This window comes from Actinomycetospora lemnae, assembly GCF_028737315.1.
GTDB classification, from domain to species: Bacteria; Actinomycetota; Actinomycetes; order Mycobacteriales; family Pseudonocardiaceae; genus Actinomycetospora; species Actinomycetospora lemnae.
Genome location: NZ_JAQZAO010000002.1, coordinates 169,794 through 227,464, shown reverse-complemented (window position 1 = coordinate 227,464; position 57,671 = coordinate 169,794). Strand labels below are relative to the sequence as shown.

General features: G+C 74.9%; 54 protein-coding genes and 1 pseudogene (2 of these 55 cut by a window edge). 41 read left to right on the top strand and 14 right to left on the bottom strand.

Annotation, left to right across the window (positions count from 1 at the left end; all coding sequences use genetic code 11):
* From PGB27_RS04765 to PGB27_RS04750, 4 genes are all read left to right on the top strand, one after another.
* A protein-coding gene (locus tag PGB27_RS04765) for an aldehyde dehydrogenase family protein (protein WP_274199204.1) crosses the window boundary here: on the top strand, positions 1-115 show its end. Its footprint begins 1,388 nt before the window's first position; 115 of the gene's 1,503 nt are visible here — the last part of the coding sequence; its start codon lies off the left edge, out of view; its stop codon occupies positions 113-115.
* Positions 112-1,686 carry an APC family permease gene (locus tag PGB27_RS04760; protein ID WP_274199203.1) on the top strand — a complete coding sequence of 525 codons (1,575 nt, stop codon included), beginning with the start codon at positions 112-114 and terminating at the stop codon, positions 1,684-1,686. The genes PGB27_RS04765 and PGB27_RS04760 overlap by 4 nt, the downstream gene beginning before the upstream one ends.
* Positions 1,683-3,272: a GMC family oxidoreductase gene (locus PGB27_RS04755; RefSeq protein ID WP_274199202.1), complete on the top strand. Its 1,590-nt coding sequence runs from the start codon at positions 1,683-1,685 to the stop codon at positions 3,270-3,272. The genes PGB27_RS04760 and PGB27_RS04755 overlap by 4 nt, the downstream gene beginning before the upstream one ends.
* Before the next feature lie 148 nt (positions 3,273-3,420).
* Entirely contained in the window at positions 3,421-4,098 is a 678-nt protein-coding gene (locus PGB27_RS04750) for an HAD family hydrolase (RefSeq protein WP_274199201.1), read from the top strand.
* A 67-nt stretch (positions 4,099-4,165) separates the two neighbouring features.
* Here PGB27_RS04750 and PGB27_RS04745 read toward each other — a convergent pair whose 3' ends face one another.
* Positions 4,166-5,191 carry a class I fructose-bisphosphate aldolase gene (locus PGB27_RS04745; protein ID WP_274199200.1) on the bottom strand — a complete coding sequence of 342 codons (1,026 nt, stop codon included), beginning with the start codon at positions 5,189-5,191 and terminating at the stop codon, positions 4,166-4,168.
* Positions 5,192-5,360: 169 nt separating this feature from the next.
* Here PGB27_RS04745 and PGB27_RS04740 point away from each other — a divergent pair, with 169 nt between their 5' ends.
* Entirely contained in the window at positions 5,361-6,131 is a 771-nt protein-coding gene (locus tag PGB27_RS04740; protein WP_274199199.1) for a siderophore-interacting protein, read from the top strand.
* A gap of 84 nt (positions 6,132-6,215) precedes the next feature.
* Here the strand turns inward: PGB27_RS04740 and PGB27_RS04735 are convergent, their stop codons facing one another.
* Positions 6,216-9,071: an aconitate hydratase gene (locus PGB27_RS04735; RefSeq protein WP_274199198.1), complete on the bottom strand. Its 2,856-nt coding sequence runs from the start codon at positions 9,069-9,071 to the stop codon at positions 6,216-6,218.
* A 394-nt stretch (positions 9,072-9,465) separates the two neighbouring features.
* Here PGB27_RS04735 and PGB27_RS04730 point away from each other — a divergent pair, with 394 nt between their 5' ends.
* The 4 genes from PGB27_RS04730 (at position 9,466) to PGB27_RS04715 (ending at position 14,078) form a co-directional block, all read left to right on the top strand.
* The gene (locus PGB27_RS04730) at positions 9,466-10,785 is read left to right on the top strand and encodes an NlpC/P60 family protein (protein ID WP_274199197.1); all 1,320 of its coding nucleotides are present in this window, start codon (positions 9,466-9,468) and stop codon (positions 10,783-10,785) included.
* Between the two features lie 118 nt (positions 10,786-10,903).
* Positions 10,904-11,971: an AAA family ATPase gene (locus PGB27_RS04725; protein ID WP_274199196.1), complete on the top strand. Its 1,068-nt coding sequence runs from the start codon at positions 10,904-10,906 to the stop codon at positions 11,969-11,971.
* 50 nt (positions 11,972-12,021) lie between these two features.
* The gene (locus PGB27_RS04720) at positions 12,022-13,107 is read left to right on the top strand and encodes a DUF58 domain-containing protein (protein ID WP_408630019.1); all 1,086 of its coding nucleotides are present in this window, start codon (positions 12,022-12,024) and stop codon (positions 13,105-13,107) included.
* Complete coding sequence (locus PGB27_RS04715) at positions 13,107-14,078, top strand: VWA domain-containing protein (RefSeq protein WP_274199195.1); 972 nt, start codon at positions 13,107-13,109, stop codon at positions 14,076-14,078. Before PGB27_RS04720 ends, PGB27_RS04715 begins: the two co-directional genes overlap by 1 nt.
* Here the strand turns inward: PGB27_RS04715 and PGB27_RS04710 are convergent, their stop codons facing one another.
* On the bottom strand, positions 14,079-15,194 hold the full coding sequence (locus tag PGB27_RS04710; protein ID WP_274199194.1) for an alpha/beta hydrolase fold domain-containing protein: 1,116 nt from the start codon (positions 15,192-15,194) through the stop codon (positions 14,079-14,081).
* A gap of 205 nt (positions 15,195-15,399) precedes the next feature.
* Here PGB27_RS04710 and PGB27_RS04705 point away from each other — a divergent pair, with 205 nt between their 5' ends.
* The gene (locus tag PGB27_RS04705; protein ID WP_274199193.1) at positions 15,400-16,104 is read left to right on the top strand and encodes a beta-ketoacyl-ACP reductase; all 705 of its coding nucleotides are present in this window, start codon (positions 15,400-15,402) and stop codon (positions 16,102-16,104) included.
* 43 nt (positions 16,105-16,147) lie between these two features.
* Positions 16,148-16,915 (top strand): enoyl-ACP reductase FabI, encoded by a 768-nt coding sequence (gene fabI / locus PGB27_RS04700; RefSeq protein ID WP_274199192.1) that lies wholly within the window; start codon positions 16,148-16,150, stop codon positions 16,913-16,915.
* Between the two features lie 4 nt (positions 16,916-16,919).
* Here the strand turns inward: fabI and PGB27_RS04695 are convergent, their stop codons facing one another.
* Positions 16,920-18,464 carry a BCCT family transporter gene (locus tag PGB27_RS04695; protein ID WP_274199191.1) on the bottom strand — a complete coding sequence of 515 codons (1,545 nt, stop codon included), beginning with the start codon at positions 18,462-18,464 and terminating at the stop codon, positions 16,920-16,922.
* Between the two features lie 43 nt (positions 18,465-18,507).
* On the opposite strand from PGB27_RS04695, the gene PGB27_RS04690 reads away from it, so the two are divergent.
* On the top strand, positions 18,508-19,581 hold the full coding sequence (locus PGB27_RS04690; RefSeq protein WP_274199190.1) for a ferrochelatase: 1,074 nt from the start codon (positions 18,508-18,510) through the stop codon (positions 19,579-19,581).
* Here the strand turns inward: PGB27_RS04690 and PGB27_RS04685 are convergent.
* Entirely contained in the window at positions 19,578-20,450 is an 873-nt protein-coding gene (locus tag PGB27_RS04685; protein ID WP_274199189.1) for a hypothetical protein, read from the bottom strand. The genes PGB27_RS04690 and PGB27_RS04685 overlap by 4 nt on opposite strands.
* Positions 20,451-20,771: 321 nt before the next feature.
* Here PGB27_RS04685 and PGB27_RS04680 point away from each other — a divergent pair, with 321 nt between their 5' ends.
* The 3 genes from PGB27_RS04680 to PGB27_RS04670 are packed head-to-tail and all read left to right on the top strand — an operon-like array spanning position 20,772 to position 23,383.
* Positions 20,772-21,596, top strand: a complete 825-nt coding sequence (locus PGB27_RS04680; RefSeq protein WP_274199188.1) for an N-acyl homoserine lactonase family protein — start codon at positions 20,772-20,774, stop codon at positions 21,594-21,596.
* Positions 21,597-21,624: 28 nt separating this feature from the next.
* Entirely contained in the window at positions 21,625-22,917 is a 1,293-nt protein-coding gene (locus PGB27_RS04675) for a hydroxyacid-oxoacid transhydrogenase (protein ID WP_274199187.1), read from the top strand.
* Between the two features lie 4 nt (positions 22,918-22,921).
* Entirely contained in the window at positions 22,922-23,383 is a 462-nt protein-coding gene (locus PGB27_RS04670; RefSeq protein ID WP_274199186.1) for an FmdB family zinc ribbon protein, read from the top strand.
* A gap of 63 nt (positions 23,384-23,446) precedes the next feature.
* Here the strand turns inward: PGB27_RS04670 and PGB27_RS04665 are convergent, their stop codons facing one another.
* Positions 23,447-24,238: a hypothetical protein gene (locus tag PGB27_RS04665; protein WP_274199185.1), complete on the bottom strand. Its 792-nt coding sequence runs from the start codon at positions 24,236-24,238 to the stop codon at positions 23,447-23,449.
* 161 nt (positions 24,239-24,399) lie between these two features.
* On the opposite strand from PGB27_RS04665, the gene PGB27_RS04660 reads away from it, so the two are divergent.
* The 8 genes from PGB27_RS04660 to ctaD all read left to right on the top strand — a co-directional run bounded on the left by PGB27_RS04660 (position 24,400) and on the right by ctaD (position 33,201).
* Positions 24,400-25,347: a DUF3097 family protein gene (locus PGB27_RS04660; RefSeq protein ID WP_274199184.1), complete on the top strand. Its 948-nt coding sequence runs from the start codon at positions 24,400-24,402 to the stop codon at positions 25,345-25,347.
* Positions 25,348-25,388: 41 nt separating this feature from the next.
* Complete coding sequence (locus PGB27_RS04655) at positions 25,389-25,901, top strand: NfeD family protein (protein ID WP_274199183.1); 513 nt, start codon at positions 25,389-25,391, stop codon at positions 25,899-25,901.
* Positions 25,901-27,076, top strand: a complete 1,176-nt coding sequence (locus PGB27_RS04650) for an SPFH domain-containing protein (protein WP_274199182.1) — start codon at positions 25,901-25,903, stop codon at positions 27,074-27,076. The genes PGB27_RS04655 and PGB27_RS04650 overlap by 1 nt, the downstream gene beginning before the upstream one ends.
* A gap of 28 nt (positions 27,077-27,104) precedes the next feature.
* On the top strand, positions 27,105-28,784 hold the full coding sequence (locus PGB27_RS04645; RefSeq protein WP_274199181.1) for a glutamate--tRNA ligase: 1,680 nt from the start codon (positions 27,105-27,107) through the stop codon (positions 28,782-28,784).
* A 1-nt stretch (position 28,785) separates the two neighbouring features.
* Complete coding sequence (locus PGB27_RS04640; protein WP_274199180.1) at positions 28,786-29,568, top strand: alpha/beta fold hydrolase; 783 nt, start codon at positions 28,786-28,788, stop codon at positions 29,566-29,568.
* A gap of 223 nt (positions 29,569-29,791) precedes the next feature.
* Entirely contained in the window at positions 29,792-30,229 is a 438-nt protein-coding gene (locus PGB27_RS04635) for a hypothetical protein (RefSeq protein ID WP_274199179.1), read from the top strand.
* A gap of 21 nt (positions 30,230-30,250) precedes the next feature.
* A complete protein-coding gene (locus tag PGB27_RS04630; RefSeq protein WP_274199178.1) occupies positions 30,251-31,303 on the top strand; it encodes a DUF3616 domain-containing protein in 1,053 nt (350 codons plus the stop codon).
* A 131-nt stretch (positions 31,304-31,434) separates the two neighbouring features.
* Positions 31,435-33,201 carry an aa3-type cytochrome oxidase subunit I gene (gene ctaD / locus PGB27_RS04625; protein ID WP_274199177.1) on the top strand — a complete coding sequence of 589 codons (1,767 nt, stop codon included), beginning with the start codon at positions 31,435-31,437 and terminating at the stop codon, positions 33,199-33,201.
* 9 nt (positions 33,202-33,210) lie between these two features.
* On the opposite strand, the gene PGB27_RS04620 is transcribed toward ctaD, so the two are convergent.
* Positions 33,211-34,674 (bottom strand): NAD-dependent succinate-semialdehyde dehydrogenase, encoded by a 1,464-nt coding sequence (locus PGB27_RS04620; RefSeq protein WP_274199176.1) that lies wholly within the window; start codon positions 34,672-34,674, stop codon positions 33,211-33,213.
* A 120-nt stretch (positions 34,675-34,794) separates the two neighbouring features.
* On the opposite strand from PGB27_RS04620, the gene PGB27_RS04615 reads away from it, so the two are divergent.
* Positions 34,795-36,315 (top strand): FAD-dependent oxidoreductase, encoded by a 1,521-nt coding sequence (locus PGB27_RS04615; protein WP_274199606.1) that lies wholly within the window; start codon positions 34,795-34,797, stop codon positions 36,313-36,315.
* Between the two features lie 130 nt (positions 36,316-36,445).
* The gene (locus PGB27_RS04610) at positions 36,446-36,766 is read left to right on the top strand and encodes a hypothetical protein (protein WP_274199175.1); all 321 of its coding nucleotides are present in this window, start codon (positions 36,446-36,448) and stop codon (positions 36,764-36,766) included.
* A gap of 1 nt (position 36,767) precedes the next feature.
* Here PGB27_RS04610 and PGB27_RS04605 read toward each other — a convergent pair whose 3' ends face one another.
* Positions 36,768-37,436 carry a TVP38/TMEM64 family protein gene (locus PGB27_RS04605; RefSeq protein ID WP_274199174.1) on the bottom strand — a complete coding sequence of 223 codons (669 nt, stop codon included), beginning with the start codon at positions 37,434-37,436 and terminating at the stop codon, positions 36,768-36,770.
* A 39-nt stretch (positions 37,437-37,475) separates the two neighbouring features.
* Positions 37,476-38,066 carry a putative glycolipid-binding domain-containing protein gene (locus PGB27_RS04600; protein ID WP_274199173.1) on the bottom strand — a complete coding sequence of 197 codons (591 nt, stop codon included), beginning with the start codon at positions 38,064-38,066 and terminating at the stop codon, positions 37,476-37,478.
* Between the two features lie 114 nt (positions 38,067-38,180).
* Between PGB27_RS04600 and PGB27_RS04595 the strand changes: the two genes are divergently transcribed.
* The 5 genes from PGB27_RS04595 (at position 38,181) to PGB27_RS04575 (ending at position 44,090) form a co-directional block, all read left to right on the top strand.
* Positions 38,181-39,779 (top strand): glycerophosphoryl diester phosphodiesterase membrane domain-containing protein, encoded by a 1,599-nt coding sequence (locus PGB27_RS04595; protein ID WP_274199172.1) that lies wholly within the window; start codon positions 38,181-38,183, stop codon positions 39,777-39,779.
* Positions 39,779-40,438: a DUF4129 domain-containing protein gene (locus tag PGB27_RS04590; protein ID WP_274199171.1), complete on the top strand. Its 660-nt coding sequence runs from the start codon at positions 39,779-39,781 to the stop codon at positions 40,436-40,438. The genes PGB27_RS04595 and PGB27_RS04590 overlap by 1 nt, the downstream gene beginning before the upstream one ends.
* Complete coding sequence (locus PGB27_RS04585) at positions 40,435-41,706, top strand: DUF4350 domain-containing protein (RefSeq protein ID WP_274199170.1); 1,272 nt, start codon at positions 40,435-40,437, stop codon at positions 41,704-41,706. Before PGB27_RS04590 ends, PGB27_RS04585 begins: the two co-directional genes overlap by 4 nt.
* A 77-nt stretch (positions 41,707-41,783) precedes the next feature.
* Entirely contained in the window at positions 41,784-42,773 is a 990-nt protein-coding gene (locus PGB27_RS04580) for an AAA family ATPase (RefSeq protein ID WP_274199605.1), read from the top strand.
* Positions 42,774-42,788: 15 nt separating this feature from the next.
* Complete coding sequence (locus PGB27_RS04575; protein WP_274199169.1) at positions 42,789-44,090, top strand: DUF58 domain-containing protein; 1,302 nt, start codon at positions 42,789-42,791, stop codon at positions 44,088-44,090.
* Here PGB27_RS04575 and PGB27_RS04570 read toward each other — a convergent pair.
* From PGB27_RS04570 to PGB27_RS04560, 3 genes are read right to left on the bottom strand one after another with little or no spacing between them, the layout of a single operon-like run.
* Complete coding sequence (locus PGB27_RS04570; protein ID WP_274199168.1) at positions 44,087-44,515, bottom strand: VOC family protein; 429 nt, start codon at positions 44,513-44,515, stop codon at positions 44,087-44,089. The two genes, PGB27_RS04575 and PGB27_RS04570, sit on opposite strands and share 4 nt — an antisense overlap.
* Entirely contained in the window at positions 44,512-45,066 is a 555-nt protein-coding gene (locus PGB27_RS04565) for a helix-turn-helix transcriptional regulator (RefSeq protein WP_274199167.1), read from the bottom strand. The genes PGB27_RS04570 and PGB27_RS04565 overlap by 4 nt, the downstream gene beginning before the upstream one ends.
* A gap of 5 nt (positions 45,067-45,071) precedes the next feature.
* Entirely contained in the window at positions 45,072-46,079 is a 1,008-nt protein-coding gene (locus tag PGB27_RS04560; RefSeq protein ID WP_274199166.1) for a stage II sporulation protein M, read from the bottom strand.
* Positions 46,080-46,128: 49 nt separating this feature from the next.
* On the opposite strand from PGB27_RS04560, the gene PGB27_RS04555 reads away from it, so the two are divergent.
* From PGB27_RS04555 to PGB27_RS04535, 5 genes are all read left to right on the top strand, one after another.
* Positions 46,129-47,055, top strand: a complete 927-nt coding sequence (locus tag PGB27_RS04555; protein WP_274199165.1) for an RDD family protein — start codon at positions 46,129-46,131, stop codon at positions 47,053-47,055.
* Positions 47,056-47,230: 175 nt separating this feature from the next.
* Entirely contained in the window at positions 47,231-47,737 is a 507-nt protein-coding gene (locus PGB27_RS04550; RefSeq protein WP_274199164.1) for a hypothetical protein, read from the top strand.
* Positions 47,734-49,629, top strand: a complete 1,896-nt coding sequence (locus PGB27_RS04545; RefSeq protein ID WP_274199163.1) for a cytochrome c oxidase assembly protein — start codon at positions 47,734-47,736, stop codon at positions 49,627-49,629. The genes PGB27_RS04550 and PGB27_RS04545 overlap by 4 nt, the downstream gene beginning before the upstream one ends.
* A 64-nt stretch (positions 49,630-49,693) precedes the next feature.
* Entirely contained in the window at positions 49,694-50,920 is a 1,227-nt protein-coding gene (locus PGB27_RS04540; RefSeq protein WP_274199162.1) for an MFS transporter, read from the top strand.
* Positions 50,921-50,924: 4 nt separating this feature from the next.
* Complete coding sequence (locus PGB27_RS04535; RefSeq protein ID WP_274199161.1) at positions 50,925-51,446, top strand: GNAT family N-acetyltransferase; 522 nt, start codon at positions 50,925-50,927, stop codon at positions 51,444-51,446.
* 7 nt (positions 51,447-51,453) lie between these two features.
* Here PGB27_RS04535 and ilvA read toward each other — a convergent pair whose 3' ends face one another.
* Positions 51,454-52,731, bottom strand: a complete 1,278-nt coding sequence (ilvA, locus tag PGB27_RS04530) for a threonine ammonia-lyase IlvA (RefSeq protein WP_274199160.1) — start codon at positions 52,729-52,731, stop codon at positions 51,454-51,456.
* Positions 52,732-52,889: 158 nt separating this feature from the next.
* On the opposite strand from ilvA, the gene PGB27_RS04525 reads away from it, so the two are divergent.
* The 5 genes and pseudogenes from PGB27_RS04525 to PGB27_RS04510 all read left to right on the top strand — a co-directional run bounded on the left by PGB27_RS04525 (position 52,890) and on the right by PGB27_RS04510 (position 56,684).
* Entirely contained in the window at positions 52,890-54,002 is a 1,113-nt protein-coding gene (locus tag PGB27_RS04525) for a sensor histidine kinase (protein ID WP_274199159.1), read from the top strand.
* Positions 53,999-54,658 carry a response regulator gene (locus PGB27_RS04520; RefSeq protein ID WP_274199158.1) on the top strand — a complete coding sequence of 220 codons (660 nt, stop codon included), beginning with the start codon at positions 53,999-54,001 and terminating at the stop codon, positions 54,656-54,658. The genes PGB27_RS04525 and PGB27_RS04520 overlap by 4 nt, the downstream gene beginning before the upstream one ends.
* 150 nt (positions 54,659-54,808) lie before the next feature.
* Positions 54,809-54,904 (top strand): annotated as a pseudogene (locus PGB27_RS29395) (twin-arginine translocation signal domain-containing protein); the annotation flags it as partial.
* A gap of 72 nt (positions 54,905-54,976) precedes the next feature.
* Positions 54,977-56,266 carry a multicopper oxidase family protein gene (locus PGB27_RS04515; RefSeq protein WP_408630018.1) on the top strand — a complete coding sequence of 430 codons (1,290 nt, stop codon included), beginning with the start codon at positions 54,977-54,979 and terminating at the stop codon, positions 56,264-56,266.
* Positions 56,259-56,684: a hypothetical protein gene (locus PGB27_RS04510; RefSeq protein ID WP_274199156.1), complete on the top strand. Its 426-nt coding sequence runs from the start codon at positions 56,259-56,261 to the stop codon at positions 56,682-56,684. Before PGB27_RS04515 ends, PGB27_RS04510 begins: the two co-directional genes overlap by 8 nt.
* Before the next feature lie 28 nt (positions 56,685-56,712).
* Here the strand turns inward: PGB27_RS04510 and PGB27_RS04505 are convergent, their stop codons facing one another.
* Entirely contained in the window at positions 56,713-56,898 is a 186-nt protein-coding gene (locus PGB27_RS04505) for a DUF559 domain-containing protein (protein ID WP_274199155.1), read from the bottom strand.
* A gap of 732 nt (positions 56,899-57,630) precedes the next feature.
* Between PGB27_RS04505 and htpG the strand changes: the two genes are divergently transcribed.
* Positions 57,631-57,671, top strand: partial view of a molecular chaperone HtpG gene (gene htpG / locus PGB27_RS04500; RefSeq protein ID WP_274199154.1) — the start only. 1,801 nt of this gene lie beyond the right edge of the window; the window shows 41 of its 1,842 coding nt (coding positions 1-41); it begins with the start codon at positions 57,631-57,633; its stop codon lies beyond the right edge, outside the window.

Below are 57,671 nucleotides of genomic sequence, written 5' to 3'. Positions count from 1 at the left end.
CGCCGGCCTCGCCGAATACCAGGAGGCCAAGCACATCTGGACCAACACCCGGCCAGGACCGACCGGGTGGTTCCCCTCCTCCACCAGCCGTTCCACACCAGGGAGTGGTTCGTGACCAGCGCCAACCACAGCGGCAGTACCGGCAGCACCGGCAGCACCGACCACGAGGACGTCAGCGAGTTCGGTTACAAGCCGAGCCTCGTGCGCTCGCTCGGCAGCTTCCACACCTTCGCCGCCGGGATCAGCTACATCTCGATCCTGACCGGCACGTTCCAGCTGTTCTACTTCGGCCTCGGCTCCGGCGGACCGGCGTACTGGTGGTCGTGGCCGTTGGTCTTCGTCGGCCAGCTCATGGTCGCGCTGTGCTTCTGCGAGCTCGCCGCGCGCTTCCCGGTGGCCGGTTCGATCTACAACTGGTCCAAGCGCCTGGCCAAGCCGAGCACGGCGTGGCTCGCGGGCTGGACGATGCTGACGGCGTCGATCGTCTCGATCGCCGCGGTCGCGCTGGCGCTGCAGGCGACGCTGCCCGAGCTGTGGTCGGGCTTCCAGTTCATCCCGGACCCGACCGGCGAGGACACGACCGCCCAGGCGCTCAACGGTGTCATCCTGGCCACGGTCCTCATCCTCTTCACCACCGCGATCAACGCCTTCGGCACCCAGTTGATGGCGCGCATCAACTCCGCCGGCGTGTTCATCGAGCTGATCGCCGCGGTGCTGCTCATCGTCCTGCTCGCGGTCAACATCGTGCGCGGTCCGCAGATCGTGTTCGACACCGGCGGCATCGACGCGAGCGGCCGGCCGCTGGGCTACGCCGGCGCCTTCCTCGTGGCCATGTTCGCCTCGCTCTACGTCATGTACGGGTTCGACACCGCGAGTTCGCTGGCCGAGGAGTCGCACGACCCGCGGCGCAACGCCCCCAAGGCGATCCTGCGGGCGCTCTTCTTCTCGTTCCTGCTCGGCGGGCTCATCCTGCTGTTCGCGCTCATGTCGGCTCCGGACCTCAGCGACCCGAGCTTCTCGAGCCTCGGCGGTCTCCAGAACCTCATCCTCGCGGTGCTCGGGGGACCGGCCGGCTCGGTGATCCTCGTCGCGGTCGTCATCGCGGTCATCGTCTGCGCCCTCGCGGTGCACGCCGCGGCGATCCGCCTGGCGTTCGCGATGAGTCGGGACAACAACCTGCCCGCCGGCCCGAAGCTGTGCACGATCAGCCCCCGGTTCGGCACGCCGGTGGTCGCCTCGGTGGTCATCGGCGCGCTCGCGATCGCCCTGCTGCTCGTGACGTTCAGCCCGCAGATCTACACGGTGGTCACCTCGATCGCGATCATCATGATCTACACGGCCTACCTGCTGGTCACGGTGCCGATGCTGGTCCAGCGCCTCCGCGGGCGGTGGGAGCCGCGCGAGGGCGCGTTCTCCCTCGGGCGCTGGGGCCTGCCGGTCAACATCCTCGCCGTGCTGTGGGGCGGGGTCATGGCCGTCAACCTCGCCTGGCCGCGCAACGAGGTCTACAACGCCAGCGAGCCGTTCCACTGGTACCTGCAGTGGGGCGGTGTCCTGCTGCCCGGCGTCATCCTCGGGGCCGGGTTCGCCTACTACTGGACCGTGCAGCGCCACAAGACCGGCGTCGTGGCCGAGCACGCCCGCGTCGACAGCACGCCCACCACTCCCCGGACGGAGGCCCCATGAGCAGCCCGCAGACGTCGGGACGCGAGTTCGACTACGTCGTCGTCGGTGGCGGGACCGCCGGCTCGGCGGTGGCCGCACGGCTCTCGGAGGACCCGGAGGTCTCGGTCCTGCTCGTCGAGGCGGGCCCGTCGGACGTCGGCGACCCGGCGATCCTCAACCTCTGGCGCTGGATGGAGCTGCTCGAGTCCGGCTACGACTGGGACTACCCCATCGAGCCGCAGGAGTTCGGCAACTCCTACATGCGCCACGCGCGGGCCAAGGTGCTCGGCGGCTGCTCGTCGCACAACTCCGCGATCGCCTTCTGGGCGCCGCGGGAGAACCTCGACGACTGGGAGGCCCAGGGCTGCACCGGCTGGGGCGCCGACGAGAGCTACGCCTTCTACCGCAAGCTCGAGACCGCGCTGGACGGCGCCGACCAGGCCGAGCCGCCGGGCCGCGGGACCGACGGGCCGGTGACGATCCGCTCGATCGCGCCGAAGGACCCCTGCGGGCGAGCGCTGCTCGAGGCCTGTGAGCAGGTCGGGCTGCCGGTCACGCCGTTCAACACCGGGCGGACGGTGCTCCGCGGCGCCAACTGGTTCCAGGTCAACGCCAACCCCGACGGCACGCGCAGCTCGGCGTCGGCGGCGTACCTGCACCCGATCATGGCGCAGCGCAAGAACCTCGAGGTCTGGACCGGCTACCGGGCCGAGCGGCTGACGTTCGACGACTCCGGCCCGCGCCCGCGCGCGACCGGCGTCGCCCTGCGCACGCCGGACACGCGCTGGACGATCGAGGTCACCGCGCGCCGCGAGACGATCGTGTCGGCGGGGGCGATCGACGGGCCGAAGCTGCTCATGCTCTCGGGCATCGGGCCGGCCGAGCACCTGCGCTCGGTGGGCATCGAGGTGCGCGTCGACGCACCGGGCGTGGGGGAGAACCTGCAGGACCACCCCGAGGGCCTGGTCCAGTGGGAGGCCCTGCAGCCGATGCCGACCGAGTCGGTGCAGTGGTGGGAGATCGGCATCTTCGCCGGGGCCGAGGGCCGGACGACGCCGGACCTGATGTTCCACTACGGCTCGGTGCCGTTCGACCTCAACCTGATCCGCTACGGCTACCCGTCGAGCGACAACACGTTCTGCCTCACGCCGAACGTGACCGGCGCCCAGTCCACGGGCACCGTCCGGCTGCGCACGCGCGACTTCCGGGACAAGCCCGCCGTCGACCCGCGGTACTTCACCCACGAGCACGACCGCGAGGTGATGATCCGCGGGGTGCGGGTGGCGCGGGAGATCGCGGCGGCGCCGGCCCTGCAGGACTGGGTGGGCAAGGAGCAGGCGCCCGGCGACGCCGCCCAGACCGACGAGGAGATCTTCGACTACATCTCGAAGACCCACAACACGGTCTACCACCCGTCCTGCACGGTGAAGATGGGCCCGGACTCCGACCCGATGGCGCCGGTGGACCCGCAGCTGCGCGTGCGCGGCGTCGACGGCCTGCGCGTCGCCGACGGGTCGATCATGCCGGACCTGATCACGGTCAACCCGTGCATCACCACGATGATGATCGGCGAGCGCTGCGCCGACTTCATCCGCAACCCCCGCTGACGGCGTCCGACGGCGGCGGTGGCGGGTCCCGCGGGACCCGCCACCGAGCAGGGGGTCGAGGTGCGCGGCGCAGCGTCCGGGATGTCCGGAGCGCTGCCCACGTCACCATGCGCATGTCCACCGGGCCCTCCGGGGCATCCCGGCTCCCATGGCCGACTCCCAGGGCACGGTGATCCTCGACGTCGACGGGACCCTCGTCGACACCAACTACCACCACGCGCTCGCGTGGTACCGGGCGTTCCGTCGCTACGACGTGACGGTGCCCGTGTGGACGATCCACCGACACATCGGCATGGGCGGCGACCAGCTCGTCGGGGCCGTCGCCGGTGACGACGTCGAGCGCGCGCACGGCGACGAGATCCGCGCCGCCTGGACCGAGCAGGCGGACGCGATGCTCGACGAGATCAGCGCCCTGCCGGGCGCCCACGAGCTGCTCGTTGCGGTGCGGGACGCCGGGTTCGGGCTGGTGATGGCGAGCTCCGGCAAGCCGCACCACGTCGAGCGCTACGCGGAGCTGATCGAGGCCGGCGACCTCGCCGACGCCTGGGTGAGCTCGGGCGACGTCGAGCAGACGAAGCCCGCGCCGGACCTGCTGCAGGTCGCCATGGAGCGCATCGGCGCGCAGGCCGCCGTCGTCGTCGGCGACTCGGTGTGGGACTGCCGCGCGGCCGCGCGCGTCGGCCTGCCGTCGGTGGCGGTGCGCACCGGCGGGTTCTCGAACGAAGAGCTGCGCGAGGCCGGGGCGACGTCGGTGTACGAGTCCGTCGACGAGCTGATCAAGGACGTGGCCGGGCTCGAGCCCCGCGAGGCGACGGCTCCGCAGTGACCGAGGGGCACCCTCGCTCGCTCGGTGCGACCGGAGGTGCCCCTCGCTCGGAGCCGTCGAGGACGCCTCAGGACGCCGAGCGCTCGGCGTCCCGGGTCCACTCGCCGCGGTTGGCGGCGCCCGTGACGCGCACGCGCTCGGCGAACGCGTCCTGGGCGGCCGCGACGTTCTCCTCCGCGCCGCCCCAGACCGACATCGGGCGGCCCTGCAGCGCGCGGGCGTAGGAGAAGCTCACCGTCCAGGGCTGGGGGCCGCGGCGCGCGATGGCGTCGAGGTTGGCGTTGGCCTGCTCGTCGTCCTGCCCGCCGGAGAGGAACACGATCCCGGGCACGGCCGCCGGGATCGTGCGGTGCAGCACCTGGAGGGTGCGGTCGGCGACCTCGTCGGGACCGGCCTGGTCGCTGCCCCCGTACCCCGAGACCACCATGTTCGTCTTGACGATCACGCCCTCGAGCGCCACGCGCTGGCGGCGCAGCGCCTCGATCGTGGCGGCGAGGACCGCCTCGGTCACCTCGGCCGAGCGGTCGATCCCGTGGTCGCCGTCCATGATCGACTCGGGCTCGACGATCGGCACCAGGCCCGCCTCCTGCGCCAGCGCGGCGTACCGCGCCTGGCCGGTGGCGTTGAGCTCGATCGCGGTCGCGCTCGGCAGCGTCTCGGAGACGCTGATGACCGAGCGCCACTTGGCGAAGCGCAGCCCGAGGTCGGCGTACTCGGCGAACCGCTCGCGCAGGCCGTCGAGCCCCTCGGTGACCTTCTCCCCGGGGAAGCCCGCGAGGTCCTTCGCGCCCGCGTCGACCTTGATGCCGGGCACGATGCCGCGCCCGCGCAGCAGGTCGACCATGCCGGTCCCGTCGAGGGCGTCCTGCCGGACGGTCTCGTCGTAGAGGATCACGCCCCCGAGGCGCTCCTCGACGTCCTTGGTGGTGAACAGCAGGTCGCGGAAGCGGCGCCGGTTCTCCTCCGTGGACTCGACCCCGACGGCCTCCAGGCGCTTGGTGATCGTCCCGGTGCTCTCGTCGGCGGCCAGGATGCCCTTCCCGTCGGCGAGGATCTCGCGTGCGGTGTCCTGCAGTGTCGTCACGTCGGCCATCGCTACTCCTTCCGTCGTGCGCAGGGTTGACCGCGACGGCGCGCGGCATGCTCGCCCGCGACGTCCACGGAAGTTAGGGTGACCTCACCTGGCGGTGACGGAAGGGGCACGTGTGACGGCGGCGTCGACTCGTCCGGCGGTCCGGTTGCGACGCGCGGTGGTGCGCGCGGTGGCGCGCCCGACGCCCCGGGTGATCCGGGTGACCCTCGCGGGCCCCGAGCTGGCGGACCTCCCGGTGGTCGCGCCCGACGGCTACCTCAAGCTCTTCTTCCCCCGCCCGGACGAGATCGAGCCGCACGTGCCGGCGCTGGAGGACGACGACGTCGGCGGCTGGTTCCGCCGCTACCTCGCGCTGCCCGACGACGTCCGCCCGCCGATGCGCACCTTCACGCTGCGCCGGCGCCGCGAGGACCCCGTGGAGTTCGACGTCGACTTCGTCCTGCACGACGAGGGCCCGGCGCGCGACTGGGCGCTGCGCGCCGTGCCGGGCGAGCACATCGCGTTCACCGGCCCCTACGGGCTCTACGCGCCGCGCGACGAGCACGACGGCGTGCTGCTCGCCGGCGACGAGACCGCGGTGCCGGCGATGGCCGCGATCGTCGAGGACCTGCCGCCCGGGCGGCGCGCGGTCGTCCTCGCGGCCGTCCGGGACGTCACCGAGCAGCAGCGCTGGGAGACCGCCGGCGACGTCGAGGTCGTGTGGACGACGCCCGACGCGCTCGCCGACCGTCTCCGCGAGCTCGACCTGCCCGGCGAGCGCCCGTACGTCTGGCTCGCCGGCGAGGCGTCGCAGGTCAAGCTGATGCGCCGCCACGTCGTGCGCGAGCGCGGCGTGCCCAAGGGCGACGTGTGCTTCACGGGCTACTGGCGTCGCGGGCGCACCGAGGAGCAGGAGGTGCGCGCCGCGATGGACGGCACCGCCGAGCCCGCCGAGGACTGAGCCTTCCCCAGGACGGGGCGAACGCGCCGTTCGCTGCTTCTAGCGCAACGAACAGCGCGTTCGCTCGATCCAGGCCGGGCTCGCTCAGCCCAGCATCTTGCGCAGCACGTACGGCAGGATGCCGCCGTTGCGGTAGTACGCCGCCTCGCCCGGGGTGTCGATGCGCAGGCGGGCGTCGAACTCGATCGCGTCCCCGCCGTCCGACGGCGTCGCGGTGACGTGCACGGTGTCGGGCACCTCGCCGTCGTTGAGCGCCGTGACCCCGCTGATCGCGAAGGTCTCGGTGCCGGACAGGCCCAGCGAGTCCGCGTTCTGGCCCTCGGGGAACTGCAGGGGCAGCACGCCCATGCCGACGAGGTTCGAGCGGTGGATGCGCTCGTAGGACTCGGCGATGACCGCGCGCACGCCGAGCAGGGTCGTGCCCTTGGCCGCCCAGTCGCGCGACGACCCCGAGCCGTACTCCTTGCCGGCCAGGACGACGAGCGGGGTGCCGGCCTCCGCGTAGTTCATGGCCGCGTCGTAGACGTAGGCCTGCTCGCCGCCGCGGCTGTAGTCGGCGGTCCAGCCGCCCTGGGGCAGCTCGGCGCCGTCGCCGGTGGTGAGCAGGTTGCGCAGCCGGATGTTGGCGAAGGTGCCGCGGATCATCACCTCGTGGTTGCCGCGGCGCGAGCCGTAGGAGTTGAAGTCCTTGCGCTCGACGCCGTGCTCCTTGAGGTACTGACCGGCCGGCGACTCCTCCTTGATCGAGCCTGCGGGGGAGATGTGGTCGGTGGTCACCGAGTCGCCGAGCTTGAGCAGCACCCGCGCGCCCTCGATGTCGGTGACCTCGCCCGGCTCCCGCGACATGCCCTCGAAGTACGGGGGCTTGCGCACGTAGGTCGAGGACTCGTCCCAGGTGAAGGTCTCGCCCTCGGGGGTGGGCAGCGAGGTCCACCGCTCGTCGCCGGCGAAGACGTCGGCGTAGCCCTCGGTGAACTGCTCGGGGGAGAGGGCCGAGGCGATGACGTCCTGGATCTCCTGCGGCGAGGGCCAGATGTCCTCGAGCGTCACCGGGTTGCCCTCGCTGTCGTGGCCGAGGGGCTCGGTGGCGAGGTCGAGGTCCATCGTCCCGGCCAGCGCGTACGCGACGACCAGCGGCGGGCTCGCCAGGTAGTTCATCTTGACGTCGGGGTTGATGCGGCCCTCGAAGTTGCGGTTGCCCGAGAGCACCGCGGTGACCGCGAGGTCCTCGTCGTTGACCGCCTTCGAGATCTCCTCGGGCAGCGGGCCCGAGTTGCCGATGCAGGTCGTGCAGCCGTAGCCGACGAGGTTGAACCCGAGCTTCTCGAGGTAGGGCAGCAGGCCCGAGCGCTCGTAGTAGTCCATGACGACCTTCGAGCCCGGGGCCAGCGAGGTCTTCACCCACGGCCGGCGCTCGAGGCCCTTCTCGACGGCGTTGCGGGCCAGCAGGGCCGCGCCGACCATCACCGACGGGTTCGAGGTGTTGGTGCACGACGTGATCGCCGCGATCGTCACCGCGCCGTGGTCGAGCTCGAGCTCCGTGCCGTCCGACAGCGTCACCGGCGTGGGGTGCGAGGCGCGCCCGCCCGGGTCCGCCGGCTGGCGGTGGACCCGCGGCTTGTCGGCGTCACCGTTGGGGTGCTCCGCGGGCGGGTCGGAGGCCGGGAACGACTCGCTGTCGGACTCCTCGGACTGGCTGCGGGGCTGCTCGTCGTCGGAGACGTAGTCCGGCAGCGACGCGCGGAACGACTCCTTGGCCGCGTCCAGGCGGATGCGGTCCTGCGGGCGCTTCGGGCCGGCGATCGACGGGACCACCGTCGAGAGGTCCAGCGACAGGGTCTCCGAGTAGTCCGCCTCGGCCGCCGGGTCGTGCCAGAGGCCCTGTTCCTTGCAGTAGGCCTCGACCAGCGCGACCTGCTCGTCGTCGCGGCCGGTGAAGCGCAGGTAGTGCAGCGTCTCGTCGTCGATCGGGAAGATCGCGCACGTGGAGCCGAACTCCGGGCTCATGTTGCCGATCGTGGCGCGGTTGGCCAGCGGCACCGCGCCGACACCCTCGCCGTAGAACTCGACGAACTTCCCGACGACGCCGTGCTCGCGCAGCATCTCGGTGATCGTCAGCACCAGGTCCGTGGCGGTGGCGCCCGCGGGCAGCTCGCCGGAGAGCTGGAAGCCGACGACCTTCGGGATGAGCATCGAGACGGGCTGGCCGAGCATGGCCGCCTCGGCCTCGATGCCGCCGACGCCCCAGCCCAGCACGCCCAGGCCGTTGACCATCGTCGTGTGTGAGTCGGTGCCGACGAGCGTGTCGGGGTAGGCCTGGCCGCCGCGGCTCATCACGACCCGCGCCAGGTGCTCGATGTTGACCTGGTGGACGATGCCGGTGCCCGGCGGGACGACCTTGAACTCGTTGAACGCCGTCTGGCCCCAGCGCAGGAACTTGTAGCGCTCCTCGTTGCGCTGGTACTCCAGCTCGACGTTGCGCTCGAAGGCGTCGGGGGTGCCGAAGAGGTCGGCGACGACCGAGTGGTCGATGACGAGCTCGGCGGGCGCGAGCGGGTTGACGCTCGACGCGTCGCCACCCAGCTCGGTGACGGCCTCACGCATCGTGGCGAGGTCGACGATGCAGGGGACGCCGGTGAAGTCCTGCATGACGACGCGGCCGGGGACGTACTGGATCTCGGTGTCCGGCTCGGCCGTGGGGTCCCACTCGGCGAGCGCGCGGATCGAGGCCTCGGTGGTGACGACGCCGTCCTCGGTGCGCAGGAGGTTCTCGAGCAGCACCTTGAGGCTGAAGGGCAGGCGCTGCGAGCCCTCGACCGCGGCGAGGCGGAAGATCTCGTAGGACTGGCCGCCGACCTCCAGGCTGCCCTTGGCCCCGAACGAGTCGACGCTCTGCGGCGCGGCTGCCGTTGCGCCGTCGGACTGGTCTGGCGAGCTCACGGGCACGTTCCTCCTTGTTTCCTCACGGCCGCGGCGAGTGGCGTTCGCGCGCGACCGGGGTCGCTTCCCATCCCGGCGGCCTCGTCGAGGCGGTCCCGGGCCGTCCCCACCTGCACGGGCCGGCCGAGGCCCGTGCGGAGTGGTGGTCCGCCGTCGCTCGACCCGGGGGTCGGGCGGGAGTCTCGCGCACCCTCGCGGTGCCCGCACCCCCGCCCTGCCAGCCTACGACCAGGTACCCGGACGGGCCGCCCGCCGTGCACCCCCGCGGAGCTCGATCGGGGCCCACGAGCGGGCGATCCCCGCCACATCGCCGCGTGTCGGAGCCCGACGACGGCTCGCCCGACCGGGAGGCTCCGGGCGCTCGTGCCGGCCGGTCGACGGGGGAGGAGGCGGCGTGCGCGCGCTCGTCACCGTCCCGGCCCTGGTCGCCGCCCTGCTCGTCACCCTGCTCGCCGCCGTGCTCGCCCTGACCCCGACGCTCGTCCCGGTCGCCGCGGCCGGCCCCGGGGCGCCGGCGCCGGTCGAGGATCCCGCCGACGACGCGGGCTCGCTCGTCGCGCGGATCGCCACCGCCCGCGCCGCCCTCGACGCCCTGACCGCCGACCTGGGGCAGCGCCAGGAGCTCGCGAACCGCGCCCTCGCCGACGAGGCCGCCGCGCGGGTGCGCGCCGACGAGTCCCGGCGGGTCGCCGAGGAGAGCCGCCGCGGCGCCGACGCCGCCGCCGCGGACGCCGAGCGGGCGCGCGCCGAGGTCGACGCGTGGGTGGCGGCGTGGTTCCAGCAGGCCGACGTCCTCGGCCCGCTCTCGGTGCTGTCCGGCGCGGCGGGTCCCGGCGACGTCGTCACCGCCGACCAGCGCGCCGCCCTCGACCGGGCCGAGCACGCGCGGATCGAGGCCGCCAACGCCGACTCGCGGGCCCGGGCCGCGCGGATCGTCGCCGACGCCGAGGCGGTGCGCGCCGCCGACGCCCGGACCGCCGCCGAGGCCGAGCTCGCCCGGGTGCGGGGCGACGCGGACGCCCAGCAGGCGCAGCTCGCGCAGCTCACCGCCGAGCGCGACGAGGCCGAGGGCCGCCTGCGCGCGCTCGAGGACGCCGACCCGGGGCTCGCCGCCCAGCGCGACCGCGCCGAGGCCTTCGAGGCCGCGGCCACCGCGCGCGACGCCGCCCGCGACGCCCGGGTGCGCGACGCCGCGCGCGCCGGGCTCACCCGCGTCGGCCTCGCCCGCACCGAGGCGGAGGACCCGCTCGCCGCGGCCGGCATCGCCACCGACGGCATGTCGGACACCGTCGAGCAGGTCCTGGCGCGTGCGCTCTCGCAGCTCGGCGTGGTCTACGCGTGGGGCGGCGGGGACGCCGACGGGCCGACGCAGGGCATCCGCGACGGCGGCGTGGCCGACGCGCACGGCGACTACGAGAAGACCGGCTTCGACTGCTCCGGGCTCATGATCTACGCCTTCGCCGCCGCCGGGAAGGAGCTCCTGCACTACAGCGGCTACCAGGCCGAGGCCGGGCGGCAGGTGCCGCTGGCCGAGCGGAAGCCCGGCGACCTCCTGTTCTGGGCGGACGACGACGGCGCGGGCGCCGTCCACCACGTCGCGCTCTACCTGGGGGACGACCAGATGGTCGAGGCGCCCGAGTCGGGCAAGACCGTCCGCATCGCGCCCGTGCGGATGGACGAGGAGATCCTCCCGACCGTCACGCGACTCGTCTGACCTGTTCACCGCACCCACACCGGCCGCCCGGTTGCCTGGGAGGACGACGGGTAGCGTGCCGCCCCGGACGTCCACGTCCGGTGTGGGCGGGAGAGACCGCAGTCGGGGAGGAACACCGGTGACCGAGCCCGGTAGCGAGCAGCAGGGCCAGACGGGGCCGTCGGGACCCTCGACGCCCGCGCACGACGCCGAGCAGCTCGAGCGGACGGTGCTCGAGGTCAAGCGGGTGATCGTCGGCCAGGACCGCCTCGTCGAGCGCATGCTCGTCGGCCTCCTGGCCAAGGGGCACCTGCTGCTCGAGGGCGTGCCCGGTGTCGCCAAGACGCTCGCGGTGGAGACGTTCGCGCGCGTGGTCGGCGGGTCGTTCGCCCGCATCCAGTTCACGCCCGACCTCGTGCCCGCCGACATCCTCGGCACGCGCATCTACCGCCAGGGCCGCGAGGAGTTCGACGTCGAGCTCGGCCCGGTCGTGTCGAACTTCGTGCTGGCCGACGAGATCAACCGCGCGCCGGCCAAGGTGCAGTCGGCGATGCTCGAGGTGATGGCCGAGCGCCACGTCTCCATCGGCGGGCAGACCCACCCGATGCCCGACCCGTTCCTCGTGCTCGCCACGCAGAACCCCATCGAGAACGAGGGCGTCTACCCGCTGCCCGAGGCGCAGCGCGACCGCTTCCTGTTCAAGATCCTCGTCGAGTACCCGACGGCCGACGAGGAGCGCGAGATCGTCTACCGGATGGGCGTGAGCCCGCCGTCGCCGCACCGCGTCCTCGACCCCGGCGAGCTGCGCCGCCTGCAGGACGTCGCCGCGCAGGTGTTCGTCCACCACGCGCTCGTCGACTACGTCGTGCGCCTCGTCGTCGCCACGCGCTCGCCGGCGGAGCACGGGATGGCCGACGTCGGCGGCTGGGTCGCCTACGGTGCCTCGCCGCGCGCGTCGCTGGGCATCATCGCCGGCGCCCGTGCCCTCGCGCTGGTGCGCGGGCGGGACTACGTGCTGCCCCAGGACGTCGTCGACATCGCACCGGACGTGCTGCGCCACCGCCTGGTGCTGTCCTACGACGCGCTGGCCGACGGCGTGCCCGTCGACCACGTCGTCACCCGCGTGCTACAGACCGTGCCGCTGCCGCAGGTGTCGGCCCGTCCCGTGGGGATGGGGCCGGCGCCCGTGCCGGCGGCGGGTCGGTGACCTCGCCCGGCACCCCGCCCGACGACACGCCGGCCGCGCGGGTGCCCGAGCTGGGCCCGCGGCCGCCGAGCGCCCCGGCCCCGACGACCCCCGCCGGCGATCCGCGCCCGGCCTGGGCGCCGCCGCCGACCTCGCCCGTGCCGTCGGGTGCCGACGTCGCGGGGGAGGGCACCCAGGCCCGGCTCGCCGCCTCGCTGCGCACCCTCGAGCTCACCGTGCGGCGTCGCCTCGACGGGCTGCTGCAGGGCAACCACCTGGGTCTCGTGCCGGGCCCGGGCACCGAGCCGGGGGAGCCGCGGCCCTACCAGCCCGGCGACGACGTGCGGCGGATGGACTGGGCGGTCACCGCGCGCACCACCGAGCCGCACATCCGCGAGACCATCGCCGACCGCGAGCTCGAGACCCAGCTCGTCGTCGACCTCTCGCCGAGCCTCGACTTCGGCACGGCGGCCTGCGAGAAGCGCGACCTGGCGGTGGCCGCCTGCGCGGCCGTCGTGCACCTCACCCGTGGCGGGGGCAACCGCGTCGGCGCCGTCGTCGCCACCGGGGACCGCACGCTGCGCCTGCCCGCGCGCGGCGGCGAGACCGCGGCCCGCGAGCTCCTGCGCCGCATCGCCGCCACCCCGCCCGCGCCCGAGGGCACGCGCGGCGACCTGCCCGGCGCGCTCGAGGCCCTGCGCCGCCCGCCGCGGCGGCGCGGGCTGGTCGTCGTGGTGTCCGACTTCCTCGGCGACGTCGACTGGGAGCGCGCCCTGCGGGCCCTGCGCGCGCGCCACGACCTGCTCGCCGTCGAGGTCGTCGACCCGCGCGACGAGGAGCTGCCCGACGTCGGCACCGTCGTGCTCGCCGACCCCGAGACCGGTCGGCGCCGCGAGGTCACCACCACCCCGACCCTGCGCCGGCGCTTCGCCGCCGAGGCCGCCGCCCACCGGGGGCGCGTCGCCGCGGCCCTGCGCGGCTGCGGCGCCGGGCACCTCGTGCTGCGCACGGACCGCGACTGGATCGCCGACGTCGTGCGCTTCGCCGTCGCCCGCAAGCGCGGCTGGTCGGGCGGCTCGTCGACGGGGATCGTGCCGTCCCCGGCCCGGACAGGGGTCGAACTGCACTCCGCTGCGTCTCCCACCGGGATCCGCTGATGTTCGCGCACCCGTGGTGGTTCCTGCTGCTGATCGTGGTCGCCGCGCTGGCGGTGGGCTACTGGTGGATCAACCGGCGGCGCCAGCGCTACACGATGCGCTTCACCAACCTCGCGCTGCTCGAGCGCGTCGCGCCGAAGGGGCCGGGCCGGTGGCGCCACGTGCCGATGGTGCTGGTCCTGGTCGCGCTCGTGCTCATGACGATCGCGCTCGCCGGTCCGCAGGGCACCGCGCAGGTGCCCCGCAACCGCGCGACGGTGATGCTGACGATCGACGTGTCGCTGTCGATGCGCGCCACCGACGTCGAGCCCTCGCGCCTGCAGGTCGCCCAGACCGCGGCCTCGGCGTTCGCCGACCAGCTCCCGGCCGGGATCAACCTGGGGCTGTCGTCGTTCGCCGCGACCCCGTCCACGCTCGTCACGCCCACCACCGACCGGCAGGCCGTGAAGAACGCGATCGGCAGCCTGCAGCTCGCCGAGTCGACGGGCACCGGTGACGCGATCCGGGCGAGCCTCGCCGCGATCCGGGCGTTCGGCAGCCAGATCCGCGGCCCCGAGGGCCCGCCGCCGGCCCGGATCATCCTGCTCTCGGACGGCAAGCAGACGACGCCGACCACCGACCCCGCCGACGACCGCGGCGCCTACCCGGCCGCCGCCGAGGCCCGGGCCGCGGGCGTGCCGATCTCGGCGATCTCGTTCGGCACCGAGTACGGCGAGATCGAGATCGACGGCCGGCCCGTGTCCGTCGCGGTCGCCGACGACCAGATGCGCGAGATCGCCCAGGTGTCCGGCGGCGACTTCCGCCGCGCGTCCACCGAGCTCGACCTGCGCGAGACGTACGCGAACCTCGCCGAGCAGGTCGGCTACGAGGAGCGCACCGTCGACCTGTCCGGGCGCTGGTTCCTCGCGGCCACCATCCTCGTCCTGCTCGGCGCGGCCACGGCGATCGTCACGGGGCAGCGCCTCCCCTAGCTAGATGTGGTCGACCGTCAGCCGGTCCACGAACGCGCGGATGTCCGCGATCGCCGCGCGGTGCTCGGCGGGCAGCGCCTGCCGGAAGATCATCTCCGCGCCGTGGGTGATGCCGAGGTGCACGCGCCCCTCGACCGGGACACCGGCGGCGAGGAGCTTGCGGTAGTACGCGAGGCCCTCGTCGCGCAGCGGGTCGAGCTCGTTGACGGTGATGACGTGCGGCGGCAGGCCCGCGAGGTCGTCGGCGGTCGCGAAGTACGGCCAGGCCAGCGGGTCCTCGGCGTGCCGGCCCTCCGGGTCGTACTGGGCGACCAGCAGGTCCATCAGCGCGCAGTTGATGAAGTAGCCGTCGTTCTCGATCATCGACGGGAGCTCGCGCAGCTTGCGCGCGCGGTCCCACCCGTAGCCGCCGCTGATGTAGGGCACCGAGGCGTACACGCCGTCGATGGCCTCGAGGTCGCCCGAGCGCTTGGCGCGCAGCGTCGTGGCGAGCACGAGGTTCGCCCCGCCGGACTCGCCCTGGAGCACCAGCCGCGTGAGGCCCAGCTCGCCGCGCTGGTCGTCGAGCCACCGCACGGCCGTCGCGCAGTCGTCGAGGCCCGCGGGGAAGGGGTGCGGGCCGAGCTCGGTCCACGCGTTGCGGAACCCGACCCGTACCGCGACGACCCCCGTCAGGGCGAGCTCGCGGCACCAGCGGTCGTGCACGCGGGTCTCGGCGTCCAGGATCGTCATGCCGCCGCCGTGGAGGTAGACGACGCCGGGCAGCGGGCCCGCGACCCCGGCCGGGCGGTAGAGGCGCAGCGGTACGAGGTGCCCGTCGGGCGACGCGACCGACGTGTCGGTGATCTCGACGGCGTCGTCCGGGGCGTCGCCGGGCAGGTCGAGGGGGAGGCTCGCGTACAGGCCGCTGAACGCGGCGTGCAGCCCGCCGACGGCCTCGGACACCGCGTCGCGCCCGGCCTCGCGGGTGATCGGGGGCTCCGCGGCCGGGCCGTCGAGGCCGACCGCGGCCAGCGCCGCGACGAGGTCGGGCTTCGCCCGCGGGTCGGTGCGCAGGTCGAGGGCGGGGTCACCGAGCCGTCCCGGGAGGGTCGGCGAGGCGTCGGTCGCGGTCACGGGGTCCTCCCGGCTCGACGAACAGTATTGATCGACTCGCGATCGAGCCTATGGCGTGGCCCACACGCGGCCAAGAGCCGTTCGGCCGCCCCTACCAGCGAGTTCCGGTGGGCCCCGGGGCGCGATGTGGGTAGCCTTCCGCCGCTGCCACGGGCCGGCTCCGGCTGCGTCCGGCGGCGACCGTCCCCCCACCGAGAGGAGTCGCGTGAGCCGCGTCGTGCTGGTCACGGGAGGCAACCGCGGGATCGGGCTCGCCACCGCGCGCGAGCTCGCCGAGCGGGGGAACACGGTGGTGGTCACCCACCGCTCGGGCGAGCCGCCGGAGGGGCTGCACGGGGTGCAGGCCGACGTCACCGACTCCGCCGCCGTCGACGCCGCGTTCTCGCAGGTGGAGTCGGAGCACGGCCCGGTCGAGGTCGTCGTCGCGAACGCCGGCATCACCCGCGACGGGCTGCTCATGCGCATGCCCGAGGACGCGTTCACCGAGGTGCTCGACGCCAACCTCACCGGCGCCTGGCGGGTGACCCAGCGGGCGATCCGCGGCATGGTCAAGGCCCGCTTCGGGCGCCTGATCTACATCTCCAGCGTCGTCGGGCTCACCGGCGCGCCGGGCCAGGCCAACTACGCCGCCTCGAAGGCCGGCCTGGTCGGGCTGGCCCGGTCCACCGCCCGCGAGCTGGGCGGGCGCGGGATCACCGCGAACGTCGTCGCACCCGGCTACGTCGACACCGACATGACCGCCGAGCTCACCGACAAGCGGCGCGAGGAGATCCTGAGCTCGATCCCGCTCGGCCGCACCGCCGCCCCGGAGGACATCGCCAAGGCCGTCGCCTGGCTCGCCTCCGACGACGCCGCCTACGTCACCGGCGCGGTGCTGCCGGTCGACGGCGGCATCGGCATGGGTCATTAGCACCGGCCACCACCCACCGCATCCATCAGGGAGGAACGCGTCCGTGTCTGGACTGCTGGACGGCAAGCGCATCCTGGTCACCGGGATCATCACCGACGCCTCGATCGCCTTCCACGCGGCGAAGGCGGCCCAGGAGGCCGGCGCCACCGTGGTGCTCACCGGCTTCGGACGCCTGTCGCTGGTCAAGCGCGTCGCGCAGCGCCTCCCGCAGGAGGCGCCGGTGATCGAGCTCGACGTCCAGAACCAGGAGCACCTCGACGCCCTCGCCGACAACGTCCGCGAGCACGTCGACGGCCTCGACGGGGTCCTGCACTCCATCGGGTTCGCGCCCATGGACGCCCTCGGCGGCAACTTCCTCAACACGCAGTGGTCCGACGTCGCGACCGCGGTCGAGGTCTCGGCCTACTCCTTCAAGTCGCTCGCCATGGCCTGCAAGCCGCTGCTGGGCCGCGGGTCGTCGCTGGTCGGCATGGACTTCGACAACACCGTCGCCTGGCCCGGCTACGACTGGATGGGCGTCGCCAAGGCCGCGCTCGAGGCGACCACGCGCTACCTCGCCCGCGACCTCGGTCCCGAGGGCATCCGCGCGAACCTCGTCGCGGCCGGCCCGGTGCGCACCATGGCGGCGAAGTCGATCCCCGGTTTCGACACGTTCGAGGAGGCCTGGGTGCAGCGCTCGCCGCTGGGCTGGGACCTCGGCGACCCGACGCCCGTCGCGAAGACGATCTGCGCGCTGCTGTCGGACTGGCTGCCCGCCACCACCGGCGAGGTGGTCCACGCCGACGGCGGCTACCACGCGATGGGCGCCTGAGCCCTCACTCCCCGCGCGGGTGGTCGATGGCGAGCGCCCGGTACAGGGCGGCGCAGATCGCCACCATGAGCAGCGCGAACGGCGTCGCCACCAGGATCTCGGCGTTCTGCAGCGCGTCGAGCCCACCGATGACCAGCAGGGCGGCGGCGAGCGCGGCCATGATCACGCCCCACGTCAGCTTGCTGCGCCGGGCCGGGTCGAGCCCGCCGCCGGACATGCTGCCGAGCACGACGGTGCCCGCGTCCGCGCCGGCGACGAAGAAGATCCAGACGAGGACGAGCACCAGTACCGCGGTGAACCCGAAAGCGGGGTACTCGCGCAGGAACCGGAACGTCGCGAGCGCCTCGTCCTGGCCGGCCGCCGCGCCGATCGCCCCGCCGGTGCGGGCGTCGGCGTCGAGTCCCGCACCGCCGAGGACCGAGAACCAGACGATGCTGAAGATGCTCGGGGCGACGATGACGCCGAGGACGAACTCGCGGATCGTGCGGCCGCGCGAGATGCGGGCGATGAACGCGCCGACGTAGGGCGCCCAGGCGATCCAGGTCGCCCAGAAGAAGATCGTCCAGTCGGTGAGCCAGGACGGGCCGGCGAAGGGGTAGGTGCGCAGGCTCATCGGTACCACCCGCGCGAGGTAGTTCCCGGTCTCCTGGGTCAGCAGGTTGAGCTGGAACGTCGTCGGGCCGAGGACGACGAAGTAGGCGAGCAGGACCACCGCGAGCACCAGGCTCAGCTGGCTCAGCCGGTTGACGCCCTGGGAGATCGGGGTCGACGCGGAGAGCATGTAGCCGACGGCGGTCACGGCGATGACCGCGAGCGAGAGGGTCACGCCGCCGGGCACGCCGAACACGTCAGCGAGCCCCGCGGTGATCTGCAGCGTCCCGAGCCCGAGGGACACCGCCACCCCGAACAGGGTCGCGACGACGGCCAGGACGTCCACGGCCGTGCCGAGGGGACCGTCGACCCGGTCGCCGAGCAGCGGGCGCAGCACCGCCGACAGGCGCAGGCTCGCGCTGCCGCGGTTGAAGCTCGTGTAGGCCACGGCGAGCGCGACCACGGCGTAGACCGCCCAAGGGTGCAGCGTCCAGTGGAAGAACGCGTACTGCATCCCGACCTCGGCGGCCTCCGGCGTGCCGGGCACCGCGGTACCGGGCGCGGGCTCGCGGGCGTGCATCACCGGTTCGGCCACGCCCCAGAACAGCAGCCCGACCCCCATGCCGGCCTGGAACAGCATCGCGAACCACGCCCAGCGCCCGAACTCCGGCCGCGCGTCCGGACCGCCCAGCCGTACACGGGAGAAGCGCCCCAGGGCGAGGTAGAGCGCGAACACCACGAAACCGGAGGTGATGAGGAGGTAGGCCCAGCCGAGGTGGGCGACGACGGCCGAGACGGCGGCCGTCAGCGCCGCCCCGACCGGGCCGACGGCGAGGAACGAGACGGCGACGAAGGTCGCGGAGATCCCGACCGAGATCCAGAAGACCGGCCCGAACTGCCGTTCCGCTCGCTCGTCGGCCGGGGCGTCGGTGGTCGGCGCGGGCTCGGTGTCGGTCACGCCCGCGCGTGTACCCGACGGTGGGTCGGGGGATGCTGGCCGCGTGAGCGGTGATGGGTTCGACGCGGTGCTGGTGCTGTCGTTCGGGGGACCGGAAGGTCCCGACGAGGTGCGGCCGTTCCTCGAGAACGTGACGCGCGGGCGCGGGGTGCCGTCCGAGCGGCTCGACGCCGTCGAGGAGCACTACCAGCACTTCGGCGGGGTCAGCCCGATCAACGAGCTCAACCGTCGCCTCGTCGCCGACCTGTCCCGGGCGCTGCGCGAGGCCGGCCGCGATCTGCCGGTGTACTTCGGCAACCGCAACTGGCACCCCTTCGCCGAGGACACCGTGACGGCGATGGCGCAGGACGGCATCCGGCGGGCCCTGGTCTTCGCGACGAGCGCCTACGGCGGCTACTCCGCCTGCCGGCAGTACCACGAGGACATCGCCCGGGCCCGCGAGGCGGCGATCGACCGCACGGGCGCGGCGCCGGACCTCGTCAAGCTGCGCCACTTCTACGACCACCCGCTGTTCGTCGCCGCGGTCGCCGACGGGGTCCGCTCGGCGCGCGAGCGCCTCGACGCAGGGCACGACACGCGGCTGGTGTTCACGGCGCACTCGATCCCGGAGTCGGCCGACAGGACCGCGGGGCCGCCGGAGGAGGGCGGGCACCGCTACTCGCGGCAGATGGCCGACGCGGCGCGGCTCGTCGCCGAGGCGGTCGGGGCACCCGAGCACGACCTCGTGTGGCAGTCGCGGTCCGGCCCGCCGCAGATCCCGTGGCTCGAGCCCGACATCGTCGACCACCTCGACGACCTGCACGACCGCGGCGTCGTCGCCGTCGTCGTCAGCCCGGTCGGGTTCGTCTCCGACCACCTCGAGGTCGTCTGGGACCTGGACAACGAGGCCGCCGAGCACGCCGAGAAGCTCGGCATGGGCTTCGTCCGGGCCGCGAGCGCGGGATCGGATCCGCGGTTCGTGGAGATGATCACCGAGCTGATCGCCGAGCAGGTCGACGGCGCCCCGGTCCGCGGCCTCGGCAGCGCGCCGCGGGCGGGCGTCGGGTGCAACGGCGAGCTCTGCCACCCCGGGTGCTGCGAGCCGGCCCGCCGACCCGCACAGCGCCCCGGACGCTAGTCACCGCCGGTCGCGACGGCGCCGACGTCCCTGCCCGGGATGTGCACGACGCTGCCGTGGCGGGTCGCGTCGGTCATCTGGTCCTCGGCGACGAGCACCAGGGCCCGGGCCGCCACGGGGTCCAGTTCGTCGGGCAGCTCGGCGCGCACCGACGTCCGGCCCGTCCGGCGGACCCACCAGGCCGTGCCGTGGTCGTCGAGGAGCGTCAGCCGGGTCACGCCCGCGACGGGGCGGTGGCGCCAGCGCAACCGCGTCCCCCGGCCGTCCTCGAAGGTCGTGTCGACGCCGCCCGCCCGCTCGGCGACGGTCACCCGAATCGCCGGGCCCTCGGACGTCACCTCGTAGGAGGTCGCCCCGAACGGCTGGAGCCGCGGGACGACCCGGCATCCGGGCTCGCCCGCCACGGCGACGGTGGCGGGGAGGATGCGGCCGCCGGTGGGACGGCGGGTCGCCGTCACGCGGGCGTCCGGGAGCTCCTCGAGGGTGATCCGGCCCCGCGTCGCGTAGCGGTCGGGCCACACGAGGTCGACGCGCCGTCCACCGCCGTACTCCGCGACGTCCTCGACGGGCGCCTCCTCGAGCGCGCGGATCGCCAGCACCAGGCTCGTGAGGGCGGTCGGGGTGCTGATCACCAGCGCGAAGAACGCGAGGACCGTGAGGCGGACGAGGCCCTCGGGCAGCATCCCGTCGGCGTCGCGCCACCGGTCGGTGAAGGCGAGGTGGACGACCGGCGCGCTGGCCAGGGCGACGAGACCCGACGTCAGGAGGACCCAGAAGGGGGCACGGCGAGCGGTCGCGAGGCGTGAGCGGCGGACCGGGACCGCCGGGCGACGCGTCGACGTACCCGGCGGCGGGGGAGGAGCGACCACGGGACCACCGTGCCCGAAGGTCACTGTCGGTGACAGCTTGTGTCACCGTGATGGAGTAGCGCCCGGAGACGATCCGGGGACGGATGAGTGCCGCCCCTCCCGTGTGGACAATGATCGTGAGCGTGGCTAGTGTCGCCCGTCACGTGGCCGGTGATGCATGCATCGCCGGGTGCGGCGGTCCCGCTCGACGTCGGGGAGGTGCGGCAACGGTGCTCGCCCGATACGGGACCGCGCGCCGTCACCCACCGCGACCCCGAGCCCTCCGGCCCGCCCGCACCACGTCGACCGGGACAGGTACGCGAGGAGCGGAGGAGCGGCTGAATGGCTGCCAGTGGCGAGATCAAGGTCAGCATCTTGGACTGCGGAGCGATGACCGCGGACCTGACGTGGCTGCTGCTCAAGCCGGGGCGGTCGATCCGCCCCCGTCAGATGCGCGACCAGCCCACCGAGTGGGCCGACGTCCCTACCCACACCGTCCTCGTCGAGACGCCCGACGGGACGATCCTCTGGGACACCAGCTGCCCGCGTGACTGGGAGGAGCGCTGGGGCCCCACGGGTCTGCAGGACTTCTTCCCGTACGAGAAGGTCAGCGAGGAGGAGTACCTCGACTCGCGGCTGCGCCAGATCGGCGTCTCGACCGACCAGATCGACTACGTGGTCCTCTCGCACCTGCACTTCGACCACTGCGGCAACGCCGACATGTTCAAGGACTCCTCCGCGAAGCTGATCTGCAGCGACAAGGAGAAGGAGTGGGCGTTCGGCTTCGACGGCCTGTTCAACGGCGCCCACCTCAAGACGGACTACGAGGACCTGAACTGGGAGACGGTCTCGGGCGACACCGAGTTCCTCCCGGGCGTCACGCTGCTCCAGACCCCGGGGCACACGCCCGGCACCATGTCGATGCAGGTCGACCTCCCCGACAGCGGCACGATGATCTTCACGTCGGACGCCGTGTACATGGGGGAGAGCTACGGCCCGCCGACGACGCCGGCCGCCATCGTCAACGACATGGGCCAGTTCTACTCGTCGGTCGAGAAGATCCGCGGCGTGGCCGAGAAGACCAACGCGACCGTGGTGTTCGGGCACGACGCCGAGCAGATCCACCAGCTCAAGACCGTGGGCAACGGCGGCGGCCACTACACCTGATCGACACCTGATCGGAGAGCACACCAGGATGACCGTTCCCCCGGTCCCCAGCGAAGAGTCGGTCTTCACCTGGGGCGCCCCGCCCCTGAAGTTCGGCGCCGGCGCCTGCGACGAGATCGGCTTCGACCTCGCCCAGTACGGCGCGAAGCGAATCCTCCTCATCACCGACCCGGGCATGCAGCAGACGGGCCTGCCCGACCGCATCGCCGACCAGATCCGGCGGTACGACATGACCGTCGAGATCTTCGACGGCGTCCACGTCGAGCCCACCGACGACTCGATGAACAAGGCCATCGGTTACGCCTCCGAGCAGGGCCCGTGGGACGGGTTCGTCGCGGTCGGCGGCGGGTCGGCGATCGACACGGCGAAGGCCGTCAACCTGCTGACGACCTACCCCGGCGACCTGATGGACTACATCAACAAGCCGGTCGGCAACGCCCAGGTCCCCCCGGGCCAGCTCAAGCCGCTGATCGCGGTGCCCACGACGGCGGGCACGGGCTCGGAGTCCACGGCGATGTGCATCCTCGACGTGCTCTCGCTGCGGGTGAAGACGGGCATCAGCCACTGGCGGCTGCGCCCGACGCTGGCCGTCGTCGACCCGCTGCTGACGATGACCCTCCCGCCGCAGGTCACCGCGGCGTCGGGCATGGACATCGTCTGCCACGCGCTCGAGTCGTACACCGCCCGCTGGTACACGACGTTCGACCGCAAGAAGCCCGAGGAGCGGGTGACCTACTGCGGGTCGAACCCCGTCTCCGACCTGTGGTGCGAGAAGTCGATGTCGCTGCTCGCGCGCTCGTTCCGCACGGCGGTGGAGCGGGGCGACGAGGACGTCGACGCCCGGATGGACATGATGATGGCGGCGACCTTCGCCGGCATGGGCTTCGGCAACTCCGGGGTGCACATCCCGCACGCCAACGCCTACCCGATCGCCGGGCAGGTGCGGGACTTCCGCCCGGCGGGCTACCCGCAGGACGAGCCGATGGTGCCCCACGGCATGTCGGTCTCGCTGACGGCGCCCGAGGCGTTCCGGTTCAGCTTCGAGTCCGCCCCCGACCGCCACATGGCGGCCGCGCGGCTGCTCGGGCCGAACGCGGAGACGCAGTCGAACGCCGCGGAGCAGCTGCCGCACGTGGTCACCGAGCTGATGCGCGACATCGACATCCCCAACGGGATCGGCGCGGTCGGCTTCGGCGAGGGCGACATCCCCGACCTCGTCGACGGGACGATGAAGCAGCAGCGGCTGCTCGCGACCTGCCCGCGGACGCCCACCGAGGACGACATCGCGGACATCTTCCGCAAGTCGATCGAGAACTGGTAGCCGCGTGCCGATCTACGACTACCGCTGCGGGTGCGGGGCGCGGTTCGACCGGCTGGTCGGGCTGGACGCGCCGGCGCCGGCGTGCCCGGAGTGCGGCGGCGAGACGCGCAAGGTGCCGTCGCGCCCGGCGCTGACCGGGACCGCGGACGCCGGCCTGTCCAAGGAGCAGATGCCGCAGACCTGGCGGGGCACCTACAACGGCGACCGGGAGTACGTCACCGGCATGCAGCGCAAGTGGGAGCAGCGCCAGCGCCTCGAGGCGAAGCACCCCGAGCTCCGCGGGGACACGCGCCCCGTCGCGGCGCACGAGGGTCGGTACGAGCAGGCGCCGCTGCGTGCGGGGGAGCCGTACCTGGGGCACTCGTCCGGGTCCGGCACCACGAAGGAGTCCGGCGGCGGGTCGTCGTCCGGGCACGGCCATGGCCACGGTCACGGTCACGGTCACGGTCACGGTCACGGCCACTGATCCACGGTGACCGAGGGACGCCCCCGCTGCGCACGTCGCGGCGGGGGCGTCCCTCGTTCCCGGTCAGGCGGCGGTGAGCGCCCGCACGGTCTCGGCGACGGCCGCGACCCGCGCCGCGCGCACGGCCGTGGCGAGCGGGCGCAGGGCGTCGGTGCGGGCGAGGGTGGCGGACGACGAGACGGCGCCGCCCGGGTCGTCCCCCGCGGCCGCGACGACGATCGCCTCGACCTCGTCGGCGTGCTGGAGCACCCGCAGCGGGCGCCCCGGGGTGCCCGCCGGCCAGGTCGGACGGGGGCGGCGGCGCAGGGCGTCGGCGATCTCCTCGCGCACCCCGGCGCGGGGGCGGGCGACGTCCATGGCGGCGAGGGTGTCCGCGGCGTCACGCACCGATCCGCGCAGGTCGTGCTCGGCCTCGGCCAGGCTCGGGTGCGGGGCGGGCGGGACGTCGTCGACGAGGTGCACGGTCCAGCGCAGCACGCCGTCGGCGACGGGGGACGGGACGGCGGCGAGCCCCGCGCCGGCCAGCACCGCGCACTCGCCGGCCTCCATCGCGGCGATGCGCAGCGCGTCGGGGCCGGGCAGCCCGCGGACGTCGCCCGGCGCGGGCATGACGAGGCGCGCGTCGGGACCCAGGGGACCGACCCGCCGGCGGGCGAGGACGAGCAGGGCGGCGAGGCCGGTGCCCGCGCGGTCCGGGGTCGGCAGGTCGGTGACCGCGGCGGCGGCCGTGTCCGCGGCGACCACGTCGTGGGCCTCGGACCACGGGGTCAGCGCGTCGAGGACGTCGTCGGCCGCGACCGGGCCGGCGAGCCACGCCGCGCTCCACACGGCCAGGGAGGCACTGGCACAAGGCACCCGATCAACGCTACCGGGACCTCGCGGGTGGAGCCGGCGAGGTCGGCGGTGCCCCACGTCGCCGCGAGGGGCACGGTCGGCAGGCGCCGGGGCTCGTCGATCGCGCCCCCACGGGCGTGTCGGCCCCGGACGATCACCACGCACCGTTAGCGTCGCCGTCCGTGGCGAGGACGCAGGGCCGGGGCATGCACGGCTCCACCGGGGACGCCGGATTCCGCACGACCGGCGGCGCCGTGCGCGTGCCGGGGCGGGGCGGGTCGCCCTCGTCCGGGGCCGGGCGCACCGGCGGGCTGCCGGGGCTCGCGCCGCACAAGCCCGCGCGCGAGGTGGTCTCGGTGGTCGCCGAGCCCGGGCTGGTCGTCGAGGACGCCGCCGAGACCTTCTGCGGGGCGGTGATCCGGGCCGACGTCCGCGAGGTCGTGCTGGAGGACGCCGCCGGTCGTCGCCGGCTGTTCCCCAACAAGCCCGCCGCGTTCCTGCACGAGGGCCGTCCGGCGACGCTCGTGCCGCCGCAGCGCGCGGCGGGCCCGGAGAAGGCCGCGACGCAGCAGCGGTCGGCGTCGGGGTCGCGGCGGGTCGAGAACGTCCGCGCGCGCACGGCGCTCCCGCACCGCATCTGGGTGGAGGGCCTGCACGACGCGGAGATCGTCGAGCGGGTCTGGGGTCACGACCTGCGCGTCGAGGGCGTCGTCGTCGAACCCCTGCACGGCGCCGACGTGCTGGTGGAGGCCGCGCGCGAGTTCGGGCCGGGGCCGGACCGGCGTCTCGGGGTGCTCGTGGACCACCTGGTGACCGGGTCGAAGGAGTCGCGGATCGCCGAGGGCCTGCGCCGCGACCTCGGGCCCGCGGCCGCCCACGTGCTGGTGCTCGGGCACCCGTACATCGACATCTGGGAGGCCGTGAAGCCGCGGACGGTCGGGATCGAGGCGTGGCCGACGATCCCGCGCGGCATCGAGTGGAAGCGCGGCGTGTGCGAGGCGCTGGGCTGGGGCGACGAGCGGGCCGGGGCGCGCCGGGTGCTGTCGTCGGTGTCGACGTGGACCGACCTCGAGACGCCCCTGATCACCGCGATGGAGCAATTGATCGACTTCGTCACCGTGGGTGCCTGAATCGGCCCGTCGGACGAGTGGTGTCTGGCACACTCAGCAGTGTGATCCCGCTGCTGTGGGCGATCGCGGGGGTGGTGCTCGTCGCGGTCGAGCTCGTGACCGGCACCTTCGTGCTGCTCATGCTCGGGCTCGCCGCGCTCGTCACCGCCGGGGCCTCCGCGCTCGGCGCCCCGCTCGGGGTCGACGTCGCCGTGTTCGGGCTGTCGTCGCTGGTGCTGATCCTGCTCGCCCGCCCCGCACTACAGCGCCGGGTGCGCACCGACACGGCCGACGGCACCGTCAACGCCGGTCCCCAGGCGCTGCTCGGCACGCAGGCCGAGGTCGTCGAGGCCATCACGCCGGGTGACGCCGGCACCGTGCGCATCGGCGGCGCGCTCTGGACCGCCACCGCGCTGCACGACGACGCCGCGCTGCGCCCCGGCGCCGCCGTGGTCGTCGTCGACATCCGCGGGGCGACCGCCGTGGTCACGGGCACCGGCCCGTCCGGCTCCGACCCGACCGGCGCCGACCCCTCGGCCCACCCGTCCCGCCCGCCCCTGCAGGGAGAGAGCTGATGGAACCCGTCACGCTCGTGCTGTACGTGGCCATCGCGGCCGCGCTGATCCTCATCATCACGGCGGTGGTCAAGAGCATCACGGTCGTCCGCCAGGCCGAGGCCGCGGTCATCGAGCGGCTCGGGCGCTACCAGCGCACCGCGGCGCCGGGCCTGACGTTCCTGCTGCCGTTCATCGACCGCATCCGGGAGCGCGTGGCGCTCTGGGAGCAGGTCGTCTCGTTCCCGCCGCAGCCGGTGATCACCCAGGACAACCTGACGGTGTCGATCGACACCGTCGTGTACTACCAGGTCACCGTGCCGCGCGACGCCGTCTACGAGATCTCCGACTACATCAACGGCGTCCAGCAGCTCACCACGACGACGCTGCGCGACGTCGTCGGCGGCATGAGCCTGGAGGAGGCGCTGACGTCCCGCGAGACGATCAACTCGCGCCTGCGCCGGGCCCTCGACGACGCCACCGGGCCGTGGGGGCTGCGCGTGGTACGCGTCGAGCTCAAGGCCATCGACCCGCCGCCGTCGATCCAGGACTCGATGGAGCGGCAGATGAAGGCCGACCGCGAGAAGCGGGCGATGATCCTCACCGCCGAGGGCCACCGCGAGGCCGCGATCGCCGAGGCGCAGGGCAACAAGCAGGCCGCCATCCTCTCGGCGGAGGGCGCCAAGCAGGCGGCGATCCTCGAGGCCGAGGCCGACCGGCAGTCGACGATGCTGCGCGCCCAGGGCGAGCGGGCCGCGCAGTACTACCAGGCCCAGGGCGAGGCGAAGGCCATCGAGAAGACCTTCGCGGCGATCAAGGCCGGGCGCCCGACGCCGGAGCTGCTCGCCTACCAGTACCTCCAGACGCTGCCGCAGATGGCGCAGGGCGAGGCGAACAAGGTCTGGATGGTGCCGAGCGACTTCGGCAAGGCCCTCGAGGGCTTCACCCGCATGCTCGGGGCGCCCGGCGAGGACGGCGTCTTCCGCTACCAGCCCTCGCCCGACGACGGCACCACGGCGTCGCGCCCCGGGGCGGACGACGCCGACGTCGCCGACTGGTTCGACACCAGCACCGACCCGGAGATCGCCAAGGTCGTCGCGGCCGCCGAGCAGCACGCCGACGCGGCGATCGCCGAGCCGGAGTCGAACGGTGCCGGTCGCCACGCCACCGGCGACGGGCAGACCGACACCCGCTGAGCCGGAGCCCACCTCGTAGATTGGGGGCATGCTGGACCGCGCCCTCGTCGACGGCCTGTTCCCGGACGACCTGCCCGAGCCCGCCGAGCTCGAGGAGCGCTACCCGCCGCGCGACCTGGGCGGGCGGGACGGTCAGCCGGGGCTGGTCACCCGCTTCGGCCCGAGCCCCACGGGGTTCGTGCACGTCGGGGGTCTCTACACGGCGATGGTGTCGCGCGACCTCGCGCACTCGACGGGCGGCGTCTACGTCCTGCGCATCGAGGACACCGACCAGAGCCGCGAGGTGGCGGGCGCTGACGAGCAGTTCCGGCGCGCGTTCGAGGCGTTCGACCTGGTGCCCGACGAGGGCGACCTGGAGATCGGGGCCCTGCCGGCGCCGCGCGGCGACTACGGGCCGTACCACCAGTCGGCGCGCGCGGCGATCTACCAGACCTACGTGCGCGAGCTCATGCGCCAGGGGAAGGCCTACCCCGACTTCGCCACCAAGGACGAGCTCGCCGCGATCTCCGACGCGCAGCGGACGCTCAAGCTCCCGACCGGCTACTACGGCCGCTGGGCGCCGTGGCGCGACGCGAGCGAGGACGACGTCCGCGCGGCGCTGGACGAGGGCAAGCCGTGGGTCGCGCGGTTCCGGTCCGACGGCGTGGTGGGGGAGCGGTTCGCGTTCTCCGACCGCCTGCGGGGCCGGGTCGAGATGGAGGACAACCACAACGACGTGGTCATCCTCAAGTCGTCGGACAACCCCGTGCGGCTGCCGACCTACCACTTCGCGCACGCCGTCGACGACCACCTCATGCGCACCACCCTCGTGGTGCGTACCGAGGAGTGGCTCTCGTCGGTGCCGGTGCACCGCCAGCTCTTCGCCGCGCTCGGGTTCGAGCCCGTCGACTACGCCCACCTCGCGCCGCTGATGAAGCAGGAGGGTGGGTCGAAGCGCAAGCTCTCCAAGCGCAAGGACGCCGAGGCGTCGGTCGACTTCTACCTCGAGGCCGGCTACCCCGTGCCCGCCGTGCAGTACTACCTGCGCGGGCTGGCGAACCCGCGGCTGGCGGAGGTGCCGCTGCCCGAGGCGCTGGCGACGCCACTGCGCCTCGACGAGTTCGGGCTCGCCGGACCGCTGGTCGACACGGTGAAGCTCAGCGACATCTCCGCCGACCACATCGCGACGCTCCCCGGCCCGGACGTCCTCGCCGGCGTGCGGGCGTGGGCCGCGGAGTACGACCCCGAGGTCGTCAAGGTGCTCGACGCGAACCCGGAGCTGGCGGCCGCGGCGATCGACGTCGAGCGGGTCGGCGTCGAGAACCCGCGCAAGGACCTCGCGAAGTGGTCGGACTTCCGCGAGGCGTACGGCTTCTTCTTCCCCGAGCTGTTCACCGACGTCACCGACCCGGCCGACGAGCGCTTCGGCGGCCTGGACCCGGCCCTGGTCCGGGCCGTCGCCGCCGACCTCGCCGACACCTACGTCCACGAGGGCGACCAGCCGACCTGGTTCCAGCAGATCCGTGACCTGGCGAACCGGCACGGCTTCGCGCCGAACCCGAAGACGTACAAGAAGGACCCCGACGCCTACCCGGGCATGCTGCGCGACGCCGCCAACGTCGCCCGCGTCGCGATCACCGGCGCGCAGCGCAGCCCCGACCTCTACGAGGTCACCCGGGCACTCGGCGCCGACGAGGTCGTCCGGCGCCTGCGGGCCCTGGCGGGCTGACGTGTACGTCCGCACCGACGACGGCCGGCGGATCGCCTACGACCGCGAGGGGTCGGGCGGGCGCCCGCTGGTGCTGGTCGGTGGGCTGGGGCAGATGCGCGCGACCGACACGGCCACCCGCGCGCTGACCACGGAGCTCGCCGGCCGGGGCTTCGACGTCGTGCACCACGACCGGCCCGGGCGCGGCGACTCCGGCGGCGAGGCCCCGTTCTCGCTGGCCGGCGAGGTCGCGGCGATCTCCGCGCTGGTCGACGAGGTCGGCGGGCGTGCGGCGCTCTACGGCAGCTCGTCGGGCGGGGCGATCGCGCTGGCCGCCGCGGCGCAGCTGGCCGGGGTCGACCGGCTGGTGCTGTGGGAGGTGCCGCTGGGGACGGCCGGCGGTGACGACGCCCGGGCCTGGCACGCCGGCATCGTCGAGCGCGGAGCGGCCGGCGACCCCGAGGCGGTCCTGCGGTTCGCGATGGAGGGCATGCCGCCGGGGTGGCTCGACGAGATGCTCGCGGGCCCCGACCGCGATCGCTACCTCCGCCTCGCCCCCACCACCGCCGCCGACGCCGAGGCGCTGGCGTGGGCCGCCGACGCGCTGGCGGACGGCACGCTCCCGCGCGCCGTCACCGTGCCCACGACCGTGCTGACCGGCAGCGCCGCCTGGCCGTTCTTCGTGGAGGCCGCCGACGCGCTGGTCGCGGCGCTGCCCGACGCCGCGCGCGCCGAGGTGCCCGGCGCGGAGCACGGATGGGCGCCCGCGGACATGGCCGCGGTCCTGGAGCGCGTCCTCGGCTGACGTCGCGGGGTTCGTCCCGGGCCCGTGGTCCGGGTCAGTGCTCCCCGCCGTCCGGTGCCTCCTCGAGCCGGTGCGCGCTCCACGCGATGAGCCTGGCCCGACGACCGGCGCGCCGAGTGAGCGACGGTGCGCATCTTCCCGGAAAGTCACCGGAACATTCCGTCGTGGCCCGGACGTCAGACGCGGCGAGATCATCCCCAGCCGAGCGACGACGAGGTGCGCCGTGCCTGCCCTGCCCCCCGAGACCACCCTGCCCGCCACGAGCCGGCACGCCGCGACGCGCCGCCCGGTGCTCGGCGCGCTCGCCGTCGCGCTCGTCGCGGGCGGCCTGCTCGCCGGGTGCAGCGGCGGCTCGAGCACTTCGGTGAGCTGCCGCGGCGCCGACTGCCGGGCGACGGTCACCGGCGCACCGGTGGAGGTGGACCAGCCGGACGCGAACCAGTCGACGCGCTCGGCCCGCAGCACGAAGCGCCGGCCGCCGCGGGACAACGACGGGGTGGACTTCGGGGTCACCGCGATGGGCCCGGGCTGGGTGGACGTCGAGGACGACGGCCGCGTGACCCGCGTCCAGCAGGGTGGGACGTTCGTCGAGGACGGGTCGACGGTGCGCCTCGAGTCGTCGGACGGCCGAACCGCCGTGTTCACCTTCCGTCGGCGGTGAGCGGGCGGCGATGATCGGGGGGTGGCCGAGACCGTGAGCGACCCGATCCCCGTCCGCCTCCACCTCGGCGCGCACGCCCCGACCGCCGGCCTCGACCTCTCGGGCGTGGCCGTCGTCGGCGACACGATGTTCCTCGCGCCGGACGAGGGCTCCTCGCTCCTGCGGCTGCGCCGCGTTCCCGGCGGCTCGTTGGACTGGGAGGACCCGCAGGAGGTCCCGCTCCACGACGCGGTCGGGCTGCGCGGCACGCCCGAGGACGAGGTCGACGCCGAGGGTCTCGACGTGGTCGACGGGTGCCTGTGGGTCGCCGGGTCGCACAGCGCCAAGCGCCGGCGGGTCAGGCCGGAGACCCCGCTCGACGAGATCGGGGAGCGGCTCGCGCGGGTGTCGCCGGAGAAGTCGCGCCGCGTGCTGGCCCGGCTCCCGCTGCGCGAGGGACCGGACGGATGCGTGACGGTCCCGGCGGGGGAGGAGGTGCGCGGGCTCGGAGTGGCGGCGCGCCTGCCGTCGGGCAAGCGGGGTCTGTGGGGCGCGCTGGCGCACGACGAGCACCTCGGCCCGTTCCTCGGCATCCCGGGCAAGGACAACGGGTTCGACGTCGAGGGCCTCGCCGTGCGGGACGCGTCGGCCGGCGGGGGCGTGGTGCTCGGCTTGCGGGGCCCGGTGCTGCGCGGCTGGGCGGTGCTGCTCGAGGTCGCGGTGCACGCCGACGGGGCCGAGCTCGCGCTCGACGGCGTGACCAAGCACTTCGTGGACCTCGAGGGCCTCGGGGTGCGCGACCTCGCCCGCGACGGCGACGACCTGCTCGTGCTGGCGGGGCCGACGATGGTGCTCGACGGCCCGGCCCGCGTGCTGCGCCTGCCCGGCGGCGCGGCGGGACCGCTGCCGCCGGCGACCCGGGCCGAGGAGCTGACGCTGGTCACCGAGGTCGCGGTCGGGCGGGGCTGCGACCGGCCCGAGGGGCTGGCCGCCCTGCCGGAGGGCCTGCTCGTCCTACACGACACCCCCGCGCCCCACCGCCTCGACGGCGAGCACCTGGTGGGCGACCTGTGGCACGTCTCCGGGAGGCCGTGAGGCACCCCTCGCGGTCGCCGTGTCGCCGACACCGGCCCTCTTGCCGCCGTGCGGGACCGCTCCTACCGTGTGACGTGGACCACTTCCACACCTCGTATCCGAACGCCCGGAACCGAGGAGCTCTGTCGACCATGTCGACCATCCCTCGCGACGTACCCACACCCATCGTCACCACGCCGTACCCGGCGCGGGAGGCGAAGCGCGGGTCGGGGTTCGCGCACTACCTGCGGACGACGGACCCGAAGGACATCGCGATCCTGTACCTCGTCACGTCGTTCGGGTTCTTCCTGATCGGCGGGCTCATGGCGCTGCTCATGCGCGCCGAGCTGGCGCAGCCGGGGCTGCAGATCCTGTCGGTGGACCAGTACAACCAGCTGTTCACCATGCACGGCACGATCATGCTGCTGCTCTACGCCACACCGATCCTGTTCGGGTTCGCCAACTACATCGTGCCGCTCCAGATCGGGGCGCCCGACGTGGCGTTCCCGCGGTTGAACGCCTTCTCGTACTGGCTGTTCCTCTTCGGCGGGTCCATCGTCCTCTTCGGCTTCTTCACCCCGGACGGCGCGGCCGCCTTCGGCTGGTTCGCCTACACGCCGCTCTCGGACGTCGTGCACTCGCCGGGCCTCGGCGCCGACCTGTGGCTGCTCGGTCTGGTCGTCGCCGGTCTCGGCACCATCCTCGGTGGCGTCAACTTCGTGACGACCATCGTCTGTCTGCGCGCCCCGGGCATGACCATGTTCCGGATGCCGATCTTCACCTGGAACATCCTGGTGACGGTCATCCTGGTGCTGATGGTGTTCCCGATCCTCACGGCCGCACTGCTCGGCCTGGAGGCCGATCGGCACCTGGGCGCGCAGCTCTTCGCGCCCGAGCACGGTGGGGCGATCCTGTGGCAGCACCTGTTCTGGTTCTTCGGGCACCCCGAGGTCTACATCGTGGCGCTGCCGTTCTTCGGCATCGTCACCGAGGTCTTCCCGGTGTTCAGCCGCAAGCCGATCTTCGGCTACAAGACGCTCGTGTTCGCCACCGTGGCGATCGGGGCGCTGTCGGTGGCCGTGTGGGCACACCACATGTTCGCCACCGGGGCCGTGCTGCTGCCGTTCTTCGCCTTCACGACCTACCTCATCGCCGTGCCGACCGGCATCAAGTTCTTCAACTGGATCGGCACGATGTGGCGCGGCCAGCTGACGTTCGAGACGCCGATGCTGTTCTCGATCGGCTTCCTGGTGACGTTCCTGTTCGGTGGCCTCACCGGCGTGCTGCTCGCCAGCCCGCCGCTGGACTTCCACGTGTCCGACTCGTACTTCGTGGTGGCGCACTTCCACTACGTGCTGTTCGGCACGATCGTGTTCGCCACCTACGCCGGCATCTACTTCTGGTTCCCGAAGATGACCGGCCGGATGATGGACGAGCGCATCGGCAAGGTCCACTTCTGGCTGACGTTCATCGGGTTCCACCTGACGTTCCTGGTGCAGCACTGGCTGGGCAACGAGGGCATGCCGCGCCGCTACGCCGACTACCTCGGGACCGACGGCTTCACGCTGCTGAACACGATCTCGACGATCGGCGCGTTCATCCTGGGCGCCTCGACGCTGCCCTTCCTCTGGAACGTGTTCCACAGCTACCGCTTCGGCCGGCCGGTGGAGGTCGACGACCCGTGGGGTCACGGCAACTCGCTGGAGTGGGCGACCTCGTGCCCGCCGCCGCGGCACAACTTCACCGACCTGCCCCGCATCCGTTCCGAGCGCCCGGCGTTCGAGCTGCACTACCCGCACATGGCCGATCGTCTGCGGATGGAGGCGCACACCGGCAGCGGCGCCCCGAGCATCGGCGAGAGCGCCGCAGGGGCCACCGGACAGGAGCACCTGCCCGGCTCCGACCCCCGGAACCGGTGATCGGGGCGCCTACACGTTCATCGCCACGTACTTGATCTCGAGGTACTCGTCGATGCCGACGCTGCCGCCCTCGCGGCCCAGGCCCGACTGCTTCCAGCCGCCGAAGGGCGCGCCGGCGTTGGACACCATGCCCTGGTTGAGCCCGACCATGCCGGCCTCGAGGCGCTCGGACAGGCGGATCGCCCGGCTCAGGTCCCGGGTGTACAGGTAGCTGACCAGACCGAACTCGGTGTCGTTGGCCGCGCGGATCGCCTCGTCGTCCTCGGTGAACGTGAAGATCGGCGCGACCGGACCGAAGATCTCCTCCTTGGCCAGGCGGGCGGAGGTGGGGACGTCGGCGAGCACGGTCGGCGGGTAGAAGTAGCCCGCGCCCGAGGGCACCTCGCCGCCGGTGCGCACCGTCGCGCCCTTCTGCACCGCGTCGTCGACGAGCTCGGCGACCTTGTCGCGCTGATCGGCCTCCACGAGCGGCCCGACCTCGACGCCCTCCTCGGTACCGCGGCCGACCTTCATGTCGCCCATCCGCTCGGTGAGCTTCTTCGTGAACTCCTCGGCGACGTCGGCGTGCACGTAGAACCGGTTCGCCGCGGTGCAGGCCTCGCCGATGTTGCGCATCTTGGCCAGCATCGCGCCCTGGACGGCCTCGTCGACGTCGGCGTCGGCGCACACGACGAACGGGGCGTTGCCGCCGAGCTCCATCGACGTCTTGAGCACCTGCTCCGCCGACTGCTGCAGCAGCTTCTGCCCGACCTCGGTGGAGCCGGTGAACGACAGCTTGCGGATGCGCCCGTCGGTGATCAGCGGGCCCATCACCTTGCCGGTCGACTTCGTCGTGACGACGTTGAGCACGCCGTCGGGCAGGCCGGCCTCGGCGAGGACGTCGGCCAGCTTCAGGATCGTCAGCGGCGTCAGCGAGGCCGGCTTGATCACCATCGTGCAGCCCGCGGCGATCGCCGGGCCGATCTTGCGGGTGCCCATGGCCAGCGGGAAGTTCCACGGCGTGATGAGCAGGCAGGGCCCGATGGGCTGGCGCATGACGAGCACGCGGCCGCTGCCGGTCGCGTTGACCTTCCACTCGCCGCTGATCCGCACGGCCTCCTCGGAGAACCAGCGGAAGAACTCGGCGGCGTAGGTGATCTCGGCCTTCGACTCGGCCAGCGGCTTGCCCATCTCGAGCGTCATGAGCATGGCGATGTCGTCGGCGCGCTCGGTGATCAGCTCGAACGCGCGGCGCAGGATCTCCCCGCGCTCGCGCGGCGCGGTCGCCGCCCACTCCGGCTGCGCGGCGACGGCGGCGTCGAGGGCGGCCATCCCGTCCTCGGGCGAGGCGTCGGCGACGTCGCAGAGGATCTCGCCGGTGGACGGGTCCTCGACCCCGAACGTCCTGCCCTCGGTCGCGTCGCGCACCGACCCGCCGATGATCAGCCCCTTCGTGACCTCGTCGATGACACGGCGTTCCCGGTCGGTCTGCATGGGTGCCCTCCCGCCTCGACGCGCCGCGGTGGTGTGACGCGTCCTCCGTGGCGGCAAGGTGCCCCCGTCCCCGCAGGCTCATGCCGCCCGTCCGGCCTAGGCTCCGTGCCCGTGCTGCGCATGCCCGGCCCGTTCCGTCCCCACCGCCACGTCACCGCCCGCCCCGACCTCCCGCACCGGGTGGGTCCGGACGCCACGGCGGTGGTGGTCGGCGGCGGCGTCGCGGGCGTCAGCGCCGCCCTGGTGCTCGCCGAGCGCGGCGTGCGGGTCGAGCTGCTCGAGGCGGCGCCGCAGCTCGGGGGCCGTCTCGGCACGTGGGACCGGCGGCTGGCCGACGGCAGCGAGGTGATCGTCGAGCACGGCTACCACGGCTTCTTCCGGCAGTACTACACGCTGCGCGACCTCCTGCGCCGCCTCGACCCGGAGCTCGGCTTCCTGCGCGACGTCGGCGGCTACCCGATCGCCAGCCGGCCCTCGGTCGGGTGGGAGCCCGAGGACTTCACCGACCTGCCGCGCACGCCGCTGCTCAACCTCGTCGCGCTCGTGCTGCGCAGCCCGAGCTTCAAGCTCGGCGAGCTGCGCCACGTCAACGCCGACGAGGCGCTGGCGATGCTGCACTACGACCCGGTCCGCACCTACGCCGAGCACGACCACCGCAGCGCGGCCGAGCTGCTCGACTCGCTCGGCTTCTCCGACCGCGGCCGGGCGATGCTCTTCGAGGTCTTCGCGCACTCGTTCTTCAACGTCGAGCAGCGCTACTCGGCGGCCGAGTTCCTGGCCATGTGCCACTTCTACTTCACCGGCAACCCCGAGGGCCTGGGCATGGACGCCCCGGTCGACGACTACCGCACGACGCTCTGGGACCCCTTCACCCGGCTGCTCGAGAAGCACGGCGCGACGGTGACGACCGGTGCGCGAGCGGTGTCGCTGCGCCCGGACGGGGCGCGCGGCTGGGCGGTGGACGTCGAGTCCGAGCCCGCGCGGCACGCCCGCCACCTCGTCGTCGCGACCGACGTGCCCGCCACCCGGGACCTGGTGGCCGCCTCCCCGGAGCTCGTCGCCGCCGCACCCGGGCTCGCGCGGAGGATCGCCGCGCTGCCGAGCGGCGAGCCGTACGTGGTGGCGCGCCTGTACTGCGAGGGCGACGTCGACCCGGCGCGCGCCCCGTTCACCGGCGTCACCCGCGAGCGCGTGCTGGACTCGGTGAGCCTGTTCCACCGGCTCGAGGGCGGGTCGGCGCGCTGGGCCCGCGAGCGCGGCGGGTCGGTCGTCGAGCTGCACTCCTACGCCTGCCCGCCGGCCGCGTCCCGCGACGACCTCGTGGCCGCGATGCGCGACGAGCTCACGGCGCTGTGGCCCGAGGCCGCGGACCTGCGCGTGCTCGACGTCGAGGCCCACCGCTACACCAACGCCCCGGGCTTCGACCCCGGCTACCACCTCGTGCGCCCCGGCGTCCTCACCGACGCCCGCGGGCTGCGCCTGGCGGGGGACTGGGTGGCGTGCGAGGTGCCGTCGGCGCTGATGGAGCGCGCGGCGGTCACCGCGGTCACCGCCGCCAACGACGTGCTGCGCGAGGAGGGCGCCGGCCCCGAGCCGATGCGCTCGATCCGGCCGCGGGGGGTGCTGGCGGGCCGTCGGTGAACGGCCTGCCGGACGAGATCGCTCACACGGGGCGAGCGCGGCGGGCGCAGCGGCGACGCGATACCGTCTGCCCGCGCCGACGGGGGTCGGGGCCCCGGCGGAGAGCCGGGACGATCTGGGAGGGACCCGAGTGCCGAACCGACGGACGGCCGGGCGCACGGCGGCCCTGGCGGGCGTGCTGCTCGCCGGAGGCATCGCCGTGAGCGCCTGCGTGTTCCCCGCCGAGCCGGCCCCCGGGTCGCCGTCGAGCCCGAACGGCTACTCGACCGAGGGCTTCCCGCCGCCCGGCCCGGCCCCGCAGCCCGGCGTCATCACGCCCGACCCGGTCGCGCCGCCGGCCCCGGCCGACGCGCCGCGTCCCGAGGAGGGCCCGGTGCCGACCGAGGGCCCGCGCACCAGCGTCGGCGAGGAGCCGGAGCCTTCCGAGCCCGCGCCGCCGCCCGGCAGCTGAGTCACTCCTCCGGCTCGGCGGTCCCGGCGGTCGGGGCGTACGTGCACAGCAGCACGCCGACCACCCCGATCGCGCCGCTGACCGCGAACACCGCGAGCATGCTCGGCGAGAGCGTGCCCGTGACCGCGTCCCCCAGCAGGACGACCGCCGACGTGCCCGGGACCAGCCCGACCGCGGTGCCGCCCAGGTAGTGCCGCCAGCGCACGCTCGTCAGCCCGAACGTGTAGTTCAGCGGGGCGAACGGGATCGCGGGCACGAGCCGCGCCGACGTCACGGCGAGCAGGCCGCGGGCGGAGATCCGCTCCTCGAGGACCCGCACGCGGCCCGCCCCGAGCCGTCGCGCCGCCCGGCCGCCGAGGCGGCGGACCAGCGCGAACGCGGCCGCCGCAGACACCGTGCTGGCCACCAGGCAGAGCGCGAGCCCGACCCACGGCCCGAACAGCAGGCCCGCCGAGAGCGAGAACGCGGTGCGCGGCAGGGGCGACGTGGTCACGACGGCGTGCACGAGCAGGAACGTCACCGGCGCCCAGACACCGAGCGCGGCGACCCGGTCGCGCACCTCGAGCGGCGTCGGCAGCGGCACCGTGAGCAGGAGGACGACCACCGCGAGCACGGCGGCGGCGAGCACGACCCAGCGGGTGGGGCCGGAGGTCAGGCGCAGCGCGGCCACCCCTCCACCTCGCCGGGACACAGACCCCGTCGAGGGTACCTAGGCGACGCGCGTGAACAGGCCCTGGTAGGCGACGACGAGGCCCGCCGCGTCGACGGTGATGCCGTACTCGCCGTAGGTCGGGTCGGCGTAGGTGTACGTCGCGAGACCGCGGGCGTCGTCGGGGCCGCGGCGGTAGACCTGGCGCACGCGGTGGACCGCCAGCGACGGCACGTCGAGCCACGCGACGTCGATGGCCGCCTCGCCGCCCACGGGCAGGCCCAGGCGGCGCACGGGCAGGGCGTTGGTCAGCGGGGAGGCCGAGACGTCGACGTCGGTGCAGCCACGCAGCTCGGGCCAGGGGCGGCCGTCGAGGGTCCACTCGCCGAGCTGGTCGACCGAGAGCGTGACGCGCTCGAGCCCGTCGTCGGCGAGCACCTCGACGAAGACGGTGCGGGTCAGCCAGGCGCGGTCGGCCACCACGGAGAAGCGCAGCGACCAGGGCCCGGCGTCGTCGCGCATCACCGCGGAGCCGTCGAGGAGGTGCGCACCGTCGGGGTGCTCGGCGTCGGGCGTGAAGTCGGAGACGGCGCCGTGGGCCAGGCCGTCGGCGACGTCGAGGCGTCGCCACAGTGCGGAGTGCAGGGCCACCGGTGGATCGTGGCAGACACGGTGCGCACGATTGACGCGTGCCGGACGCAGGCGCGTGGCACGATCGCGACTTCATCGGTCCGGCGCGGGGAGTCACCGGCGCGAGGAGGGAGCGTGCCCGAGGTGAGTGGTCCGTCGTCCGGCTCGTCGTCGGGATCGCCCGGCGAGGACGAGCCCCGGGAGGCGCGCGGCGACGAGCGCACGCCTCCGGAAGGCACGCCCGGCCCGTCGTCGGTCCCGGCCTGGGACCCGAGCGGCGGCGACGCCGGCTCGTCCGGTGCCGCGCCGACCGAGGTGCACCGGCCGGGGGAGGGGCAGGGCTTCGCGCCGCCGGACGCCGGGAGCGGGAGCGGGAGCGGGAGCCAGGGTCAGGCCGCGGACCAGGGCAGCGACGCGGGGTCGAGCTTCGCCCGGCCCGAGGCGAGCCAGCCGACCTGGGGCGGGGCCGGGCAGGGTCAGGCGGGCTACGGGCAGCCGGACTACGGCCAGCAGCCCGGGTACGGGCAGCAGCCGGGGTACGGGCAGCAGCCGGGGTACGGCCAGCCCGGCTTCGGGCAGGCCGGGCCCGCGGGCTACGGGCAACAGGGCTACGGCCAGCCGGGATACGGCCAGCCGGGGTACGGCCAGCCCGGGTACGGGCCGCCGGGCCAGCCGGGCTCGCCCGGCTACGGCCAGCAGGGGTACGGCCAGCAGGGGTACGGGCAGCAGGGGTACGGCCAGCCCGGGTACGGGCCGCCGGGTCAGCAGGGCTACGGCCAGCCCGGCTTCGGCGGCGTGCCGCCGCGGGCGCCCAAGCCCGGGATCGTGCCGCTGCGGCCGCTGGGCGTCGGCGAGATCCTCGACGGTGCGCTGGGCTACATCCGCGCGCACCCCAAGATCGTGCTCGGGACGTCCGCGCTGGTGGCGGTGGTCAGCGGGCTCGCCCAGCTGATCGTCACGCTGGTCGCACCGGCGCCGACGCCGCCGCTGGGCGGATCGCCTGACCTCTCCCGCCTCACGGAGCAGGTCGCGGGCTCGGGGGCCTCGTCGCTGATCACCGCCGTGATCACGTTGATCGCGACGGCAGTGCTCACCGGCATCGTCATGGTCGTCATCAGCCGGGCGGTGCTCGGGGCACCGGTGGACGCCGGCGAGACCTGGCGGGCCGCCCGGACGCGCATCTGGGGGCTCATCGGCGTCGCGCTGCTGATCGGGCTGATCCTCTTCGGTGTGGTGCTCGTCGGGGTCGTCCCCGGGCTGCTCCTGCTGCTCGTCGACCCGGTCGTCGGCGGCATCGTCGTCGGCATCGGCGTGATCGCCGCCGTCGTCGTCGCCATCTGGCTGGCCGTCATGCTCTCCCTGGCCACCCCCGCCTACGTGCTCGAGGGCATCGGGGTCACCGAGGCGCTGCGCCGCTCGTGGTTCCTCGTCAAGGGACGCTTCTGGCCGGTGCTGGGCATCCAGCTGCTCGGCGCGATCATCGCGTTCGTCGTCTCGGCGATCATCGCGGTGCCGTTCGGCATCATCGGCGGCATCGCGGCGTTCGGCGGTGGCGCCGGCGGGGGCGCGACGCCGCTGCCGCTGCTGCTGCTCACCGCGCTCGGCGGGATCATCGCGAGCACGCTGACCACGCCCTTCCAGTCCGGGGTCACCGGCCTCCTCTACGTCGACCAGCGCATGCGCCGCGAGGGCTTCGACATCGAGCTGCAGCGGGCCGCGGCCGGCGGACGCTGATGGACCCGGTGGGGCCCGTCCCGCCCGGCGCGCCGGGCCCGGGCGCGGTCCCGATCGACATCGGCGCCGACCCCGCCCGCGAGCTGGCCCGCGAGGAGCTGGCCTGGCGGGCGTACCAGGAGGCCGCCCCGGACCCGGTCACGGCCGCGCTGCAGTGGCTCGCCCGGCGCCTCGACGAGCTGCTGCGCGCGGCGTCCGCCGTCTCGCCGGGTGGTGGGTGGGGGCTGCTGGTGCTCGTGGTGGTGCTGGTGGTCGTGGTGGTGCTGGTCCGGCGCCGGTTCGGTCGGGTGGCGCGCGCGGCGGCCGCACCCGGTGCGGTGCTCGGCGACACCGAGCGCACCGCCGCCGAGCACCGCCGCCTCGCCGACCGCCACGCCGCCGCCGGCGCCTACGACGACGCGGTGCGCGAGCGGATGCGGGCGATCGTGCGCGCGCTCGAGGAGCGCACGATCCTCGAGCCCCGCCAGGGGCGCACGGCCGGCGACGCCGCGCGGGAGGGCGGGCGGGTGCTGCCCACCGCGGCCGGCGAGCTGCGAGAGGCCGCGCGCCGGTTCGACGAGACCGTCTACGGCGGTCGCCCGGCCGACGCCGACACCGACGCCCGCCTGCGCGCGGTCGACGCCGCCGTCGCCGCCACCCGCGCGGTGGAGCCCGCGTGACCGCCGGAGCGCCCGGCCCGACGAGCACCCCGGTGACCGAATCGCCGCCCGGCGCGGTGATCAACGGAGACTTCCGACGCGTAGAAGCAGCGAACAGGCCGTTCGCTGCCAACAGGGGCGGGATCCGCCGCTGGCGCGGGCCGGTGCTGGTGGTGGCCGCGGTGCTGCTCGGCGCGCTGGTCATCGCCCTGCTCGGCGCCGCGCCCCGCACGGGCGGGCTGGACCCGGAGGCCGCGTCGCCCGAGGGCTCGATGGCCCTGGCCCGCCTGCTCGAGGGGCAGGGGGTGCGCGTCGAGCCCGTCGCCGACCTCGACGCCGCCACCGCCGCGCGCGGCCGCACGGTGTTCGTGACCTTCCCGGAGCGGATGAGCACCCGCCAGCGCGAGACCCTCGCGGCGGCGGGCGCGGACCTCGTCCTCGTCCGCCCCGACGAGCGCTCCCTCGCCGCTCTGGCCCCGGCCGTGCGCACCGAGCTGCTCGCGCTCCCCGAACCCACCGACCCCGCCTGCGGGCTGCCCGCGGCCGTCCGCGCCGGCCCGGTCGACCTCGTCGGCGCCGCCTACGCCACCGACGACCCGGCCGCCCAGCGCTGCTACCCCGTGGAGGAGCCGGTCGGCGCGAGCTCCCTGGTGGCGGTCCGCGACCGCGGGCGCACCGTCACCGTCGTCGGCGACGCCGCCCCGTTCACCAACGATGTCCTCGACGAGCAGGGCAACGCCGCGCTCGCCCTCAACCTCCTCGGCGCACACCCCGACCTGCTCTGGTACCTCCCGGTCCCGCCGCCGGCCGAGCCCGGCCAGGAGCGGAGCACCACCGAGCTCCTACCGAGCGGCTGGGTCTGGGGTCCGGTGCAGCTGCTCGTGGCGGGGCTCGCCGTGGCGCTGTGGCGGGGGCGGCGGCTCGGTCCGGTCGTCACCGAGGACCTCCCGGTCGTCGTGCCCGCCGGGGAGACCGTGCGGGGCCGGGCGCGCCTCTACCGGCGCGCCGGGGCCCGCGACCGCGCGGCGGCGGCCCTGCGCGGCGACGCCGTGCGCGACCTCGCGGCGCGGCTCGGGGTCCCGCGCGGCGCGGGGACGCGGGCGGTGGTCGACGCCGTCGCCGCGCGGACGGGCCGGCCGGTGGGGGAGGTCGGGGCGGTCCTCGACGGCCCGGTGCCCGCCGACGACCCCGCGCTCGTCACCCTCGCCGGAGACCTCGACGCGCTGCGCCGGGGCGTGCGGGACGCGACCGGACCAGCACCGCGCGACGGACGGGATCCGGCGCCGTGATCGGATGGCGCACGGCGGGGACCGCGGGGTTCCCGGGGAGGGAGGGCCGCGTGACGGGCACGGGCGACACGACGGCCGTGAGCACGGGGGGCGAGCGGACCGACCGGACCGTCACCGGTGACGAGGCCCGCGAGGCCCTGCTGGCCCTGCGGCGCGAGGTGGCGAAGGCCGTCGTCGGGCACGACGCCGCGGTGACCGGCCTGGTCATCGCCCTGCTGAGCCGGCGCCACGTGCTGCTCGAGGGCGTCCCGGGCGTCGCGAAGACCCTGCTCGTGCGGTCGGTCGCCGCCGCGCTCGCGCTCGAGGACCGGCGCGTCCAGTTCACCCCCGACCTCATGCCCGGCGACGTCACCGGCTCGCTGGTCTACGACGCCCGCAGCGCCGAGTTCTCGTTCCGGCCCGGCCCGGTGTTCACGAACCTCCTGCTCGCCGACGAGATCAACCGCACCCCGCCGAAGACGCAGGCGTCGCTGCTGGAGGCGATGGAGGAGTTCCAGGTCTCGGTGGACGGGGTGCCGCGCCCGCTGCCCGACCCGTTCGTCGTGGCCGCGACGCAGAACCCCGTCGAGTACGAGGGCACCTACCCGCTGCCCGAGGCCCAGCTCGACCGGTTCCTGCTCAAGCTCGTGCTGCCGCTGCCCGCGCGTGACGACGAGATCCGGATGCTGGGCCGGCACGCCGAGGGCTTCGACCCGCGCGACCTCGCCGCCGCCGGGGTGCGACCCGTGGCCGGGCCGGAGCACCTGCGCGCCGGGCGGGCCGCCGTGTCCCGGGTGACGGCGCGGCCCGAGGTGCTCGCCTACGTCGTCGACCTGTGCCGGGCGACGCGCTCCTCGCCGTCGCTGCGGCTCGGCGTCTCGCCCCGCGGTGCGACGGCGCTGCTGCTCGCGGCGCGCTGCTGGGCGTGGCTGTCGGGGCGCGAGTACGTGACCCCGGACGACGTGCAGGCCCTCGCCCCGCCCGTCCTGCGCCACCGCGTGGCCGTCCGCGCCGAGGCCGAGCTCGAGGGCGTGACCGCCGACGGGGTCGTGACCGGGGTGCTCGGCGCCGTGCCGGTACCGCGCTAGACGAGGCTCGACGAGATGGCCGTCACCGGGCGCCTGGCGCTGCTCGTCGCGCTGGGTGCGCTGGTCGTGGGCCTGCTCTGGCCCTCGGGCACCGGGGTGCTCGTGGTCTCCGGGGTGCTGGCGCTCGCCGCGCTCGTCGACGCGCTCGTCGCGGTGCCGGTCCGGAGCCTGCGGCTGGAGCGCGAGCGCGAGGGGATCGCGACCGTGCGCCTCGGGACGTCGCTGGACGTCGCGCTGCGCGTCGCGAACCCGGGCCGGCGGCGGGCGGTGCTGGTGCTGCGCGACGCGTGGGAACCCTCGGCGGGCGCGGTGCCGTCGCGCCACCGGCTGATCGTGCCGCCGGGGGAGCGGCGCCGGGTGGTGACGACGCTGACCCCGACGCGGCGGGGCGACCGGGACGCCGTGCGGGTCACCGTCCGCTCCATCGGCCCGCTCGGGCTCGCCGCCCGCCAGGGGCGCCGCGACGTCCCGGCGCGCGTGCGGGTGCTGCCGGCGTTCGGGTCGCGGCGCCACCTCCCGTCGCGGCTCGCCCGGCTGCGCGAGCTCGACGGCCGGCGGGCGGTGCAGATCCGCGGGCAGGGCACCGAGTTCGACTCGCTGCGCGAATACGTCGCCGGCGACGACGTGCGCTCGATCGACTGGCGGGCGTCGGCGCGGTCGAGCGAGCTGGTCGTGCGCACCTGGCGTCCCGAGCGCGACCGGCACGTCCTCGTCGTCATCGACACCGGCCGCAGCGCCGCGGGCCGGGTCGGCGACGCACCCCGGCTCGACGCGGCGCTCGACACCGCGCTGCTGCTCGCCGCCCTCGCGTCCCGGGGCGGCGACCGCGTCGACCTGCTCGCCCTCGACCGCGAGGTGCGGGCCTCGGTGCTCGGGGCGACGGCGGGCGACCTGCTCCCCGCGCTGGTCACGGCCATGGCGCCGCTGGAGCCCCGCCTCGTCGAGACCGACATGCGCCTGCTGGCGTCCGCGGCGCTGGCGCGGGCGGGGCGGCGCAGCCTCGTCGTGCTCGTCACCGGGCTGGACGAGGCGGCGGTCAGCGAGGGCCTCGACCCCGTCCTCGGACCCCTGCTGCGCCGGCACACGCTGCTGCTCGCCGCCGTCGCCGACCCCGAGCTCGCGACCATGGCCGCGGGCCGCGGCGACGCCGAGGCCGTCTACACCGCCGCCGCGGCCGGCGCCGCCCGCGACGCGCGCCGTCGCACCGCCGAGCGGCTGGCCCGCCGCGGTGTCGAGATCGTCGACGCGGCTCCCGACGACCTGCCCCCGGCCGTCGCCGACCGCTACCTGGCGCTCAAGGCCGCGGGCCGGCTCTAGCCGAAGTCGGCGGGGGAGAACGCGCGCGGCTCGACCAGCACCAGCCAGTTCCCGGAGTTGTCGCGCATGACCGCCTCGATGCCGTAGGGACGCTCGGCGGGCTCCTGGGTGAACTCGACGCCGAGCTTCGTCAGGCGCTCGTACTCCGCGCGGCAGTCGTCGGTGGTGAGCCCGAACCCGCCCATGGACCCGCTCGCGAGCGCGCGGCGGACGGCGCCCGCCATCTCCTCGTCCAGCGGCGGGCCGGGGACCATCAACGTCACCTCGAGCTCGGGCTGCTCCGGGTGCTTGACCGTCACCCAGCGGAAGCCCTCGCCCATGCTGACGTCGGTGCCCTCCACGAACCCCATCACGTCGCAGTAGAACTTCTTGGCCTCGTCCTGGTCGGTGACGTACAGCGTGAACAGCGAGATGTTGGTGATCATGCGGAGGATTCTCCTCGCGCAGGCTCAGCCGTCGGCTTCTCCGAAGTTGCTCGGTCGGGATCGATGGACCGGCTCCGCTCCGCTGCGCGGTCGGGATCGATGGACCGGCTCCGCTCCGCTGCGCGGTCGGGATCGATGGACCGGCTCCGCTCCGCTGCGCGGTCGGAGAGCCCGTGCATCAACACGAAGCAGCCCGGGATGCGCGGCGGTCCGGTGGCGGCCCAGCGTGCCTGGTACTCCGACGGGCTGCAGCCGACGAGCCGGCGGAACCGCGTCGAGAACGACCCGAGCGCCGAGTACCCGACGAGCCAGCACACCTCGGTGACGGTGAGGTTCGTGGCGCGCAGCAGGTCCTGGGCGCGCTCGACGCGGCGCTCGGTGAGGTAGGCGTGCGGGGTGCGGCCGTAGGTGCGGGCGAAGCAGCGCAGGAAGTGGTACTTCGACAGCCCCGCGGTCGTGGCGAGCGCGTCGAGGTCGAGCGGCTCGGCGTAGTACCGGTCGATGCGGTCGCGGGCGCGGCGCAGGCCGACGAGCAGGTCCTCGGGGACCACCGTCGTCACCCCGCCGCCGGCAGGGCAGCCCCGCGACGGTCGGCGGCGAGGTCGGCGAGCGCCGGGGCGGTCGCGCCGTGGCGGCGCACCAGCGTGACGCCCCAGAGCACGTACGCGACGAACCCGAGCTCGGCGACCACACCGATCCCGATCCGCGCCGCGGTCGGCAGCCCCGACGGCGTCACGAACGCCTCGATCACGCCGGAGATCAGCAGCAGCACCCCGACGCCGAGCGCCACCCCGACGGTCGTGCGGCCCTGGCGCGCGAGCGACTCCGACCGGCTCAGCGGGCCGGGGTCGATCCACGACCACCCCAGCCGCAGCCCCGCCCCGGCCGCCACGAACACCGCGGTGAGCTCGAGCAGGCCGTGCGGGGTGATCAGGCCGAAGAACAGGTCCGCGCGCCCGTTCGCGGCGAGGATGCCGCCGGAGATCCCGATGTTGACGACGTTCTGCAGCAGCACCCAGAGCACCGGCAGGACCAGCACCCCCGAGACGAGGCAGACCGCGGCGAGCCAGGCGTTGTTCGTCCACACCCGGGCCGCGAACGACGACGCCGGGTTCGAGCTGTAGTACGCGGCGAAGTCCTGTTCCACCAGCTGCCGGGTCTCCGCCGGGGGCAGCAGCGCCGCCTGCACGTCGGGGGAGCGCGCGACCCACACCCCGACCGCGACCATGACGACCGAGCACACCGTCAGCGTCGTCAGCCACCACCGCCACGACGCGGCGAGCGCGACGGCGAAGCCGACGCCGGCGAAGCGGGTGAGGTCGCGCCACGACGCCGACGTCGACCCGGTGATCGCCGTCCGGGCGCGTGCGACCAGCGTCGAGAGCCGCGCGACCAGGGCGGGATCCGGCGAGGTGGACCGCACGACCGACAGGTGGGTGGCCGTCCGCTCGTACAGCGCGACGACCTCGTCGACCTCGTCGCCGGTCCACCGACGCCGGTCGAGCAGGTCCGCCAGGCGGTCCCACTCGGGCCGGTGCGCGGCCACGTACGCGTCGACGTCCACGATCGCCGATCCTCCCACCGAACCGCGCGCCCGCTGGCACGATGGCGCCGTGGACCGGGTGGTGATCGGCGAGGCCGTCGAGCTGGACGTCCGCACCGCCCGCCTGCCCAGCCGTGCGCTGGGCCTCGCGCTCGACGTGGTCATCATGGCCGCGCTGCTCGTGACGGTGCTGCTGACGATGTCGCTCGCCGGGGCCGAGGTCGACGAGGCGCTCGGCGCGGCGGTCAGCATCGTGATCACGGTCGGGGTGTTCGTCGGCTACCCGCTGCTGTGGGAGACGCTGACGCGCGGCCGCTCGCCCGGGAAGTACGCGATGGGGCTGCGGGTGGTGCGCACCGACGGCGGGCCGATCGTCTTCCGCCACGCCCTGGCCCGCGCGCTGGCCGGCTTCATCGTCGACTTCGGCCTGCTGTCGCTGTTCACGGGGCTGATCGGCGTCGTGGTGTCGGCGAGCTCGGCCCGCGGTCAACGGGTCGGCGACCTGCTGGCCGGCACCCTCGTCGTCCGCGAGCGCCTGCCCCGGTCCGGCCTCGACAGCCTCCCGCCGGCCGACCCGCGCCTCGCCGCCTGGGCGCAGCAGTGCGAGCTCGCGAAGCTCCCCGACGACCTCGCGCTCGCCGCTCGCCAGTTCCTCGTCCGTGCCGGCCAGCTCGCCGGTCCGCGCCGCGCCGAGCTCGGGGGACGGCTGGCCGCCGACGTCGCCGCCCGCGTCGCCCCGCCCCCGCCGCCCGGGGTCCCGCCGGAGGCCTACCTCCTCGCCGTGCTGGGGGAGCGCCGCCGGCGGGAGTCGGCGCGGCTCGGCGGATCCGCGTGGGGTGCGGGGGCGACGCCGGCGTCACCGTTCGGCCCTCCTGCGGGCGGGCCCGGTGCGGACGGCCGGCCCGGTGCGGACGGCCGGCCCGCTGGTCCGGCGGACACCCCGCCCCGCGGCGCCGACCCCGCGCCGACATCGGGCGGGTTCGCCCCGCCGAGCTGAGCCGGACGACGCGTCGAGGAACGAAGGCATCGCCTCGAGGGGAGCACCCCTTCCCGCCCGCCGTCGGGCGCCGGGTCGTCCACCGGGAACGCATCGGCAACCGAAGCATCGCGAGGACGTGACCCGGCCCGACCCCGGAGCACGGCCCGGGACCGCGGCTTGTCACGATCGGGCCGTGCCCTCCGACCCCGTGCCGACCCCGGCCTCGACCCCCGCGCCGACCCCCGCGCCGACCCCCGCGCCGACCTCGGTGCCGAGCCCGACGCACCCGGCGGACAGCCCGCGGGACCCGGGCACCGACGGGCACCGGCGGCCCGGGATCGCCGTCGCCGCGCTGGTCCTCGGCGTGATGGCGCTGGTCAGCGCGTGGACCGGCTGGGGCGGGCTCGCGCTGGGCCTGCTCGCGGTGGTGGTCGCGCTCGCCGCCCTGGCCCGCCTGCGCGGACGTCCCGGCCGGCGCGGGCCGGTGGTCGGCCTCGCGCTGGGGGCCGTCGCCGTGGCGATCGCCGTCGCGGTGGAGTGGAGCACGCTGGCCGGGGCGGTCACGTACCTGGAGACCGGCGGGGTCCGCACCCTCGACGAGTGCATGCGCCAGGCGCAGAACGAGAAGGAACAGCACGTCTGCAAGTCGCAGCACCTCGACGAGTACCGCGCCCGCTACCCGGACCGGCTCGACCCGTGACTCGCCGCGCGATCGTGGCGGGCACGGCCGCGCTCGGCCTGCTCGCGGCGGCCGTGGCGGTCGTCGTCCGCGGGCCGGTCGGCTACCCGGAGCTGGGTCTGCCGGATCCCGGTGTGGTGACGCGGGTGCTCGTGCCGCTGCTGCGGACGGTCGTCGACCTCGCGGCGGCGGGGACGATCGGCGGGCTGCTCGTCGCGCTGGTGGTCGCCACGCCCGCGGCGGGCACCGGCGCGTTCGGCGACACCGGCCGGCGGGCCCTCGGCGTCGCCCGCTGGACCGCCTGGACCGGCGCGGGCGCCGCGGCGCTGTCGGTGCCCGCGACGCTGGCCGACTCGACGGGCGGGCGGCTCCCCTCGGGCCCGGACCTCGTCACCGTCATGCTCGCGCGCGGCGAGCCGGTGAGCTGGCTCCTCGCCGCCGTGCTGGGCGTGGTGACGGCGGTCGCGGCGGGGGAGGTCCGGCGTTGGAGCGGCGGCGCGGGCGTGCTCGCGGTGGCCGTGGCGGCGCTGCTCGTCCCGGTGGCCACGGGGCACGCGGCGGACGGCGTCGGCCACGACCTCGCCCTGCCGGCGACGGCCGCGCACGTGGTCGCCGCCGCGGTCTGGACCGGCACGCTCGGGGTGCTCGCGCTCGTCGGCGGCGACGCCCGGGCCCGCTGGCGGGCCGCGCGGATCGGCACCGCGGCCGGGGTGGTCACGATCGCGTCGGGAACGCTCGCCGCCGTCGTCGCCGTCACCGGCCCCGGCGGACCGGCCGCGGGCCTCGACTGGACCGTCCTCGTCCTGCTCACGGCCGCACTCGGCGTGGTCGCGGGCGGGGCGCTGTGGCGCCGGCGCACCGGGCGGGCGGCGTGGCCGGTCGAGCTCGCGGTGCTCGCCGTCGTCACGGGCCTGTCGGCGGTCGCGACGCGGGCGGTGCCGCCGGTCCAGGCGCCCGGCGCCGCGACCACGCCGACGGCGGTCCTCGGCTACGGGCTGGCCGCGGCGCCGACCCCGGAGGTCCTCGCCACGTCCTGGCGGCCCGAGCTCGCGGCGCTCACGCCGGCGGTCCTCCTCGCCGCGCTCTACGCCGGGGGCCTGCGGCGACTCGCCCGCGAGGGTGCGCGCTGGCCGCTCGGGCGCAGCGCCGCGTGGTTCGCGGGGTGCGCGCTGCTCGTCGTCGCCACCTCGTCGGGGCTCGGGCGTTACGGGCCGGCGGTGCTCAGCGTCCACATCGCGGGCCACATGCTCGTCGCCACGGCCGTGCCGCTGCTCTGGGTGCTCGGCGCGCCCGTCGTGCTCGCGCGCCGGACGCTGCCCGAGGCGCCGCCCGGCGGACCGGAGGGTCCCGCGGAGTGGCTGGAGCACCTGCTCGCCGCGCCGACCCTGCGGTGGGCGAGCCACCCCGTCGTGGCCCTCGCCCTCGTCGTCGGCTCGCCGGCGCTGCTCTACCTCACCCCGGTGTTCGCGCTGACGCAGCCGCTGGGCTGGCTCCAGCCGCTCATGACCCTGTGGTTGCTGCTGGTCGGGGTGCTCTTCCTCGGCCCGCTGGTCGCCGGGCCACCCGACGGGCCGGGTCTGCCGCACCTCGCGCGGCTGACCTTCCTGCTGGCGTCGATGCCGGTGCACGCGCTGGTCGGGCTGGCGCTGCTGGCCGCGGACCACCCGGTGTCGCGGACGCCGGTGCTGCCCGCCGACGGGGGGAGCGGGCAGATCTTCGTCGACGACTTCTTCGTGCGCCTGCGCCTGCCGTGGGCACCGGACCTGCTCGCCGACCAGCACCTCGCCGGCGTCCTGACCTGGCTGCTCGGCGACCTCCCGCTGCTCGCCGCGGTGCTCGCCGTGCTCGTCGCGTGGTCGCGGCGCACCCGGACCGAGCACGCCGACGTCCTCCTGGGGCTCGGATCACGCTGAACCGTCTCGCCATGTGGGAGGACTTTCCTGCGGAGTGGGCCTCGCTCGCGTAGAACAAGTACCCGTGCGATCCCGTCGACGCTGGGCCGTCCTCGCCGCGGGGGTGGCGGCGCAGACCGCCGCGTCCGCCGTGGTCTACGGCGTGCCCTTCCTCGTGCCGAGCCTGCGCGACGAGCGCGGGCTCTCCCTCGCCGCGGTCGGCGTGGTCGTCGCGGCCCCGACGCTCGGGCTCCTCGTCGCGCTGATCGCCTGGGGCGCCGTGGTCGACCGGGTCGGCGAGCGCCTGCCGATGGCGCTCGGTCTCGGCGCCTGCGGCCTCCTCACCGGCGGGCTCGCGCTCCTCGCCCCGTCGTCGCTGACGGTCGCGGTCGTGCTGCTGGTGCTCGCGGGCATCGGGGCGGCGTCGGTCAACGCCGCGAGCGGACGTCTCATCATGGGCTGGTTCGACGTCGAGGAGCGCGGCCTCGCGATGGGCATCCGGCAGACCGCGCAGCCCCTCGGGGTCGCCGCGGCCGGGCTCGTGCTGCCGACCCTCGCCGCGCGCGAGGGCTCGCTGCCCGCCCTGGGCTGGCCCGCGATCGCCTGCGTGGTGTGCGCGGTCGTCGTCGTGATCGTCGCCGTCGACCCGCCGCGCACCCCCCGCGCCGCCGGCGAGGCCCCGCCCGCCTCGCCGTACCGCAGCGCGGTCCTGCCCCGGGTGCACGCGGCGAGCGCGCTGCTCGTGCTGCCGCAGTTCGCGGTGTCGGCGTTCTCGCTGGAGTACCTGGTCCGCGAACAGGGCTGGTCGCCGGGCGCCGCAGGCGTGTTCGTGGCCGTCGCGCAGCTCGCGGGCGCGGGCGGGCGGATCGCGAGCGGATGGTGGTCCGACCGCGTGGGCTCCCGGCTGCGCCCGATGCGCCTGCTCGCGATCGCGAGCGCCGGGGTGCTGCTCGTGTTCGCCCTCGGCGACCTCACCCTCGGGCTCGTCGCGGTCGCCGCGATCGCCGCCGGGTCCGTCATCACCGTCGCCGACAACGGCCTCGCGTTCACGGCCACCGCCGAGATCGCCGGCACCGCCTGGTCCGGGCGTGCGCTGGGCGTGCAGAACACCACCCAGAACATCGTGGCCACCGCCGCGCCGCCGGTGCTCGGCGTGATCATCGGCGTCTCGAGCTACGCTGCCGGGTTCGCCCTCGCCGCCCTGGCGCCGCTCGCGGCCATCATCGTCACCCCGGTCGCGTCGGAGCCCGTCCCGGAGCGGGTCGCGGCCCGCGCGGCGGCGGGTCCCGCGGGGCCGGACGGCGGAGACTGATCGCGTGCCCTGGACCCTCCGGCGCGCGGTCGACGCCGACGCCGAGCGCATCGGCGAGATCACCGTGGCCGGATGGCGCCACGCCTACCGCGGCATCGTCGCCGACGACCGCCTCGACGCCCTCGACCCCGCCGAGGTCGCGGAGCGCCGCCGCGAGGTGATCGCGGCGCGGGAGCCGATGGCGGTGTTCGTGGCCGTCGACGAGCAGGGCCGGGTGCGGGGTTACTGCACCGTCGGGCCGTCGACCGATCCGGACCTCGCCGGCGACACCACCGGAGTGAGCGGCGTGCTGTACACCCTCTACCTCGACCCCGAGGTCATCGGCACCGGCGCGGGCGGGCTGCTCCACGACGCCGGCGTCGCCCACCTCGCGGCGGCCGGCTTCGCCCGCGCCACGCTGTGGGTCTACACCGCGAACACGAGCGCCCAGGCGTTCTACGCCCACCGCGGCTGGTACGCCGACGGCGAGCCCTACCTGGGCCCGGGCTGGTCGGCGCCGGCGACGCGGTGGGCGAAGGAGCTCTAGACCCCCGTCAGACCAGGAACCGGAATGCCGGCGACCCCGGCTCGAGCGCCTCGATCTGCAGCGGCGAGCGGGCCATGCGCTCGAGCAGGGGCTCCAGGTCGTCCCGCGACCCGATCTCCACGCCGACGAGCGCCGGGCCCGACTCGCGGTTGTCCTTCTTGACGTACTCGAAGCGCGTGACGTCGTCGTCGGGGCCCAGCACCTCGTCGAGGAAGCGCCGCAGCGCGCCCGGCTCCTGCGGGAACTCGACGAGGAAGTAGTGCTTGAGGCCCTGGAAGCGCAGCGAGCGCTCGATGACCTCGGCGTAGCGCGAGACGTCGTTGTTGCCGCCGGAGAGGACGACGACGACCCGCTCGCCCGGCACGAGGTCGAGGCCGGGGCCGTCGGGGCGGATCGCGGCGCCGGCGAGCGCCCCCGCGGGCTCGGCGATGATCCCGTCGGTCTGGTAGAGCGCGAGCATCTCGGTGCAGACCAGGCCCTCGTCGACGGCGACGAGCTCGGCGCCCGAGCGGCGGATCAGCGGGTAGGTCACGGCGCCGGCCTTGCGCACCGCGGCGCCGTCGACGAACCGGTCGAAGCCGTGCTCGTCGAGCACCACCGGGCTGCCCGCGTGCAGGGCGGCGGCCACGTTGCGCGCGCCGGCGGGCTCGACGCCGATGACCCGGGTGCGCGGGTGGGTGGCCTGCAGCCAGGTCGCGGTGCCGGCGAGCAGCCCGCCACCGCCGACCGGGACGACCACCGTGTCCGGCGCCTCGCCGTCGAGCTGCTCGACGATCTCGGCCATCACCGTGGCCTGGCCGGCGACCGTGCGGGTGTCGTCGAAGGCCGGGACGAGCGTCGCGCCCGTCTCCTCGGCCCACCGTGTCGCCGCGGCCGACGACTCGTCGTAGGTGTCGCCGTCGACGACCAGGTCGATCATCTCGCCGCCGAGCGCGACGATGCGCTCGCGCTTCTGCCTCGGCGTCGTCGAGGGGATGACGACGCGCCCGGCCACCCGGTGCGCGGCACACGCGAACGCGAAGCCCTGCGCGTGGTTGCCGGCGCTGGCGCACACGACGCCGGCGGCGCGGGCGTCCTCGTCGAGCTGGCTGATGAGGTTGTAGGCGCCGCGCAGCTTGTAGGAGCGGCCGACCTGCAGGTCCTCGCGCTTGAACCACACCTCGGTGCCCGTGGCGGCCGACAGGCGGGCGTTGCGCTGCAGCGGGGTGCGCTCGGCAATACCGGACAGACGCTCCGACGCCTCGAGCACCTGCTTCTCGAAGGTCGTACCGCCGTCGCGCGCCATGGGGGTCCCGCTCCTGTCCTACCGGCTGTCACCAGGGGTTGATCCATCGATGGTAGGTGCCCCCGGAGGCGCGGCCCGGCCGGACCCCGAGAGATGCCCGGGTCGCGTACGTCGAGACGCTGACGACAGCGGCGCGCCCGGCCCCTAGCGTGCCCGGGGTGACCCTGGATGTCCGGTCCTGGTGGCCGTCCGCGGCCGATGTGGGGCTCGGCGCGCTGCTCGGTGCCGTGTGCCTCGCGGGCACGGCGCTGACCGCGACCCCGGCGGACCGGCCGTGGTGGCCCGGTGGGGCGGCGCTCATCGTCGCCGGTGCGGTCGTGCTCGCGTGGCGGCGCCGCGCGCCGGTGGTCGTGCTGGCGCTGGTGTTCCTGTGCGTCGCGCCCTACTACTGGCTCGGCCACCCCGACGGCCCGGCGTCGCTCATGGTCGCCGTCGCCACGTACACGGTGGCCAGCCGGCTGAGCTGGCCGCGCTCGGTCGGGGTCGGCGTGGTCCTGTTCGCGGCGTGGGTCGGCGTCGAGCACGTCGTCGCCGCGCGCGAGGGCGCCCCGCCGTCCACCGACCGCGACCACCTCATGTGGGTGGTCGTCATCGTCGCCGTGGGCGTCGCCGTCGGGGGTCTGCGTCGCGCCCAGACCGCGGCCACCGAGCGAGCGCAGGAGCAGGCGCGGCGCCGGGTGGAGCAGGAGCGGCTGCGCCTGGCCCGCGAGGTCCACGACGTGGTCTCGCACAGCCTCGCGATGATCGCGGTGCAGGCGGGCGTGGGCGCGTACGTCGCCGACCGCCGCCCCGAGCAGGCGGTCGCCGCGCTGCTCGAGATCAAGGAGGCCAGCCGCGCGGCGCTCGCCGAGCTGCGCAGCACGCTCGACGTGCTGCGCGAGTGCGAGCCCGGCGACGCGCCGGGCCTCGCGCGCCTCGACGAGGTCGCGCGGGTCGCGGGCCTGGCGGGCGTCGAGGTCGAGGTCCGGGGGAGCGCGGGGCGGCCGGACCCGGCGGTCGACGGGGCGGCGTTCCGGATCGTGCGCGAGGCGGTCACCAACGTCGTGCGCCACGCGCGGCAGGCGCGCCGGGTGGTCGTCGACCTCGCCCACGACGGCGGGGACGTGCAGGTCCGGGTGGCCGACGACGGCGGGCCGGTCGACGCCGTGACACCGGGCCACGGCCTGCGCGGCCTCGCCGAGCACGCCGCCGCGGTGGGCGGGCGGTCGTCGGTGGCGCCCGGCCCGGACGGGGTGGTCGTCGAGGCGGTGCTGCCGGCGGTGTCCCGGTGATCACCGTCGCGCTGGCCGACGACCAGCAGCTCGTCCGCGCCGGGCTGCGCGTCCTGCTCGAGACCGAGGACGGCTTCACCGTGGTCGGCGAGGCCGCCGACGGCGAGGAAGCGGTCGCGCTCGTCCGCGCCACCCGCCCCGACGTCGTCGTCATGGACGTGCGGATGCCGGGCGTCGACGGGCTCACCGCGCTGGAGACGATCGTCGCCGACCCGGAGCTCGCGACCACCGCCGTGCTCGTCCTGACCACCTTCGACCTCGACGAGTACGTCTACCGCGCGCTGCGCGCCGGCGCCTCGGGCTTCCTGCTCAAGGACGCCGAGCCCGCCGACCTCGTGCGCGCCCTCGCCCTGGTGGCGCGCGGCGACGCGCTGCTGGCCCCCACCGTGACCCGCCGGCTCATCGGCGAGTTCGCCCGCCGGCCCCAGCCGCACGTGTCCGCGGCGCGCCTGGACGTCCTCACCCCGCGCGAGCGGGAGGTGCTCGCGCTGGTCGGCGCCGGGCTCACCAACGACGAGATCGCCGCGCGCCTCGTCATCAGCACCGCCACCGCCCGCACCCACGTCGGGCGGCTGCTCACCAAGCTCGACGCCCGCGACCGCCCGGCCCTCGTGGTGATCGCCTACGAGACCGGGGTGTGCGCTGCGCGCAGGTGAGCGCTTCGGAGTGCTGGAGCACTCCCTTCTGCTCACGAGTGCCGGAGGCGCACCTCGGGGTCGCTACGCCCCCGCGCGTACGCCGCGGACACGTCGTCGCGCCGACGCCCCGGCACCACGCCCGCGGCGACGCTGCTCGCCGTGTCCCCCCTGTCCCGGCGCTCCTTCCTCGGCGCCACGCTCGCGGCCGGTGTCGCGGCCGGGCTCGCCGCGTCCGGCTGCTCCACCGGCGCGCCGCCGGTCCGGCCCCGGCCGGCCGCGCGCCCGCTCGCGATCCCGCCGCTCGCGCCGTCGTCCGTCGACGCCGGCGGCCGGCGGGTGTTCGGGCTGACCGCCGCGCCCGGCACGTCCGCGTTCCTCGACGGCCTCGCCACCCCGACCTGGGGCTACGGCGGCATGCCCTTCGGCGGGCCGACGCTCCGGGCGCGGCGCGGGGAGGAGGTCGTCGTGCGGGTCACCAACCGTCTGCCCGAGACCACGACCACCCACTGGCACGGCATGACCCTGCCGGCACGGATGGACGGCGGCCCGCACCAGCCGATCGCGCCCGGCGAGACGTGGGAGGCGTCGTGGCGCGTCGAGCAGCCCGCCGCGACGCTCTGGTACCACCCGCACCCGCACGGGGCGACCGAGCGCCACGTCCACCGCGGCCTGTCCGGCCTCTTCCTCGTCGACGACGACGTCCCCGTTGACCTGCCCGACCGCTACGGCGTCGACGACGTCCCGGTGGTCCTCACCGACCGCGGCCTCGCCCCGGACGGCGCGTTCGACGAGCAGCACCGCAACGCCGTCGGCCTGCTCGGCGACACGGTGCTGGCCAACGGCACGGTGGCGCCCTACCTCGACGTGCGCACCAGCCGGGTGCGCCTGCGGGTGCTCAACGCGTCGCCGGCGCGGAGCTACCGCCTGTCGGTCGGCGCCCCGGTCTCCCTCGTCGGCGTCGATGGCGGCCTGCTGCCGGCCCCGCGGGTGGTGGACGACGTCCTGCTGACGCCGGGGGAGCGCGCGGAGATCGTCGTCGAGTGCGCGCCCGGCCGGCGCATGGTGCTGCGCTCCCTGCCCGACGACCTGGGGGCGGTCAACGGCGTCGCCGCGGCTGCGGGCGGCGCGGACAGCCTCGACCTCCTCGAGCTCCGCCCCGCCGATCGGCTGGAGGCCTCGCCCCCGGTGCCCGCCGTGCTGTCGCGGGAGGCCCCGCTGACCGAGGGCTCGACGGTGCGGCGCTTCGTCCTGGCGAACAACCGGATCAACGGCCTCGCGATGGACCCGACCCGCGTCGACGAGGTGGTGCCGGTCGGCGCGACCGAGACCTGGGAGTTCACCAACCGGCACACGCTGCCGCACAACATCCACGTCCACGACGCCCGCCTGCAGGTGCTCGACGTCCCGGCCGCCGCGCGGGCGTGGAAGGACACGGTCGCCGTCGCGCCGGGGACCACGGTGCGGGCGCTGGTGCGCGTGGGCCCGTACGCCGACCCGGAGGTGCCCTACATGCTCCACTGCCACCTGCTGCGCCACGAGGACGACGGCATGATGTTGCAGTTCCTCGTCGTCGGGCCCGGTCAGCGGCCGGCGACGACGATCGCCGCGGGGCACGACCATGGGTGAGGGCGGCGTCGTCCGGACGCTGTTCCGGGTGGTCGTGGTGCTGCACGCGGCGATGGCCCTCGCCCAGCCGGTCGCGGCCGGCGCGATCCTCCAGGCCTCGACGCTCGGGCTGGCCGTGCACCAGGCGGTCGGCGGCGTCCTGCTGCTCGTGGCGTTCGTGCAGGTCCCGTTCGCGGTGCTCGCCTGGCGCCCCGGACGCCTGCCGGCCTGGCCGGTCGCGGTGTCGGTGGGCCTGGTGGTGGTCGAGACGGCGCAGGTCGCGCTGGGCGCCACCGGCGTGCTGGCCGTGCACGTCCCGCTGGGCGTGGCGATCGTCGGCGCCGCGGTGGGGCTGGCGTGCTGGGCGGTGCGGGCGCGGCCGGTGACTCGAGCGACCCGGGGACCCGTGATCGTTGCGGGTGCTCCGCGGACCCGGTGAGAGCGGGTCGATGGAGCAGCGGGGCGGATCATGCGGCGGTGGCGGTCGCGGCCGTGATCGTCGCGAGGACGGCGGCCGGGTCGGCGTCGAGGGCGTGCCAGTCGACGCGCAGCACCGTCCAGCCGGCGAGGACGAGGGCGTTCTGGCGTGCGTGATCGCGGCGGAAGGCCGGTAGCTCGCGGTGGTACGCCCAGCCGTCGACCTCGACGAGCACGCGCGGTCCATGAGCTCGGCACCGTGGTGCAGGCCCAGCTCGGCGGCGGCGTCGACCACCGCGCCGGCCTTCGGCACCACCCGCACGCCCTGCACCGTGGCGCACACCTCCACCGTCCGACGCACGACCTTCACGTCGCCGCGCGATCGCACCCTCCGCGTCGGGGGCACGGCGAAGCGCAGGACGTCCGGGGATTCGTCGAGGAGCCGCCACCACCAGGCCGCGCCGGCACCGATCAGCGTCGCCGAGGGACCGAGCCACAGCGACGCCGCTCGCACCCGTCCCCGCGGGCCGAGCTGGTGGGCCGTCGACAGGTAGACGCGAGGCCACCGCAGCGTCCACAGTCCGTGGGCGAGGCGGTGGTCGATCGCTCCGCGGGTCAGACCGCAGGCCAGGGCCTGCGCACGGGAGATCACGCCGTCCTGTCGGCGCAGGAGGGCGGCGAGGTCGTTCTCGGTGTGCACACGGGCTTCGACGCAGCGCGCAGCGGGTGCGTGGAGCACCTGGGGCGATCTCGCCGCAGATGAGCGGTGCCTGACGCCGTCCCTGCACTCCCGACCGGACCGCCGCGATCGCGAGGCGCTGTCGGTGGCCGCGCAGGACTGTCCTGCACCTCCGCGCCCTCCCGAGCGAGCTCGCGGCGTGACCCCGCGGGTGGCTGGGCCACCCGGCCCACTGCGGCCGGCGGATATCCTCGACGGTGCACGCCACGACCACCGCGGGAGAGGACGCATGAGCGAGACGATCGAGTTCCAGGCCGAGGCCCGTCAGCT

Coding starts and splice junctions, on each gene's coding strand:
- PGB27_RS04570 (WP_274199168.1), bottom strand. CDS start 44,515: ATGATCACCAACATCTCGCTGTTCACGCTGTACGTCACCGACCAGGAC.
- PGB27_RS04680 (WP_274199188.1), top strand. CDS start 20,772: ATGGCTGCCAGTGGCGAGATCAAGGTCAGCATCTTGGACTGCGGAGCG.
- PGB27_RS04645 (WP_274199181.1), top strand. CDS start 27,105: ATGCTGGACCGCGCCCTCGTCGACGGCCTGTTCCCGGACGACCTGCCC.
- PGB27_RS04590 (WP_274199171.1), top strand. CDS start 39,779: ATGGACCCGGTGGGGCCCGTCCCGCCCGGCGCGCCGGGCCCGGGCGCG.
- PGB27_RS04510 (WP_274199156.1), top strand. CDS start 56,259: ATGGGTGAGGGCGGCGTCGTCCGGACGCTGTTCCGGGTGGTCGTGGTG.
- PGB27_RS04750 (WP_274199201.1), top strand. CDS start 3,421: ATGGCCGACTCCCAGGGCACGGTGATCCTCGACGTCGACGGGACCCTC.
- PGB27_RS04575 (WP_274199169.1), top strand. CDS start 42,789: ATGGCCGTCACCGGGCGCCTGGCGCTGCTCGTCGCGCTGGGTGCGCTG.
- PGB27_RS04675 (WP_274199187.1), top strand. CDS start 21,625: ATGACCGTTCCCCCGGTCCCCAGCGAAGAGTCGGTCTTCACCTGGGGC.
- PGB27_RS04745 (WP_274199200.1), bottom strand. CDS start 5,191: ATGGCCGACGTGACGACACTGCAGGACACCGCACGCGAGATCCTCGCC.
- PGB27_RS04620 (WP_274199176.1), bottom strand. CDS start 34,674: ATGCAGACCGACCGGGAACGCCGTGTCATCGACGAGGTCACGAAGGGG.
- PGB27_RS04755 (WP_274199202.1), top strand. CDS start 1,683: ATGAGCAGCCCGCAGACGTCGGGACGCGAGTTCGACTACGTCGTCGTC.
- ctaD (WP_274199177.1), top strand. CDS start 31,435: ATGTCGACCATCCCTCGCGACGTACCCACACCCATCGTCACCACGCCG.
- ilvA (WP_274199160.1), bottom strand. CDS start 52,731: ATGGCGCGCGACGGCGGTACGACCTTCGAGAAGCAGGTGCTCGAGGCG.
- PGB27_RS04615 (WP_274199606.1), top strand. CDS start 34,795: ATGCCCGGCCCGTTCCGTCCCCACCGCCACGTCACCGCCCGCCCCGAC.
- PGB27_RS04715 (WP_274199195.1), top strand. CDS start 13,107: ATGTTCGCGCACCCGTGGTGGTTCCTGCTGCTGATCGTGGTCGCCGCG.
- PGB27_RS04650 (WP_274199182.1), top strand. CDS start 25,901: ATGGAACCCGTCACGCTCGTGCTGTACGTGGCCATCGCGGCCGCGCTG.